Source organism: Dactylosporangium maewongense, from assembly GCF_039531485.1.
Taxonomy (GTDB): Bacteria; Actinomycetota; Actinomycetes; order Mycobacteriales; family Micromonosporaceae; genus Dactylosporangium; species Dactylosporangium maewongense.
Window position 1 is genome coordinate 166,262 of the sequence record NZ_BAAAQD010000013.1, and the last position, 57,553, is coordinate 223,814.

The following is a 57,553-nucleotide window of genomic DNA, read 5'->3' on the forward strand; positions in this document are numbered from 1 at the left end:
CGCGACTTTGCCCGTTCGACGACCTCGGGGGAATCCTTTCATGTCCGGTAGCTCCGCCCCCGTGGAAGTGAGCGTGGTCCTGCCCTGCCTCAACGAGGCGGAGACCATCGAGACCTGTGTCCGGAAGGCGTTGAAGGGGCTGGCCGAGCTCGGTGTCATCGGCGAGGTGGTCGTCTCCGACAACGGCTCGACCGACGGTTCGCAGGCCCTCGCCACGGCCGCCGGCGCGACGCTCGTCCACGCCCCGGTCCGCGGCTACGGCGGCGCGCTCCTCGCGGGCATCGAGGCCGCCCGCGGCCGCTACGTGATCATGGGCGACGCCGACGACTCGTACGACCTCGGCAACCTCGGCCCGTTCATCACCGAGCTGCGCGCCGGCAAGGACGTCGTCATGGGCAACCGCTTCAAGGGTGGCATCACCCGCGGCGCCATGCCCGCGCTGCACCGGTACCTCGGCAATCCCGTGCTGTCCTGGCTCGGCCGGGTGCTCTTCGCGCTGCCGGGCGTCGGCGACTTCCACTGCGGCCTGCGCGGCTTCCACCGCGACCGGATCCGCGCGCTCGGGCTCTGCATGGCGGGCATGGAGTTCGCCAGCGAGCTGGTCATCCGCGCCGCGCTGGCGAAGTACTCGATCAGCGAGGTCGCCACCCCGCTGGGGCGCGACGGCCGCAGCCGCCCGCCGCACCTGCGGACCTGGCGGGACGGCTGGCGGCACCTGCGCTTCCTGCTCATCTTCGCGCCGAAGCGCACGCTGCTCCTCCCCGGCCTGATCCTCGCGCTGGCCGGGCTGACCGGCACGGCCCTCCTGCTGCCCGGGGAGCGGCACGTGTTCGGCGTCTCCTTCGACGTCAGCGCGCTGGTCTACTCGTCCCTCGCCACGCTCGTCGGGGCGCAGCTGCTGATCTTCGGCGGGTTCGCCCGGCTGTACGGCATCCAGGAAGGCATCACCCGCGAGGACAAGCACGTCCGATGGGTACGGTGGCTGAGCTTCGAACGGTGCGTCGCCGGTGGCCTGCTCGTCGGGCTCGCCGGCCTGGTCAGCACGCTGGTCGCGGTCACCGACTGGGGCGCCGGCGGCTTCGGCCGGCTGGACCCGCGGGAGACCCTGCGCCTGGTGCTGCCGTCGGCGACGGCCATCGCGCTGGGCATCATCCTGATCTTCTCGGGCCTGTTCGCGAGCCTGCTGTCGTTGCGTGCGGCCGGCCGCCGCACGGGCCCGCCCGCGGCCGACGCCGAGCCGGAGATCCCGGCGCAGCGCCCGGTCAACTCGCAGACGTCCCTCCGATGACCGGCGCGTGGCGGATGACCGGCGCGTGGCTCCGGGAGCACCGGGCGCTCGCCGGGCTCGTCGCGGCCGGCGCGCTGCTGCGGGTCGGCATGATGGCCGCCTACTACCCGGCGTTCGGCTATTTCTACGACACGCGGGCGTACATGGACGCGGCGAGCTCCGGCACGCCGAGCCCGATCTGGCCCTTCGGATACCCGGCCATGCTCAAGGTGCTCGGCACGACCGGCCACATCGCCTCGGTCTCCGCCGTCCAGCACCTGATGGGCCTGGTCATGGGGGTCGGCATCTACGCGCTGTGCACCAGGCGAGGGGTGCGGCGCAGCTGGTCCGCCCTCGCGGCGGCGCCGGTGCTCCTGGACGCGCGCCAGATCCAGCTCGAGCACTACGTGCTGTCCGAGACGCTGTTCTCGTTCCTCCTCCTCACCGGCGTCGCGCTGCTGATGTGGTCGCGGCGGCCCCCGCTGTGGCTCATGGGCCTCAGCGGTCTGGTCTTCGCGCTGGTCACGCTCACCCGCACCGTCGGCCAGCCCATCGCCGCGCTGGTGGTGCTGTACCTGATCGTGCGACGGGTCGGCTGGCGGCGCATCGCGCTGTTCACCGTGTCGCTGGTCGTCCCGGTCGTCGCCTACATGGTGTGGTACGACCGGCACTACGACGCCTACGCGCTGAACAGCTACACCGGCCGGTACCTGTGGCAGCGCACCACCACGTTCGTCGACTGCACCCGCACCGACTTCACCCCGCAGGAACGGCAGATCTGCCCGCCGGAGCCGCTCGGCCACCGTGAGGTCAGCGACGTGTACCTGTGGGAGCTGGACCGCGACCGCATCGGCGCGCGCTATCCGGGTCCGGAGCACGACTGGCTCTTCCGGCACTTCGCGCTGAAGGCGATCCGCGAGCAGCCCGGGGACTTCGCCGCCGCGGTCGCCACCGACGCCTGGCACCTCGTGCAGCCGGGCTGGCCGGCACCGGCCCGGATCGCCTGCACCACGGACCTGTGGACCATGCCGTCCGGCGGGCGGTCCGGCAACCAGGTGAGCAACTGCACGGCGACGCTCATGGCGCGCGGCTTCCAGCCGGCGGGCTCCGGCGGCGCCGCGCCCACGGTCACGCCGCTGAACAGTGCGCTGTGGGCCTACGGACAGACCGTCGTGATGCCACCGTCGGCCCTGGTGCTGCTCGCCCTGTTCGCGCTCGCCGCGACCGTGCGGCGCCGGCGCGGCGGCGGCCGGCGGCTCCGCGACCGGGAGGCCGCGGACAGCGTGCTGCTGGCGGTCATGAGCCTGTCCCTGCTGATGCTCGGCGTCACGCTGTCGGTCATCGACCTGCGTTTCCTCGTGCCGCTGCTGGTGACGGCGCCGCTGGCGGCCGTGCTGGCGGCTCACCGGCTCGCGTCCCGCCCCACCGCGCCGGACGCCGCCCCGGCACCGACCGGCTCGCCCGAGCCGGCACTGTCCGCGGAGGATACGGCGGCCTCGACCCGCCGGGTGCACACCGCCGGCGTCGAGACCTCCCGCCGCAAGGCCACCGGCATCCCCCGGTCCCGAACGCCCCGCAGGTGAGGGCCCTCAGGACGCTGCCGTGCGGGTGGCCGGCCCGCGGCGCTGGCCGCGGGCCCGGCCGACCCGGCACGCCGTGCGGGCCGGCCCGACGCTGCCGTGCTGCGGGGGGCGATGACTCCGGCGGATGCCATCTGCGGTAGGGCCGACCCGACTCCAATCAACCACTCCGCGATGGCGCGGTCGTCGGCCTGCCCGCTCGCTGTCGGGCGATGATCGGACACTTCCCCGCCGTCGGAGCGGTCGACCCCGGTCGGGTGAAGCGTGGCAGCCGCCCGGCCCGAGGCACGGCTGACCAGGGCGACAGCACCGCGGGCGCCGGCGGTCAGCGGTCGATGACGTCGCTGACCGGGCGGCGGTTCGTGTAGCAGGTCGTCGGCGCGTACCCGAACCGCAGCACGAGCTGCGGGGCGTACGGGCGCCGCAGGGCGAGCCGCAGCCGCTCGCGGACCGTCGGCACCTCGATCGGCTGGGAGTACATCGCCGTCGCGAGGCCGAGGTCGGCGGCGCGCAGCAGCACCCGTTGCAGCACCATGCCCGCCTGGATCTCGTGCATGCGGTGTTCGCCCTGGTAGCCGAGGACGGCGACGACAGGGGCCCCGCTGAGGTCCCGGGTGTCCTCCCTGGGAGGTCCGCCGAAGTCGCGGCGGGGCATCATCTCGGCCGGGTGGGGCGCGGCGCCCGCGGCGCCGCGCCCCACCCCCTGCACGTCGTCGTCCGCCGAGGTCCATGCGCGCAGCTCGGCGACGTAGGCGGGGTCCGCCTTCAACTGCGCGTCGGCCTCCCGGGTCAGCTGCGCGACCGTCCACAGCGCCGACTCGTCGTCCTCGACGACATGCAGCCAACCGCCTTCGTCGGCGGCCTCGTCCACCAGCTGCGTCATGACGCCCGGCGCGACCCGGGCCTCCGCGAACCCGGACCGGTTGGTGTGCCGGCGCCGGATCTGCCGGTGCAGGCGGCACTCCGCCGGGGTGACCGGTCTGCCACGGTCGGGCACGAGGTGGACCACCACGTCGCCCGATCCGATCGTGCAGGCCGCCGGCGCTCCGGCGACGGCGAGCGCCAGGCGCAGGTTGAAGGCGGCCGCGCCGCACGAGATGCGTGCCGCGCGCAGGTCCGGGTCGCACACCGGCAGGGCGCGGTCACGGTCGACCAGGACCTCGATGCCGTCGGCGGTGCGCCGGAACCGCCACGGCTGGCTGTTGTGGATCGACGGCGCCCACACGGCCTCGCCGACCGCGGCCATGAAGGTGGCATCCGACCAGATGTCGACGTCGGTCATCGCACCCTCCCGAACAGGTCCGGTCCCTCCTCTCCACGGTCGCCGACCGTCCCGGCGCAACGGTGCGGGGCGAACCTCCCCACCCGCTGTATCACCCGGCAGATCACACCCGTGCGGCGGGTCAGGGCCGGGGATGCCGCCATCCGGACCGCGCCCCGGGGACGGCCGGCGGCGGCACCGGCGCACAGGGCGGCAGGCCGGGCGTGACACGATGGTGGCGCAGTTTGTGCCGTACCGGCGAGACGTCACGGTGGAAGGGGCCACATGATCCGGGTGTATCTGCTCGACGACCACGAGGTGGTCCGGTTCGGGCTTCGGGAGATGCTGGAGCGCGAGGGTGACATCGAGGTCGTCGGCGAGTCCGGGTCCGCCGTCGACGCGACGCACCGCATTCCCGCGCTGCGCCCCGACGTCGCGGTCCTCGACGGGCGCCTGCCCGACGGCAGCGGCATCGACGTCTGCCGCGACGTCCGCTCCGTCGACCCGTCCATCAAGGCACTGATCCTCACCTCGTACGACGACGACGAGGCGCTCTTCGCCGCGATCATGGCCGGCGCGTCCGGGTACGTCCTCAAGCAGATCCACGGCACCGACCTCGTCGACGGCATCCGCCGGGTCGCCGCAGGCCAGTCGCTGCTGGACCCCGCGGTCACCGCCCGGGTGCTGGAGCGCATCCGCAAGGGCCCGGAGCAGCCCGACGAGCTCAAGAACCTCACCGACCAGGAGCGCAAGATCCTCCAGCACATCGCCGAGGGTCTGACCAACCGCGAGATCGCCGAGCGGATGTTCCTGGCGGAGAAGACGGTGAAGAACTACGTCTCCAGCCTGCTGGCGAAGCTCGGGCTCGAGCGGCGCACCCAGGCCGCCGTCCTCGCCTCCCGCCTGCTGAAGAAGCCGTGACCGGCGAGCAGAGCGCGTGGCAGCCGTCGCTGCCGCTGCCGTCACTGTCGCGGGTCGACCTCGACTCGCTGCTGCAGGAGCTGCTCACCCGGGTCGGCGAGGTCATGACCAGCCGGGAGCGGCTCCGCTCGCTGCTGGACGCGGTCGTGGGCATCGGCTCCGACCTCGACCTGCACAGCACCCTGGACCGGATCGTGCGGGCTGCCTGCCAGCTCGCCGACGCGCGGTACGGCGCGCTCGGCGTGATCGGGCCCGACCGGATGCTGGTCGAGTTCATCAACCACGGCGTCACGGCCGACGAGCGCGCCGAGATCGGCGACCTGCCCCGCGGCCACGGCGTGCTGGGGCTGCTGATCGAGGAGCCGCGCCCGATCCGCCTCGAGGACATCACCCAGCATCCGCGCGCGTACGGGTTCCCGCCCAACCATCCGCCGATGCACAGCTTCCTGGGCGTGCCGATCCGCATCCGTGACCAGGTGTTCGGCAACCTGTACCTGGCGGAGAAGCGCGGCGGGGAGCAGTTCACGCAGGACGACGAGAACCTCGTCGCCGCGCTGTCCGTCGCGGCCGGCGCCGCCATCGACAACGCCCGCCTCTACGCGCAGGCGGAGCGGCGGCAGCGCTGGCTCATGGCGGCCGCGGAGATCACGTCGGTGCTGCTGGGTGAGGTACGCCGGACCGAGGCCCTCGAGCTCGTCGCGAGCCGGGCGCTGGACGTCGCGGACGCGGACCTGGCGATGGTGCTGCTCGTCGACGACACCGCCGAGCGGCTCACGGTCGAGGTCGCCGTCGGCGGACCGGACGACGCGGCCGGCTGGTCGATCCCGGTGGCGGGCAGCGAGTTCACCGAGGTGCTGCACCGGCAGCAGCTGTCGGTGGTCACCGACCTCGGGTCGGCGGCGAACTGGCCGGTGCTGCTGTCGACGGGCACGGCGCTGCTCGTGCCGCTCGCGGTCGGCGGCGTCGCGCTCGGTGTGCTCGTCGTCGCGTACCGCAAGGACAGCGTCGCCATCGCCGAAGGCCTCGAGCTGGCGATGGTGGAGACGTTCGCCGGGCAGGCCGCCCTGGCGCTGGAGCGGGCCCGCGCGCAGGACGAGCGGGAGATGCTGGCCGTCGTCGGCGACCGGGAACGCATCGCCCGCGACCTGCACGACGTCGTCATCCAGCGGCTGTTCGCGGCCGGGATGCAGCTGCAGGGCGCCACCCGGCTGTCCGGGCAGCCCGACGTGCGGCAGCGCATCGACCGGGTCGTCACCGACCTCGACACCACCATCCGCGACATCCGCGGCGCCATCTTCGAGCTGCGCGGACCCGCCCCGCACAGCTTCCGCACCGAGATCCGCGACCTGGCCGACGAGGCCCGCGAGGCGCTCGGCTTCCGGCCCGCGCTGCGCATCGACGGGCCGGTCGACACGGCCGTGCCGGACACGCAGCGCACCGCCCTCCTCGCCGTGCTGCGCGAGTCGCTGAGCAACGTCGCCAAGCACGCGAACGCCCGCTCGGTGCACGTCACGGTGGCGGTCACCCACGGGCGGCTGGCGCTGACCGTGCAGGACGACGGGCGGGGCGTCGCCGCGGACGCCGACGCCGCCGGGCACGGGTTGCCGAACATGCGGGCCCGGGCCGCCGACCTGGGCGGCGACTGCACGGTCGAGCCGGCCTCCCCCGGCACCAGGGTCGCCTGGCACGTGCCCCTGTAGCGGCACCGACGACCCGCCGGCGGAGACGGCCCTCGCCGGCTCTCCCGGCGGGAGGGTGGTCAGGTGGAGACGGCCCGCGCCGGCGCGACGCCGACCCTTCCCGCGACGCCGACCCGGACCGCCGCGACGGGGCCCGGGGCTCCTGCCGGGGGCTCCGGCGGCCCGGCCAGCGCCGTCAGGTCGTCGACCGGCGACGAGACGAGCCCGGCCGCGGTCGCCGCGAGCAGGACCGCCGACATCGCCTCACCCGCGGCGACCCAGTCACCCGGCCCGGCGCCCGGCGCGGTGATCACGACGTACGCGGCACGGCGCTGCGGGTCGGGTCCGTTCAGCGTGTACGAGCCGGCCCCGGCCGCCGCCTCGAGCACCGCCAGCTGCTCCTGCGGCACGGGCACGTCGGCGAACGGGCGCCGGTCGCTGCGCCGGACCGCGATCGCGCGGTGCAGCGTGGCGGCCCGCGGCGCCCGCTCGACCGGGCCGGTGCAGCGCAGCTCGGTCAGCAGGGCCGGATCGGCGGGGTCCGGGAAGCGCCACACGTCGACGCCCACCCCCTCGGCGGCGAGGGCCACGCGGGCGTGGTGCAGCGCCGCACCGCAGCTGATCAGCAGCTGCCGGCCGTCGGGGTCGGCGTCGGCCAGCCGCCGGTTCCAGTCCGCGTAGAGGGCGAGCCTGTCCCGGTCGATCCGCCAGCGCCACGGCTGCGTCTCCTGCACCGACGGCGCGTTGAGCGCGGCGAACGTGGCCCGCGTCAGCGACTGGCTGACCGCACCGGTCAGCGGCGCCGCGCCACGGGCGGTGTAGTGGATCGCCACCATGGCGCGCTCCTCGATCGTCCGACGTCACCTGCCACCCACCACGGTCCCGGGGAGCCGCCGGAACCGGCAGGGGCAAAGGTCCTGTTCACCACGGCCCGCCGATGGCCCTGCCGGGTGATGACCTTCGGCCCGTGCCGGAACGCGCGGCGTGGGGTGACGGTGGGACGGATGGGGCCGCCGCGGTCCCACGGCAGGGGTCTCAGGAGGACGCCATGACATACCGGATCGCCATCAACGGGTTCGGCCGGATCGGCCGGGGCTTCATCCGCTGTCTCGTCGACCGCGGGATGCTCGGCGGCGACCTCGCCGTCGTCGCGGTCAACGACCTCTACGACACGGCGACGCTCGCCCACCTGCTCCAGCACGACTCGACGTTCGGCCGCCTGCGCGCCGCGGTGGACGTCGACCCGTCCGGCGGCGGCATGACCGTCGGCGGGCAGTACATCGAGGTGCTCCGCCACAAGGACCCGCTGTCCCTGCCCTGGGAGGACCTCGACGTCGACCTCGTCATCGAGTCCACCGGCAGGTTCCGCGCCCGCGACGACGCCGCGGGCCACCTGAAGGCCGGCGCCAGGAAGGTCCTCATCTCCGCACCGGGCAAGGAGGTCGACGCGACGATCGTGCCCGGCGTCAACAGCGGCACCTACGACCCGGCGCTGCACGACGTGGTCTCCGCGGCGTCGTGCACCACGAACTGCGCGGCGCCGATGGCGAAGGTGCTGCACGAGGCGTTCGGCATCGAGCAGGGATACCTGACGACCGTGCACGCCTACACCAACGACCAGATGGTCCTCGACGCGCCGCACAAGGACCCGCGGCGGGCCCGGACCGCGGCCGTCAACATCATCCCCACCAGTACCGGCGCCGCGAAGGCCATCGGACTGGTCCTGCCGGAACTGGCCGGCAGGCTCGGGGGTGTCGCGCTTCGGGTGCCGGTGGAGAACGGTTCGATGACCGACCTGACCTGCCGGCTGGCGCGGCCCGCGACGGCCGAGCAGATCAACGCGGCGTTCGCCGCGGCCGCCGCGGGCCCCCTCGCGGGGATCCTGCGCTACAGCGAAGCGCCGCTGGTCTCCCGGGACATCATCGGCGACCCGTCGTCCTGCGTCTTCGACGCCGGCCTCACCGCCGCCGACGGGCACCTGGTGAAGGTCTTTGGCTGGTACGACAACGAGTGGGGCTACACGAACCGTCTCGTCGACCTCGCCGCGGTCTTCGCCGGGATCTCCGCCGGGGCCTCCGCCGAGTCGGAGCGCTGACGGGTCGCCGGCCGCGGGGCGGGTAGGAGCCGCCGGTGGCGGCCGGGACGGCAGCGCTCCGCCCGGTGGCTAAAGGACGGCCGCCGTCTGGCGGCGGATCCGGGGCGCCGCTCGGCGGGAGGCCGTCGCGTGGTCGCTGTCGGCGAGCCAGGCGGTGAGGATCCGTCGCATCGGCCGGCCGTGCAGCAGGCCGGCGCGGGTGCCGCCCGCTCGCCGGCCGTCCGGCCAGGTGGTGGTGCGGTCGCTGGTGATGTCGTAGTAGCCGTCGATGCGGCCGTGGCTCTCCTTGACCCGCCGGAGCGACCGCTGCCGGACCGAAGGCCGCTGGCCGCGCGGCCGGTGACGCGCCTGCCGGGCCGATCGGCATGCCACCGCCGAGCGCGCGTGTGCGGGCGCCGGCCGCGCGGGCGGCTCCAAGCCCCCCGCCACCGGCTCGGGCGCCGGAGGCACAGGAGTCGGCGGCACGGGCATCGGCGGCACGGGTGTCGGGGGGACAGGCGTCGGAGGCACCGGCGTCGGCGGCACACCGGGGCCTTCGTACACCGGAGGCGCCGGTGTCACGCCGCCGACGACCATCTGGCTCAGCGCCCGCTCCGCGCCGATGCACAGGTCCTCGACGTAGCCGAGGCCGGCCGCCTCGGCCAGGTGTCTCGCCTCCGGGCTGACGGTGCCCGGCTCCAGCCATACGGCGCCGGCACCGGCCGCCGCCGCGTCGCGAACGATGCCGGGGGCGTCGGCGGCGGGCCGGAAGACGCTCACGATGTCGACGTGGCACGGGATGTCGGCCAGGCGGCCGTAGACCCGCTCGCCGAACAGCCGGACGTCCTCCAGGTTGACCGGGATGGTCCGCCAGCCGTGCTCCTGCAGCATGCGTGGCACCCAGTTCGCGGGCGCGAGCGGGTCGCGGGAGGCTCCGACGACCGCGATCGTCCGCGCTCCGGCCAGGAGTTGCCGCGGGGTACACACTGCCCTCACCTCCAATGCGTGCGGGACCTCGACCACACCGTCAAGCATTGCCCGGGCCTTCGCCGTCGCACAGGGCAGACGACCCGTTTCCCGGACGTCCGGCCCCGCCGGGCGCCGGTGCCGGCGGATGGTGGGCGACGAGCACCGGGCAGTCGGCGCGGTGCAGCAGCCGTAGCCCGACCGAGCCGAGCAGCAGCCCGGCGAACCCGCCGTGGCCGCGGCTGCCCACCACGGCGAGCCGCGCCTGCCGCGACCGGTCACACAGCACGTCGGCCGGGTCGCCGGCGACGCCGTGGAACTCCCACCGAACCCGAGGATGACGCTGCCCCGCCGCCGCGACGCGTGCGGTCGCCGCTTCCTCCAGGACCCGGCGGGTCTCGACCGTGTCGTACAGCACCGGGGGCAGGCCGACGGCCGGCGGCCCGATCGGCGTCTCGATCGCCCGGACCGCCACGACGTCACACTGCCACCGGGCGGCCTCGGCGAAGGCCAGCTCCAGCGCGCCGTCGGCAGACAGCGACTCGTCGACACCGACGAGCACGCCACCGGACGGGTCCTGCCGGCCACGCACGACCACGACCGGGCAGGCGGCGTGGGTGGCCACCTGCTGGGCGACCGAGCCGAGCACGGCGGCGACGGCACGGTGGCGGCCGCGGGTGCCGACCACGAGCAGCCCCGCACCCTCGCCGGCCCGGATGAGGACCCCGGCGGGTTGCCCCAGCACGGCCTCGGCGGTGACGTCGATGCCTGCCGCGACGGCCCCGGCCTCGCGGGCGGCGTCGGCGGCGAGCATCTCGGCCAGGTGTTGCGCGGTCTCGGCCAGGTCGGCGGGCGGCGCGAACGCCGCCGGCACCCGCCAGTGATAGGCCAGCACGACGTGCAGCGACCCGTCCCGCCGCTGGGCGGCGGCCGCGGCCCAACGTACGGCGTCCAGCGACGGCGCCGTGCCGTCGACGCCGACCACGACCTGACCGCTCGCCATCACACGCCCTTCCCGAGGCCGCGCCACGGCCGGGTGCCGAGGATCGACGGGCCACGCGGGGCGGTGCGGCGTCCGGTACCCCTGCCCGGCCGGTCCTGGTTCACGCACGGGCCAGGGCGAAATCACCTCCTCCTCCCGGCCGGCGCCGCTGGGTGCCCGGCCGCGTCCCGAGGTGCTGCGGCGCCGGAACCTCGGGGTGAGCCTCCGGGCGCTAGCCCGGCGGTTCACGCAAGCGATGACGTTTGCCCGGCGGGGACCGGGTCACTGCCGGCTCACCGGGCCGGCAGTGAGGAGATCCGTTGACCAGCGCCTCGATCACCGGCGAGGTCGTGCGTGCCGCCGGTTCCGGCGAGCCGCGCGTGCCGACGGTCACCCCACGATGGCGGCGGCTGCTGGCCGCCCACTACTTCTGGGTCGTGCCCGGGCTCGTGATGCTGGGGCTGGGTCGCTACCGGTACCTGACGCCCCGGCTCTGGCGTGACGAGATCGCGACGTGGAGCGCCGCCGTCCGCAGTGTCCCGGAGCTGTTCGACCTCCTGGGCAACACGGATGCGGTCGCCGGCGGCCACTACCTGTTCATGCACTACTGGATCGCCGTCTTCGGCGACTCCGCCGCGTCGCTGCGGACCCCGTCGCTGCTCGCCATGGCCGCCGCGGCGGCGCTGGTCGCGCTCACCGGCAACCACCTGCACGGGGGCGCCGGCGGCCTCGCCGCGGGGCTGCTGTTCGCGGCGATCCCGGCGACGTCCAGGTTCGCGCAGGAGGCCCGCTCGTATGCGTTCGCCACCCTGGCGGCCGCCCTGGCCACCTACCTGTTCGTGCGCGCCCTGGACCGGCCGGGCTGGGGGCGCTGGGCCTGGTACTCGGCCGCCCTCGTCCTGGTCGGGTGCGCGCATCTCGTCGCGCTCCTGCTCCTGTCCGGCCACGCCGTCGCCGTCGCCTGGCTGCTGGCCGTCGACCGGGACAGGCGGCTGCTGCGCTGGCCGGCGGCGGCGGGCCTCGGCATCGCCGCGCTGTCTCCGTTGATCCTCGTGGCCCGACGCCAGCGCACCACCCAGATCGGCTGGATGCCGGTGCCGGCGGCGCACGACCTCCTGCCGACGCTGACCATGGTCACGGCGTCGACGCTGGTCGCCGGCGCGCTGGTCGGCATGGCCGCGGCCGGGTCGCGGCGAGGTGGCACGCGAAGCCTGCTGGTGTGCGCCGGCGGTGTGCTGGCGCCGCCGATCGCGGGTTTCGTCGTGTCCCAGTCCACCCCGATCTGGTGGCCGCGGTACCTGCTGTTCCTGCTCCCGGCGCTCGCGCTCCTCGCCGCGCGGGCGCTCGCGCGGGCAGCGCTGCCGGCCGTCGTCGCCGGTGCCGTCCTCGTCGGTCTGCTCGGCCTGCCGGACCAGCTGGCGATCCGCGGCCCGGCCGGCCATGAGGCGGACCGTTACCCGGCCGGGCCGTGGTACACCCCTCCGGACTGGTTCGGCGCCGCGCGTATCGTCCGCTCCGGCCAGCGGCCGGGCGACGGCATCGTCTACGTCGGCGACTCGGACCGCGCCCGCTCGATGTTCATGCTGCGCAGCACGATGGACTACCACCTGCGCACCGACGCCACCCGGCCCAAGGACGTCTACCTGGACAGGTCGGCGGCGCAGATCGGCGCGTTCTGGGCCCGGGAGTGCGCCGACCCGAAGGCCTGCCTCGCCGGGACCGGACGGGTGTGGGTCGTCGCGGTGTCCACACAGGACCACATCGTCGCCGGGGCGGGCAACGACGCCGGGTTGGCCGCGCTGCGGGGGTACCGGTCCGTGCGGGTCTGGCATCCGGGCGGCCTGACCATCGAGTTGGTGCAGCACACCGGCTGACGGACCCTCTATGGCAGGCAGGGCAGCGGGGCAGCCGGGTCAGTCGGTCAGCGGCCCGCTGGCGCGGTCCGTGTCGGCGCCGGCGCTGGTGCGCCGGCTCTGGCCGTGCTCGCCGTACCAGTCGATGATCAGCAGCGTGGCGTCGTCGGCGAGCACGGGGCCGGCGACCCGCAGGACCGCGTCGGCCAGGGCGCGGGTCGCCTCACGCGGGTGCAGGCCGGCCACCCGCAGCAGCTCGGCGGGCAGGTCGAGCTGCGCGGCCCGGCGCTCCCGCACCCCGTCGGTCACGATCACCAGCCGGTCCCCGGCCGACAGCCGCAGCTCGCCGCTGCCGAACGTCGTGCCGGGCAGCATGCCGAGCGGGATGTTGCGCGGTAGCCGCACCTGCTCGACCCGCCCGTCCCGGATCAGCAGCGGCGGCAGGTGTCCGGCGTTGATCAACGTACACACGCCGCCGGCAAGATCGATCCGGCCGAGGACGGCGGTGATGAACGTGCTCGCGGCGGAGGCGTGCTCGGCCACCGCGGCGTTCGCGACCTCGGCCTGCTCGACGAGGCTCCGCCCGCGGCGGCGGGTGTTGCGCAGGCTGCCCACGCCCAGCGTGGCGGTCAGCGCGCTCGCGACCCCGTGCCCCATCGCGTCGGTGACGCTGAAGTGCAGCGAGTCGCGCGCCAGGGAGTAGTCGAACGTGTCCCCGCCGATGCTGGCCGCCGGCTCCAGCCAGCCCGACAGGGCGAAGGCGCCGGCTTCGCAGGTGAACGCGCCGGGCAGCAGCCGGCGCTGGATCTCGGCGGAGAGGTTGAACGGTGTGGTGCGCTGCCCCCACTCGAACAGGTCCGTGTGCCGCCGGTTGGCGATCACCACGAAGCCGAGCAGGTGCGCGATCCGGCCGATCTCCTGCACCGCCCGCGGGTCGGGCTCGTCCGGCAGCACCAGCTCCAGCAGGCCGATCGCCTCGCCGCGCTCCGTGACCGGCGCCCACACCGTCCACCCGTCGTCGCCGTCGAGCACCTGCGGTGTCTGTGTCCGCAGGGCCTGCTCCGTCGGCCCGCCGTCGAACGGCAGCACGGTGGCGACCTCGTCACCGCGGCGGCGGCCCGCGTCTGGGCCCGCGGGATGCTCCTGCGGCGCATACGCCAGCCGGACCAGTGCGCGGCCGCCCAGGTCGGCGATCAGGAACGACGCCGACCGCGCGTCGAGGGCCTTGACCAGCTCCCGGGTGATCGCCTCCACGGCGTCGACCGGCGCCGCGTCTTCGACCGCGCCGAGCACCGCCCCCAACATCGACGTCTCACCAAGGTCCACTCCCGAATCATACGATCGCTGCAGCATCCGGACACGGGAAGAAGGCGGGACCCCGCGCGGCCGGGCCCCTGGACAACAGCCGCACGGACACAATCCTGTCGCCACCAGCGACACGATGCCTCCACTCAACAGCGCGGTTCCGGCCGATGGACGGATGTCGACCGCCATCGGGCACGCCGACACTCGTCGCATGCCGGAGCTGCCAGACCCCCAAGACGTCGTCATGCACGTCCTGCTGTGGCTGGGTGTGCCGGCGCTGCTCATCGGCGTGCTCACCACCGTGCTGACGTTGCTCGCCTGGAAGCAGTTCGCCGTCGCGGCCGCACGCCACGGCAGGACGGCGCTGCGGACCGCGCGCGACTCGGCGCTGTACTGGAGCACCGAACGGCAGCGCGCGACCGTGAAGTTCGTCGTGTGCAGCGCCTGCTTCATCGCGATCGCCTACGCCGTCGCGCAGCTGGTCGGCTTCGTCGTGCAGCTGAGTCAGGAGGAGTCGGTCACGAAGGTGGACCACGTCGACTGGCAGTACGTCCTCGACCAGGCGCTCAGCTACCAGCGGTGGGGCGTCGCCTCACGGTGGACGGTCATCGCCGCGGCCGCTTCGATCGTCCTGCTGAACATCGCCGACCTGGCCCGCATGCGCCCGCTCCGGCAGCTGCTCGTCGGCCTGTGGACCGCTGTCCTCGTCGTCGGTCTTCTCGGGGCGGCGTACCTCGCGTTCGCGGGTGCGGCCCTGGCCATCGGCCTGCTCATGGACCCGACCGCGCCGGTCTGGCTGCTGGTGCTGGAGGTGCTGGGGATCCTGTCCCTGGTGCTCCTGCCACGGCTCGGCAAGACCATCGACACGTCGAGCAGGCAGATCTACACGTTCGACTGATGCTCAGCCGTGGACGCCGCCGGGGCCGGGCAGGTCGGGGTCGCTGGTGGTGTGCGGGAGGTTGATCAGCGTGAGGACGTGGTGGGCGGTGCTGCCGGCGGGTGCGTACAGCCGCAGCGGACCGGCTCCGTCCTGACGGTGGCGGTACAGCTCGGCGACGGCGGCGCTGGCGAGGTGGGTGACGCCGGTGAGGTCGACGGTCAGCCGGTGGGTGCCGCCGAGCGTGCGCCGGACCAGCTCCGCGCGGAGCTCCGTGGCGTGGCGGGCGTCGAGCGGGCCGTGGACGGCGATGCGGTTGCTGGGCGAGTCCGGCTGCTCGACGATGCGCATCAGGTCCGCCGCCTGGTGCGCGGCCAGGACGGCGCCGTGGCTGATCTGGCCGGCGGTGAGCAGGCGGGCCGAGCCTGACAGCCGGCGGTGCACCGTGGCGGTGGTGCCGTGCTCGCCCCGGTGGATGTCGAGGCGGTCCGCGAAGGCGGCGGTCATGGCCAGCCCGAGTCCGTGGTCCTCGCGGAACCGCTCGTCGCCGGGGCGGGGCCGTTCGTGCCAGCGGCCGTTGTCGGTGACGTCGATCCGCGCCCGGCCGTCGTCGTGCAGGTCGGCGGTGAGGGTGACGGTGGCGTCGCCGGTGTCGGGCCGGGCGTGCTCGTAAGCGTTGGTGGTCAGCTCGACGACCGCGTGGGCGAGGGCGAGCCGGTCGTCCTCGCCGGCGTCGTGGGCGGCCAGCCAGGCGGTCAGCGCGTCGCGGACGGCGGTGGTGGACCGGGCCGCGGGCAGGTGCAGCCGCAGCGGTGGTGCGGGGACGCGGCGGCCCGCGGCGAGCAGGGTGACGTCGTCGGTGTGCCCGGTCTCGCGTACCAGCAGCTCGAGGGTCTGGGTGCAGACGCGGTCGACGACGGAGTCGCCGGGGGCGTCGAAGCCTCGTCCGGCGACCGCGTCGGTGGCGACCCGGGCCAGCTCGACCGTGGCGGCCGCCGGGGTGCGGCCGGGTCGCTCGATGATGCCGTCGGTGTAGAGCAGCAGCACCTCGTGCGGCTCGACCCGGCCGGTCGCGACCGCGAAGCGGGCGCCGGTGCCGAGCGGACCGGCGCCGGACGCCGGCAGGTAGCGGGCGGTGTCCGGGCCGACCACCAGCGGCGGCGGGTGCCCGGCCGTGCAGTAGGTCAGCGCGCCGCCGGTCAGGTCGAGGACCGCCACGCACACCGTCGCGGCATGCGCCTCGGGCACGCGGCATGCCAGCCGGTCGGCGGCTTCGATCGCGGCCACGGGGTCACCGGTCTCGTCGAGCCGGTCCTGCATCACCGCGCGCAGCTGCCCCATGGTCGCGGCGGCGGCGACGCCGTGCCCGGCCACGTCACCGACGACGAGCGCGACCCGGCGCCCGGCCAGCGGGACGGCGTCGAACCAGTCGCCGCCCGCGGCGTCGCCGGCGTCGGCCGGCAGGTAGCTGGCCGCGATCCGCGCCGACGGCAGCACCGGCAGGCCCGGTGGCAGCAGGTGCCGTTGCAGCCCGGTGATCACGTCGCGGGCGGGCGCGGAGCGCCGCTCGGCCTCGGCGGCCCGGCGCTGTTCGGCCCGCCGGCGCCGGACCTGTTCCGTGACGTCGGTGCCGACGCCGGTCACCCCGACGACCGTGCCTCCGGCGTCGCGGCAGGGCTCCGCGACGAAGTCGACGTAGGCGTCGCGCATGCCGCCGTCGCCGTCGTCGCGGATCTGGACGCGCCAGCCCTTCCCGATCTGGGTGGCACCCGTGGCGAGGACCCGCTCCAGCATGGGAATGATCCGCTGCCCGGTCCACTCCGGAAACAGTTCACGGGCGGTGCGGCCCACCACGGAATCGTTGCCCACGAACGCCCGGAACGCCGCGTTGGCGGCGGCGACGCGCAGCTCGGCCCCGGTGTAGGAGACCAGGATCGGCCCCGGCGACCCGGACCGGTCCCGATACGTCCTCGCGTCACCGGGGCGCGCGTCGGCATCGTCTGACACCGGCTCACCACATCGTCGTGGAAACGTACTGCACCACTTGGATGTACCACACCGCCGGGCCAGAGCGGCGCACCCGCACCGGGCGGCCCGCTCACGGCGGCCGGAGCAGCGGCACCGGGGCCGGTTCCGGCGCGGCGAGGCAGAGGTACTGGCGCAGGGCATGGGCGTCGGGTGCGGTGGCCGTCGTCAGCGAGGCCGGCCCGGCGAGCGGCACGCGGACGGCGGTGGGGCCGAGCACGCGCGGCGCGCCCGGCGCCACGCCCGGGTGGACGTGCAGCAGCGAGCCGGTCGCCCTGGCGGCGCCGAGGACGGCCGGCCCGGCCCAGCCGTCGGCGCCGGGACCGACGTCGAGCCGCTGGCGCAGCAGCGGCCGGCCGGCGTAGGTCACCGACGTGCTGACGGTGAGGTCGCCCGGCGCTTCGTCGTGCCGGCCGCAGACGAGCTCGTCGCGCCACAGCAGCGTCGCGCCCTCGCCGGCGTCAACGCTCGCGGCGGTGGTGTGGCGGCAGTCGGCGGCGGCGCCGGTCTGCTCGGGCAGCCAGTGCAGCGTCCCGCCGCCGGCGACGGTCACCCGGACGTTGAGGTGCGAGGGTGCGCCCGTACGCGAGGGCAGGGCGATCGACGCGGCGACGGTGCGCAGGCTCAGCCTCGCCCCCGCCCCGACGTCGATGTCCAGTCGCAGGTCGTCCCCACCGAGTGGGCCGGCCGCGCCACCGACGAGCGGCTCGGTGGCCCAGCCGGCGTCGAGGTCCGCGGCGACACCGGTCCGCCGCAGCAGCAGCGGGGTCTCGCCGCGGAGCTGGGCGAGCCGGGTGCCGCCGCGGCCGTCGGCCTCGGCGACGACCCTGGCGTGCGCCCGCATCAGCCGGTCGCGGCGTGGGCGTGCGGCCGGCCCTCTTGGTGGGCTTGGTGATGGGCTTGGTGGTGGGCACGGTGATGGGCTTGGTGGTGGGCGACGAGATGGCGCACCCAGTCGGCGACCGCGGTGGCGTGCGGGTCGGTCGCGATCGACAGGAAGATCGTGGGCAGCTCGCCGCGGCGGGCCCGGGCGTCCCGGTCCATCACCGCCAGGTCGGCGCCGACCATGGGCGCCAGGTCGGTCTTGTTGATGACCAGCAGGTCGGCGGCGGTGACCCCGGGCCCGCCCTTGCGGGGGACCTTGTCGCCGCCGGCCACGTCGACGACGAAGATCTGCTGGTCGATGAGGCCCTTGCTGAAGGTGGCGGTGAGGTTGTCGCCGCCGCTCTCCACCAGCACCAGGTCCAGCGGCCCGAGCACGGACTCCAGCTCCTCGACGGCGTCGAGGTTGGCGGAGATGTCGTCGCGGATCGCGGTGTGCGGGCAGCAGCCGGTCTCCACGGCACGGATGCGTTCCGGTGGCAGGACCGCGTTGCGCTTGAGGAAGTCGGCGTCCTCGGTGGTGTAGATGTCGTTGGTGACCACGCCGAGGCGCAGCTCGCCGCCGAGGGCCCGGCACAGCGCGGCGACCAGGGCGGTCTTGCCCGATCCGACGGGCCCGCCGATGCCGATCCGCAGCGCCCGTCCTCCGTCGGCGGCGTCGGTGAGGGGTGCGTGCGGGTCGACGTCGGGGTGCGGGTGGCTGTGCGGAACGGTCTCGTCGTGGTGGCTGTCAGGACGCAAGTCGTGGTGGCTGTCAGGACGCAAAGAGACGCACCTCCCAGGTGGCGTGAGTTTCGGCGTGGATGTCGGCCAGTGGTGCGGTGTTCGCCGGCAGGTCGGCGGGCGCGGCGCCCGCCTCGGCGGCCGCGAGAGCGGCGACCCGGTCGCAGGTGGCGGCCAGCCGGGCCAGCAGCGCCTGGGCCTGATAGGGGTCGAGCCCGAGGAGTCGTACGGCGGCGCTGGCCGGACCGGTGACGATCCCGTGCGTGGCGACCAGCGCGGTCTGCTCGGTGGTGAGGCCGGCGGCTGCCGCCGTCAGCCCGAGCGCGATCGGCTGGTGGCAGCCGTCCGCGTGGTGCGGAACCTGGGCGAACAGCGGGGACGGCCAGGTGGTCCGGCCGGCCCGCAGCAGCGCCCGCCCTTGCCGGCGTGAGGCGAGCCGCAGCGCGGGCGAGGCCGTGCGGGCGTCGAGCTCCGCGTCGAGCTCCGCCAGGACGGCGCCGAGGGCTACCGCCTCGGCCGCCGCCTGTCTGGTGGCCGCGGCGAAGGCCGCCGTCACGGGGCCGGCGGTGGCCAGCCGGCCGCGCAGGAACGCCTCCAGCTCGGGTATTCCGGTGACCCGCCCAGCGGCCACCGCGGCCTCCAGGCCGCTGGAGTGGGCGTGGCCGCCGGAGGGGAACCGGCCGTCGGCGAGGAGCAGCAGTGTGGTGTCCATGGCGGCTAGAACAGGAAGTACCGCTGGGCCATGGGCAGCTCGGTCACCGGGTCCGGGTCCACCACTTCCCCGTCGATGCGGACGGTGAACGTGTCGGACTCGACCTCGATGCGCGGCATGGCGCCGTTGTGCGGGAGGTCGGCCTTGCCGCGGGACCGGACGTCCGCGACGGGGACGAGCCGGCGCCGGACGTCCAGCTCCAGCCCCGCCTCGATGGCCGCCGGGGCGACGAACGCGACGCTGGTCGCCGCCGGCACGACACCGTATGCGCCGAACATCGGCCGCGGCAGGACCGGTTGCGGGGTGGGGATGGAGGCGTTGGCGTCACCCATCTGCCCCCACGCGATCATGCCGCCCTTGATGACCACGTGCGGGCGGACACCGAAGAACGCCGGATCCCACAGCACCAGGTCGGCGAGCTTGCCGGCCTCCACCGAGCCGACCTCGGTCTCCAGGCCGTTGGCCATCGCCGCACAGATCGTGTACTTCGCGACGTACCGGCGGGCGCGGTGGTTGTCGGCGGCGCCGTCGCCCGGCAGCGCGCCGACGCGGGCCTTCATCACGTGGGCGGTCTGCCAGGTCCGCATCACCACCTCGCCGATGCGCCCCATCGCCTGCGAGTCCGAGCCGATGATCGAGATGGCGCCGAGGTCGTGCAGCAGGTCCTCGGCGGCCATCGTCGAGGGCCGGATCCGGCTCTCGGCGAACGCCAGGTCCTCCGGGATGTCCGGCGACAGGTGGTGGCACACCATGAGCATGTCCAGGTGCTCGGCGAGCGTGTTGCGGGTGTACGGCCGGGTCGGGTTGGTCGAGGACGGCAGCACGTTGGGGAGGCTCGCGACGGTGATGATGTCCGGTGCGTGGCCGCCGCCGGCGCCCTCCGTGTGGTACGAGTGGATGGCCCGCCCGTTGATCGCCCGCAGGGTGTCCTGGACGAACCCGGCCTCGTTGAGCGTGTCGGTGTGGATGGACACCTGGACGCCGGAGGCGTCGGCGACGCGCAGGCACGCGTCGATGGCCGCCGGGGTGGTGCCCCAGTCCTCGTGCAGCTTGAACCCGCCCGCCCCGCCGCGCAACTGCTCCCACATCGCCTCCTCGGAGACGGTGTTGCCCTTGCCCAGCAGCAGGACGTTGACCGGCCACACGTCGAGCGCCTCGTGCATGCGGGCGAGGTGCCAGACGTTGGAGGTGACGGTCGTGGCCTTGCTGCTCTCGGCCGGGCCGACCCCGCCACCGACGAGGGTGGTGACGCCGCCGGCAAGGGCCTCGGTGACGAGCTGCGGGCAGATGAAGTGCACGTGGGTGTCGACCGCGCCGGCGGTGAGGATCTTGCCGTTGCCGGCGACGATCTCGGTCGACGGCCCGATCACCAGGTCCGGGTGGACGCCGGGCATGATGTCGGGGTTGCCGGCCTTGCCGATCGCCACGATGCGGCCGTCGCGGATGCCGACGTCGGCCTTGACGATCCCCCAGTGGTCCAGGATCACCGCGCCGGTGATGACGGTGTCGGGGGTGCCCTCGGCGCGGGTGGCCCGGGACTGGCCCATCGACTCGCGGATCACCTTGCCGCCGCCGAAGACGGCCTCGTCGCCGCCGGCGCAGTGGTCGGCCTCGACCTCGACGATCAGGTTGGTGTCGGCGAGCCGGATGCGGTCGCCGGTGGTCGGCCCGTACAGGGCGGCGTAGCGCCGCCGATCCAAGTAGCTCACAGCGCACCGCCGCATTCGCCGCGCAGCCCCGGGACGACGCGCGCGCCGCCGAGCGGGACGAGGTCGACCTCGCGGCTGACGCCGGGCTCGAAGCGCACGGCGGTCCCGGCCGGGACGGCCAGCCGCTGTCCCCACGCCGCGGCCCGATCGAAGTCCAGACCGGGGTTGGCCTCGGCGAAGTGGTAGTGGGAGCCGACCTGGACGGGCCGGTCGGCGGTGTTGGTCACCATCAGCGTGGTCACCGGACGGCCGGCGTTGATCTCGACCGGTTCGTCGGCCGGGAAGACCTCGCCGGGGATCATGCGATCGGGTGGTGCACAGTCACCAGCTTGGTGCCGTCCGGGAACGTGGCCTCCACCTGCACCTCCTTCAGCATCTCGGGGATTCCGTCGAGCACGTCGTCGCGGGTGAGCACGTGCCGGCCGGCCTCCATGAGGTCGACGACCGTACGGCCGTCGCGGGCGCCCTCCAGCAGGAACGCGGTGATGATCGCGACCGCCTCGGGGTGGTTGAGCCGCAGGCCGCGTTCGCGCCGGCGGCGGGCCACGTCGGCGGCGACGTGGATGAGCAGGCGTTCCTGCTCGTGCGGGGTCAGGAACAACGAGTCCTCCAGGTCATACGGACAGCGCCTGCCGGACCGCGGTCCGGGCGTCCTCGCCGCCCTGACCGGACGAGGTGACCCGGCCGGCCTCCAGAACGTAGTACCGCCCGGCCGCCGCGAGCGCAAAGCCGACGTGCTGCTCAACGAGGAGCACCGACACGCCGCCACGGCCGGCCACGGCCAGGATCGTCTGCTCGATCTCCGCCACGACGGTCGGTTGGATGCCTTCGGTCGGTTCGTCCAGCAGCAGCACGCGCGGCCTGGTGATCAGTGCCCGGGCGATGGCCAGCTGCTGGCGCTGCCCGCCGGACAGCAGACCGGCCCGGCGGCCGAGCAGTCCCGTCAGTGCGGGGAACAGGTCGAGGGCCTCGGCCGTCGCCTCCTTGCCGCCGGGGCGGCCGTCCGCGACCAGCTGGAGGTTCTCGGCGGTGGTCAGGTGCGGGAAGGACTGCTGGCCCTGCGGCACGTACGCCATGCCGCGGGCGACCCGCTGGTGCGGCGCGAGACCGGTGATGTCCTCGCCGTCCAGGCGGATCGTCCCCTGCCGGGGTTTGAGCAGCCCGATGGCGGCGCGCAGCAGGGTGCTCTTGCCGGCGCCGTTGTGGCCGAGCACCGCGGCGACGCCGCCCGCCGGCACGTCGGCGGATATCCCGTGCAGGACGACGCTGCGCCCGTACCCGACGTGGACGTTGTCGAACTGGAGCATCAGGCCTCCTGGACGGCGGGCTCGGCGGCGTGTCCCAGGTAGACCTCCTGGACCTTCGGGTCGGCCTGCACCTCGGCCACCGTGCCCTCCGAGAGCACCTTGCCGACGTGCATGACGGTCACGGTGCGGGCGTACCGGCGGAGGAAGTCCATGTCGTGCTCGATAACCACGACCGTCCGGTCCCGGGCGACCACGCCGAGCAGCTCGCCGGTGGCGTCCCGCTCGTCCTGGCTCATGCCGGCGACCGGCTCGTCGAGCAGCAGCAGCTGGACGTCCTGGACGAGCAGCATGCCGATCTCCAGCCACTGCTTCTGCCCGTGCGCGAGGGTGCCGGCGAGCCGGTCGCGCTGCCCGGTCAGCCCGATCGTCTCCAGGGCCCGCGCCACCGACTCCGGCACACCGCGGCGGCGGCGCAGCAGGGTGAGCGCGCCGCGGCCGGCGCCGGCGGCGATGTCCAGGTTCTGCAGGACGGTCAGCTCCTCGAAGACCGTCGCGGTCTGGAAGGTGCGCCCGACGCCGAGCCGGGCGATGCGGTGCACCGGCCGCCCGAGCAGTTCCTGTTCGCCGAAGCACACGGATCCGGTCGCCTTGACGAGGCCGGTGACGGCGTCGACGAGGGTGGTCTTGCCGGCGCCGTTGGGTCCGATGAGGAAGCGGATGTCGCCGGGGCGCACGTCGAGGCTGACGCCGTCGACGGCGGGGAACCCGTCGAAGACCACCCGCAGGTCCCGGATCCGTAGCCCTGCCAGCTCGTCACTCATGCGGCCACCTCCTGTGCGGCACCGGCCGTGGACGCCGTCCGGCCGGGTGGACTTTCCGCGGTGCCGGGTGGGCTTTCCGCGGTACGGCGCCGGGCGCGCGCCATCCGGACCAGCGACGCCAGCCCGCCCGGCAGGAACGCGACGACGAGCACGAACAGCAGCCCCTGCAGGTAGGTCCAGGCGGCCGGGAACTGCTCCGACAGCGTGGTCTTCGCCCACGCCACGGCGACCGCGCCGAGCACCGGGCCGAGCAGCGTCGCCCGGCCGCCGACGGCGACGCCGATGACGAACTCGATCGACGGCACGATGCCGATCAGCGCCGGGTTGATGATGCCGACCGCCGGCACGAACAGCGCCCCGGCGAGGCCCGCCATGCCCGCGGCGGTGACGAACGCGACGAGCTTGACGTTGGCCGGGTCGTAGCCGAGGAAGCGGACCCGCTCCTCGGCGTCGCGCACCGCGACCAGCAGCTCGCCGTAGCGGCTGTGCATGAGCTGGCGGACCGCGAGCAGCAGCAGCAACAGGACGCCGGCGATGATGAAGTACACCATCCGCTGGTTGACCGGGTCGTCCAGGTCGTAGCCGAAGAAGCCCTGGAAGTCGGTGAGCCCGTTGGTGCCGCCGGTGGTGCCCTGCTGGCCGATGAGGAAGATCGCCATGGCGGCCGCGAGCGCCTGCGACAGGATCGCGAAGTAGGCGCCGCGCACCCGGCGGCGGAAGACGAGCGAGCCGAGCAGGAACGCCACCGCCATCGGCAGGAGCACGGCGGCCGGGAGGGCGAAGTACGGGCTGGCGAACGGCCGCCACCACCACGGCAGCTCGTCCAGCTGCCCGTACAGCTCCATGAAGTCCGGCATGTTGCCCGGACCCGCGTCGGCGAGCTTGAGGTGCATCGCCATCGCGTAGCCGCCGAGGCCGAAGAACACGCCCTGGCCGAGGGTGAGCAGCCCGCCCCGCCCCCAGGCCAGTCCGATGCCGATCGCGACCATCGCCAGGCACAGGTACTTGGCCAGCAGGCCGAGCCGGAAGTCGGAGAGCGCGAACGGGGCGACGGCGAACAGCAGCACCGCGCCGGCGGCGAACCCGGCGCCCACCCGCAGGGACGCGCCGCGCGCAAGAAGGCGGTTCAAGTCAGGCTCCGGGTGCGTAGGGTGAACAGCCCCTGGGGCCGCCACTGCAGGAACGCCACGATGGCGATGAAGACCACGACCTTCGCCACGCTCACCGTGGTCGAGTACTCCACTGTGGACTGCAGGATGCCGAGCACGAAGGCGACGATGACGGTGCCCTTGAGCTGTGCGATGCCGCCGACCACCACGACGAGGAACGCGTCGATAATGATGTTGGTGCCCATGGTCGGGCCGATCGGCCCGAGCAGGGTGAGCGCGACCCCGGCGACCCCGGCGAGGCCGGAGCCGATGAAGAAGGTGAGCCGGTCGACCCGGCCGGTCGGGATGCCGGAGACCGCGGCGAGGTCACGGTTCTGCACCACCGCGCGGATCCGCCGGCCCAGGGAGGTGTACCGCATGACCAACGTCAGCGCCGCGACGGCGAGCAGTGCGAGGGCGAGGATGAACAGGCGGTTGTTCGCCAGCACCAGGTCGCCGACGATCTTGACGTTGCCGGTGAGCAGGTCGGGGGCGCGGGTCTGCACGTTGGGGGCGCCGAAGATGTCCCTGGCCGCCTGCTGCAGGATCAGCGAGACGCCCCAGGTGACCAGCAGCGTGTCCAGCGGGCGGGCGTAGAGCCGGCGGATGAGCAGGAACTCCAGCAGCACGCCCATCGCCCCGGCGATGAGGAACGCGACCGGCAGCGCCACGAGCAGCGAGAGGCCGGCGACGGTGATGACCTGCTGCAGCACGAACACGGTGTAGGCGCCGGTCATGATGAACTCGCCGTGGGCCATGTTGATGACGTTCATCTGGCCGAAGGTGAGGGCCAGGCCGAGCGCGATGAGCAGCAGCACAGCACCGATGCTGACGCCGGTGAACAGTTGACTGACGATGACCATCGGAAACGTCCGTTCGGATGCGGGCGGGGGTGGCGCAGGACGGGCCGTCCCGCGCCACCGGGCCGGGAGGTCAGGACAGGCCGGTCGCCCAGGGGTAGCCCTTGAGGTACGGGTCGGGCTTGACGGGCTGTCCGGAGTTCCACACCTCGGTGATCAGGCCGTCGGCGCCGACCTTGCCGATGCGGGCCGTCTTGTAGATGTGCTGGGTGGCGCCGTCGACGGTCACCTTGCCTTCGGGGGCGTCGAACGTGATGCCGTCGGAGGCGGCCTTGACCTTCTCCACGTCGAAGGTGCCGGCCTTCTCGACCATGGCCTTCCACAGGTAGACCGAGGTGTACGCGGCCTCCATCGGGTCGGACGTCGGCTTGTCCGCGCCGTACTTGGCCTTGTACGCCTTGACGAACTTGTCGTTCGCGGCGCCCGTCGTGGTCTGGTAGTAGTTCCACGCGGTGAGCTGGCCGTCGAGGTACTGGGTGCCGATGCTCTTGACCTCCTCCTCGGCGATCGACACGGACACCACCGGCATCGACGCGGCGGTCAGGCCGGCCGACTTGTACTCCTTGAAGAAGGCCACGTTGCTGTCGCCGTTGAGGGTGTTGAACACCGCCGCCGCCTTGGACGCCTTGACCTTGTTGACGATCGTGCCGAACTCGGTGGAGCCGAGCGGCGCGTAGTCCTCGCCGAGGACGGTCATCCCGTTGGCCGCCGCGTACGCCTTGATGATCTTGTTGGCGGTCCGCGGGAACACGTAGTCGCTGCCGACCAGGTAGATCGAGGTCTTGCCCTGCGACTTCAGGTAGTCCAGGCCGGGCACGATCTGCTGGTTGGTGGTGGCGCCGGTGTAGAAGATGTACGGCGACTGCTCGAGCCCCTCGTACTGCACCGGGTAGAACAGCAGCGCCTTGTTCTTCTCGAAGACCGGCTTGACCGCCTTGCGGCTGGCCGAGGTCCAGCAGCCGAACACGGCGGCGACCTTGTCCTGCTGGATGAGCTTCTCGGCCTTCTCGGCGAAGGTCGGCCAGTCGGAGGCGCCGTCCTCGCTGACCGGCTGGATCTTCTTGCCGAGCACGCCACCGGCGGCGTTGATCTCCTCGACGGCGAGCTTCAGCGAGTCGCGGACCGTGACCTCACTGATGGCCATGGTGCCGGACAGCGAGTTGAGCAGGCCCACCTTGACGGTGTCACCCGAGGTGTCGGCGGCCGCGCCGGGGCCGGCCGCCTTCTCGCCGGTCTTGCTGCCACATGCGGCGAGCGTCAATGCTGCTGCGAGCATCGCTGCACACGCCGCGACGCGGCGTCCGCGGAACCTGGACATGGAACCTCCTTGCTCCCCACAGGAGCACGAAATTCGGCATTCGGTGTTTGGCGCACGCATTCGTCGTGCCTGAACATTCGATGGCCGCGGCTCGTGGCGAGCGGCACTACGCGTCCAGGTGCTGGTGTGCGGTCAGCGTCATCGAGATTGATTTCTGCGACGTTTCCCAGCCCTTAATTCACCGTTTCTGCACGCTGCGTCGCAGGGCTTGCGGACGTGAAAAAAATAGCCGGCCAATAGGCCGGCAGAATGGGACACGACGAAGGCCCCCACCGCGGCGGACGGGCACGCGGGCGGGGGCAGTCCAACATCCGGAAGGTCCACGACGTGCGGAGCTTCCCGAGATGCTTCACGCAGGAAGCATCTTCGATGTCGACGGCTCACGCTGTCAAGAGCGTCCTACAGCTGGGTCACCACGTCGAACTCGAGCCCTCGGGCCTCCGCGAGGTATATACGCTGGCGCATGTGCCGGCCCCGCATCCGCAGCAGCCCGCGCGGCCCCTCGTAAAAAACCGTCCCGGCACTGGCGTCAATGGCCCGGACATCGAGTGACTGAGCCCGTTCGATCAGCGCCGCGAGCAGCAGCACCCCCTCGTAACAGGACTCGCCCAGGCTGCCCAGCGGCGGGGCGTCGACCCCGAACCGGCGCGCGTACTGCCCGTGGAAGTCCAGGTTCTCCGCGGTCACCAGCGACGCGAAGAACCCCGCGGTGCTGAACAGCCCGCGGGTCGCCGCCGCGCCGCTGCCCAGCAGCATGTTCTCGTCCATCAGCGTGCTCAGCCGCAGGCACCGCTGGTCCAGGCCGTACCGGGCGAACGCCCGGTTGAACCGCACGGCGTCGTTGCCGACCAGCAGCATCAGGACCGCGTCGGCCTCGGCGTGCTCGACGCGGCGCAACACGTCGGCGAAGTCGTGCGTGCCCAGCGGCACGTACACCTCGCCGCAGATGCGTGCGCCGCACTGCGCCGCGTACCGCCGTGCGGCCCGCGCGGTGCGTCTCGGCCAGACGTAGTCGTTGCCGACGACGAACCAGCGCCGCAGCCCGCGCTCCCGGGCGAGGGTCCGCATCGCCGGGTACAGCTGCTGGTCGGGCGTCTCGCTGGTCAGGAACACTCCATCGGTGCGTTCGCCGCCCTCGTACAGCGCCGTGTAGACGTACGGCACGCGCCCCGCGATCCGCGGCGCCACCGCCTGCCGCACCGACGAGATGTGCCACCCGGTGACGCCGTGCACCGCCCCGACCGCCACCAGCGCCTCGACCTCGGCGGCCACCCGCTCCGGCGCGGCACCGCCGTCGACCGGCACCAGGCGCAGCTCGCGCCCCAGCACGCCGCCGGCCCGGTTGACCTCCTCGACCGCCAGTTCCGCGCACAGCTCACAGCTCGGCCCGAAGATCCCGGCCGGCCCCCGCATCGGCACGACCAGCGCCACATCCAGCGTCTCGCCGCTCACACGCAGCAGCTCGGAATGCCCGCGCGGCAACGGATCCGGCAGCACCGGACCGGAGACCAGCCGGTCAGACCGAGACATAGCGTCATGCTTCCCGGTGCCGCGCATGATCTCCAGAGCGTTCCCACGGATGCGGCCGTTCTGTAGCATGACACTGCTCACCGGCCGTAGGAGTGGCATGACGATCTCGCGCACGCCTCAGCCCCAGGACCTGATCCGGCTGCTGACGCGGGCCGAGCGGCTACTGGGCCGGCGCCTGGCCACGGTCCTCGACACCGAGGGCTGCACGCCGGAGGCCTGGCGGGTCATCACCCTGCTCTCCGACGGCGCCGGCCACCACATGACCGAGATCGCCGAGCACGCCTTCCTCCCGCCGGCCACGCTCACCAAGCTCCTCGACCACCTCGTGGAGGAGAACCTGGTGTACCGGCGGATCGACGAGATCGACCGGCGCCGCATCCGCGCCCACCTCACGCCCCGGGGCCGGCGGCTGCACCAGCGGGTCAGCCAGCGGGTCGAGGCCAGCATGGCGGCGCTGCCCGCGGCCGACGGCGACCACGACCTCCTGGAAGCGCTCCTGACCCGCCTCGTCGACTCCCTGGAGGACCGGGAGGCCGGCGCGGCGCGCCCGCCGAGACGCAAGCACCTGGACGCGGCACACACCGGCGCGTCCTGACAGGCCCGAGGCTCAGGCGACGAGCAGGCGGAGGCCGAGCTCGGCGGCGTCGAGGTCGGCGAGCCCGGGGTTGCGTTCCGCCCACCGGCCCGAGGTGAGGTCGTCGTGGAGGCTGCCGACGGCCCGCCGCTCGGCGTGCTGCCCCACCCTGGTCCAGACCGACACCGCGCGGCGCACGTGCTCGTCGAGGTACGCCTCGGGCCGGCGCCAGTAGGCCTCGAAGAAGCCGTCGGCGCAGTCCCACGGAATCGGCACCGGCTCCGCGCGGCCCCCGATCGCGCGGGTCATGTCGGCCACGGAAGGCCAGCCGACGAGCAGCTCCGCGAACTCCGGCAGGTAGTCGCGGACGAGCCAGAACCGTTGCCGCCAGTCGGTGCTGTCGGCGTCGTACGTCAGCACCACCACGCGACGGGCCACCCGCCGCATCTCCCGCAGCCCCGCGACCGGGTCGGGCCAGTGGTGCACGGTGCTGACCGCCATCGCCGCGTCGAACGACTGGTCCTCGAAGGGCAGGCGCCCGGCGACCGCGGCCACGCACGGCGCCGCGCCCGCGGGACGCTGCGCCCGCATGACCGCCGACGGCTCCACCGCCGTGACGTCGCGGTCCGGCGGCTCGTAGGAGCCCGTGCCGGCCCCGACGTTCAGGACCGTCCGCGCGTCCCCGAGCGCCGCCCAGATCCGGGCGGCGATGCGCGGCTCGGTGCGCCGGGTCGCCGGGTACGCGGACCCGATGGCGTCGTACAACCGTGCGCCGAACGCCTGCAGCTGCTCCTCCGGCGGTGTGCTGATCCCCATTGCCCGGGCCTCCAGTTCCTTGTCGATGGCCACCACCATGGCGGCGGCGCGGTCGCGCTGGTCGAGCAGCAGGCCGCGCAGCCGGCGCAGGTGCGCGACCGCGTCGGTGGCCGGGTCGTCGACCAGGTCCGCGATCTCGCGCAGGCCGAAGCCCAGCCGCCGGTACGCCAGCACCTCCCGCAACCGCACGACGTCGCCCGCCGAGTAGGCCCGGTGCCCCGCCGCGGTCCGTGAGGACGGCCGCACGAGGCCGATCTCGTCGTAGTGATGCAGCGTCCGGACGGACACTCCGGCCAGCTCGGCCACCCGCCCGACGCTCAACTGCGCTTCCACGGCACCGACTATCCGCCATGACGCCACGTGAGGGGCAAGCGCGTGATCCGTATCCTGGGCCGATGGTCCGCCTGGGCATCGACTTCGGCACGACGACGACGGCAGCGGTCATCGCCACCGCGGGCGTTCAGGTCCGGCCGCTGCTCTTCGACGGCTCGCCGCTGCTCGGCTCGGCCGTGCTCGCCTCGGCCGAGCACGGGCTGCTGGTCGGCGACGAGGCGGAGCGGGCCGCGATCGCCCACCCGGGCGCGCTGGAGCCGAACCCGAAGCGGCGCATCGACGAGCAGACGGTGTGGCTCGGCGAGGAGTCCCGGCCCGTGACCGAGCTGATCGCGGCGGTGCTGCGCCGGGTTCACGAGCAGGCCGTCGAGGCCGCGTCGGGTGAGCCGCTGGTGCCGACGCTCACGCACCCCGCGACGTGGGGCCCGACCCGCAAGGCCACGCTGCGCGCCGCCGCCGAGCAGGCCGGCCTGGCCGGGGCACGGCTGCTCGCCGAACCGGTGGCCGCCGCCGCGTACTTCACCGACGTCCTCGGCCGCGACGTCCCGCGAGGCCGCTGCCTCATCGTCTTCGATCTCGGCGCCGGCACGTTCGACCTGAGCATCGTGCGTGCCGACGGCGACGGCGGCTTCACCGTGGTCGCGGTCGACGGCCTGGAGGACGTCGGTGGCCTGGATCTCGACCAGGCGGTCGTCATGCACGCCCGGGCACTCACGGGCGGGCACGAGGCGGCGTGGGGGCGCCTCGAGTGGCCGGCCGGCGAGGAGGACCGCCGCGCGGCGCGGGAGCTGCGGACGGCGGCCCGCGCCGCGAAGGAGCAGCTGTCCCGCCGTTCCAGCGCCGACCTGTACGTCCCGCTGGCCGCGACGACGCTGCACATCACCCGCGAGGAGTTCGAGCGGGCCGCCCTGCCGCACCTGCAGCGCACGGTCGCCGTGACACAGTCGGCGCTGCGCCACGCCGGCGTGGGCCAGTCGGAGGTGGCCGGGCTGCTGCTGGTCGGTGGCGCGTGCCGCACTCCGCTCGTGGCGACCCTGCTGCACCGCGCGCTGCGGGTCGAGCCGGTCGTCAGCGACCAACCGCAGCTGGCCGTCGCGGAGGGCAGCGTGCGGACCGCCCCGCCGCCACAGACTCCGCCGCCGCCACAGACTCCGCCGGTGGTGGTGCCCCGCACGGCTCCCGCCGCCGCGCCGGGGGCAGGCACCGTTGGAGTTGGGGCTGAACCGACGCCCGCCGTCCGGGCCCGGGCACAGGTCCGGGTGACCCCGCCCCGGCCGCGCGGGACGTGGCGGCGCCGGCCGGCGTCGCGTGGCACCACCGGCTCCAGGCCGCCCGGACGCTCAGGGACACCTCGTCCCCGGGCAACCGGCTGTGGTGTGTCGACGTCTCCGGCGACGAACGGCTCGTCGCGACCAACGGCACGAGCGGCGAGGTGCTGCTGTGGAACGCCTCGACCGGCCGGGAGCTGCGCCGCCTGCCGGGCATGCGCGTCCCCCTGCTCAAGCGCGCCGCCCGCAGCGTCCCGGGCCGGCTCGGCTCCAGCACGCTGGCCTTCGCCCCCGACGGTGCGGTGCTCGCCACCGCCGCCGGCCACCCGAAGATCCGGCTCCTCGACGTCGACACCGGCAGGGTGGTCACCGAGCTGAACGGCGACCAGCAGCAGATCCGGCAGATGGCGTACTCCCCGGACGGCCAGCTGCTCGCCGCCGCCGACGGCAGCACCACGGTGCGGCTCTGGAAGGCCAGGACCGGGCATCTGCACCACCTGCTGAGCAAGTTCGGCGCCGCGACAGGGTCCGTCGCGTTCACACCCGACAGCTCGCTGCTGGCCACCGCCGGGGCCGGCGACATCGGGCTGTGGGACCCCGCCACCGGCAAGCAGGTCAACCGGCTCCGGCACAACACCGTCTTCTCGTACTGCGCCGTCGCGTTCTCCGGCGACGGGACGTACCTCGCCGGCTCGACCACCAACGGCCGCGTCGTGCTGTGGGAGACCGACACCTGGCAGGTCGTCCGGGACGTGACGGTCGCCGGGGCGTACGCCCCGGTCTGGGACGTCGCGTTCGAGCCGGGCGGCACCGTCTTCGTCACCGGCGACGACGAGGGCACGATGTCCGCCTGGGACGCGGCGACCGGCAGGCAGACGGGATCGATCCTCGCGCTTCCACCCGACCGGTTCCGCCGGCGCGGCTCGGCGGTGTGCGTGGTGCGCTTCAGCGCCTCGGGCCGGTACCTGACCGCCGCCACCGGCCTGCACGACGTCCGCCTCTGGGCCGTGACCACGCCGCGTCCCGCGGCGCCGCCGCCGCGGGATCGCGGGTCGCCGTGACCGGGTCAGGTGCCGAAGCCGACGGCCACGTCGACAATTGGTCCTGAATTGCCGCCGGGTCTTCGGCACTGTTGAGCGAACCGTTCGGCTTCTACGGTCGATGCATGACGACGCACACCGATCCCCGGCCACGGCTGCTCAGCCGGTCGCTGCTGCTGGTGTCCACCGTTGACCTGCTCGGCCTGACCGCCTTCTACGCGCTGCTGCCGGTCGTCCCCGCGGCCGTCGCCGCCTCCGGTGCCGGCGGGGCCGCCGCCGGGCTGACCACCGGCGTGCTCATGGCCTCCACGGTGGTCGCGGAGCTGGTGCTGCCGCGGTTGGTGGCCCGGTTCGGGTACCGCGCCGTGATCGCCGCCGGGCTGCTGCTGCTGGGCCTGCCGGCGCTCGGCCTCACCGTCACCACCGCCTTCGGGGCGGTCCTCGCCGTGTGCGCGCTGCGCGGCATCGGCGCGGCGACGCTCTTCGTGGCGTGCGGCGCCTGGTCGGCGCAGCTGCTCCCGCCGGACCGCCGCGGTGAGGGGCTCGGCCTGGTCGGTGTCGTCTCCGGGGTGCCGGCCGTGGTCGGTATGCCCGCAGGGCTGTGGCTCGCCGCGCACGCGGGCTTCCCCACCGCGTACGCGACCGGCGCGGTCCTCGCCCTCACCGCCCTGCTCGCGCTGCCGCTGCTGCCCGGCACGGACGGGGTGACCCGCCGCCCGCCCTCGCCATCCGGTACAGACGGCCGCGCCGATGGTGACCGAGCCGGGGCTTCCGCGTCTTCGCAGCCCGACGCGGACAACCGCGCCGCGGACGGGATGATGCGCGCCCTGCGCGAGCCGGTCCTGACCCGCCCGGCCATCGTCTTCGGCGGCGCCTGCACGCTCGCGGGCATCGTCGCGACGTTCCTGCCCGCGGCGCTGCCGCACGCCGGCGCCGGTGTCGTCGCGACGGCCCTGCTGCTGCAGGCGCTCACCGCCACCGTCACCCGCTGGTGGGCGGGCAGGGCCGGCGACCGGCACGGCCCGCGGCGACTCCTGACGCCCGCGATGCTGGCCGCCACCACCGGCTTCGCCGCGCTCGCCGTCGCCGCGCATCCGGTGGCCGTCCTGGCCGCCGCCGTCGTCTTCGGTGCGGGGTTCGGCGCCCTGCAGACCGCGAGTCTTGCCGTGATGCTGGACGCGGCACCGCCCTCGCGGTACGGCGCCGTCACCGCCGTGTGGAGCGTCGCCTACGACGGGGGCCTCGGCGCCGGGGCGGCCGGCTTCGGCCTCCTGGCCACCGCGACCGGCTACCCGGCCGGGTTCGCCGTCACCGCCGTGCTCGCCGCCACGACCCTCCTCGCCCTGCGCCGCCGGACGGTCAGGGAAGGTCGGTGACGGTCCGGCTCCGCGTGTCGGTGCCGGATCAGCGCTCCAGCAACCAGGTGACGATCGCCCGGGTCGCGCCGGCGACGGCGCCGCGGACGGCCGCGAGGGTGAGCTTCTCGCGCCAGGACGGGTTGGGTTCGGTGGACATCGGTGGCTCCCGGTGGTCGGTGGTGTCCCGCGTTGACGGTTCCAAGGAACCGCCCCAGTGCGGGGTTCGGCACCGGGTGCGAAGGAAGCCGAACCCCTCCCCGGGTCGCCGGTCCGGTTGCCCTCGGCGTTCGCGGCCGATGCGGTGGCGTTCTACGGTGGTCCGGGAGTGTTCGGCGGGGTCGCCGAACACCCGGGGAGGGCGCCCAGATGACCGACGACCAGCTTCCCGCCGCCCGCGACGGCGGCGGGCTCGATCTCGCGTCGGTGCAGTCCCTCGCGGACTTCGCCGAGGCGTGCGGCCGGTTGCGTGCCGGCCGCTCGTACGCCGACCTGCGCAGGGCGGCACGGCCGCGATCCCTGCCGGCCGCGACGGTGAGCGACCTGCTCAACGCCAGGTCGACGCCGACCCGCGACACCGTGGTCACCTTCCTGCTCGCGTGCGGCCTGCACGACGACGCGGCGCGGCGGCCGTGGCTGGCCGTGTGGGAACGGGTGGCCACGGCCGGTCAGCCGCAGCCGGCCGGCGCGGTCCGGGTCCGGCTGGCCCGGCCGCGGCTGCTCGGCGTCCACGCCGCGATCCAGATGTCCGGCACCGTCCGGGAGCTGCCGCCGTACGTGCCGCGGGACGTCGACGCCGACCTGCGGTCCGCGCTTGCCGAGGCCGCCGCGGAGGGCGGATTCGTGCTGCTCCTCGGTGGTTCGTCGGTCGGCAAGACCCGGACCCTGCACGAGGCGGCCCTCGCCACCCTGCCCGAGTGGTGGCTGCTGCACCCGGCCGACACCGCCGCGATCGCCGGCCACGCCCAGGCGCCGACGCCGCGGACGGTGCTGTGGCTGGACGAGCTGCAGCGCTACCTCAACCGTCCCGCCGCGCTGCCGGCCGGCACCCTGCGGCAGCTCGTCACCGCCGGCACCGTCGTGGTCGCGACGCTGTGGCCGGAGGAGTACACGGTGCGCACCGCCCGGACCTGCACCGACCAGCAGGACCTGTACGCCAACGACCGCGAGCTGCTCGGCCTGGCCCGGCTGATCCAGGTGCCCGAGACGTTCAGCCGGGCCGAACGCCGCCACGGCGAGGCGCTCGCCGGCACCGACCCGCGCATCCGGATCGCCCTCGACACCACCGACGCCGGCTTCACCCAGGTCCTCGCCGCCGGCCCGGCCCTCATCCACCGCTGGGAGCACGCCCCCGCCGCCGACTGCTACGGCAGGGCCGTCATCACCGCCGCGCTCGACGCCCGCCGCGTCGGCGCCCAGCAACCCGCGACCCGCGCCTACCTCGAGGCCGCCGCGCCCGCCTACCTCACCGCGGCCCAGCAGGCGACCGCCCCCGCCGACTGGCTCGACCGCGCCCTGGCGTACGCCACCGGCACCGTCCACGGCGCCGCCGCCTGCCTCACGCCCGTGCCGGCCGGCATGGGGGCGGTCGCCGGCTACCTGCCCGCCGACTACCTCCACCAGCACGCCCAGCGCACCCGCCGCACCGCCGCGCTGCCCGACCTCGTGTGGAACGCGCTCCTCACCCACCGCGACCCGCGCGACAGCCTCGGCCTCGCCGGCAACGCCGGGCGCCGGGGCCGGCCGGAGCACGCCATCACCTTCTACCGCGGCGCGCTGGCCACCGACGGCCTGCTCGCCGCCGTACCCCTGGCCGCCACGCTGATCCAGCACGGCGCCGGCACCGGCGCCGACGAAGGTCTGCAGATCCTGCGGGACCACGCCGCCGGCAACACGATCGTCGCCCACTTCCTGACCGACATGCTGGTCCACTGCGGTCGCGTCGACGAGGCCGTGCAGGTGCTGCGCGAGCTCGCCGACGGCGGCGACCGGTACGGGGTCCGCCGCCTGACCGCCCTGCTGGCCGAGTACAGCCGCCTCGACGAGGCGCTGCAGGTGCTGCGCGAATACTCCGCCGGGGACCCGTACGCCTACCAACAGCTCGCCGAGCTGCTGACCGAGCACGGCTGCCATGCCCAGGCGGCACGGGTCCTCTCCGAACCCGGCGCGATCCGCTCCTTCTCTGAGATGATCGACATGGCCGCCGAGTTCCGCCGCGCCGTCGATGTACCGTTCGAGCTGCCGCCCGGCATCGCCGAAGCCGCGCACGCCCACCAACTGGCCGCCGACCTTGCCGGGCAGGGCCACATCGAGGAGGCGCTGCAACTGCTCCGCGACCGCGCCGCCGCCGGCGACGAGGAGGCCGTCCGCCGCCTCGTCAGCATGCTGACGGAGCACGACCGGGTCGACGAGGCGCTGCAGGTGCTCCGCGACCGCGCCGCCACCAACACGTCCGACGCCCGCTGGCTGGCCGGCATGCTGAAGTCGCGCGGCCGCGTCGAGGAGGCGATGCAGGTCCTCCGCGACCGCGCCGCCGGCGGCGACGTGCACTGCCTCCAGCAGCTCGCCACCATGCTGGAGGAGCACGACCGGGTCGACGAGGCTCTGCAGGCCCTGCGCGAACACGCCGCCGACGCGTCCGTCGGCTACCGGCTGACCGGCATGCTGGTCCGGTACGGCCGGGCCGACGAGCTGCTGGACGAGGTCGCGGCCGGCACGACAGGCGCCGTCGAGGCCCTCCCGAGACTGCGACGGACGGACAAGCCGACCGCACACTGACAGCGCACGGATCGCGGCCAGATCCGGACGCCCGGCGATCGTGGGTGGCCGGGGATCATGGGTGACCGGATTTCGTTCGTCACTGCCGAGCGAGTTTGCGACGATGCGTCCGTGACCGTACCCGGTTCCATCGAACTGATCCGCGCGCCCCAGCTGACCGACCAGGCTCCGTACGCCTACGCCGCGGTGGCCTCCGACGTCCGGCGGCTGGTGTTCACCGCCGGCGCCTGCCCGCTCGACGAGGCCGGCGCGACCGTCGCCGTCGGCGACGTGGCCGGGCAGGCCGAACAGGTGATGGCGAACCTTCGCACAGCGTTGGCGGCCGCCGGCGCCACCCTCACCGATGTGGTCAAGACGACCGTCTACGTCGCCACCCATGACCGCACCGACCTCGTCACGGCATGGAACGTGGTCCGCCGGCACTTCGCCGACCACGACGCGCCCAGCACCCTGCTCGGAGTTGCGGTCCTCGGCTACCCCGACCAACTCGTCGAAGTAGAAGCCGTCGCAGCGCTCCGCTGACCGAGAGCCAGTTACCGTCGGCAACGCCCTTCGGCCCACCGCCGAACGCCTCTCAGCGGCTGACTCGAAAATCTTCAGTGAGTGGGCAGGCGGCAGCACCGGGGCGGAGCCCCGGTGGTTTGTGGTGGGTGGTTGGGGACGTTGGAAGCGGTGGTGGGTTACGCGGCGGCTGGTTCGTCCCTGGCGGTGAGGGTGACCTTCTGTCCGGTGGCGCGTTCGAGCTGGATGATCAGGTTGTGTTGGTGGCGTTGGTGGTAGCGGGTGTCGTGGAAGTCGGCGCCGAGGTCGTGGTAGAGGGCATTGGGGTCGTTGAGCAGGTGCCAGACGACGGTGAGGACCGAGTTGCCGGTGGCGACGATGGCGCGGAGTTTGCCGCGGCGTCTGGACAGGCGTCGGTAGCGTTCGCCGAGGAAGGTGTCGCTGCGGGCCAGGACGGCGGTGATCTCGCCGAGGGTGCTGGCGAGCCAGGGGTTGCCTTTGCCGGTGGTGGCGGGTTTGTTCTTGCCGGCGGACTGGTTGGCGCGGGGCGCGAACCGGGCCCAGGAAGCCAGGTGCGCGGCGGTCGGGAAGACGGTCATGTCCACGCCGAGTTCGGCGATGAGTTCCTGGGCGCAGGTGACGCCGATGCCGGTGACCTCGTCGAGCTGGTTGACCTGAGCATCGTAGGGGCGGATCGCGGCTTCGATCGCGGTGCTCACCTCGGCGATGTCGGCGGTCATGGCATCGACACGGTCGAGCATCTTGGCGCACAACAGCGCGTGGTGCTCCTGGAAATGACCGGTCAACGCCTCCCGCAGCTGACTGATCTTCGAACGCAGCCGGCCGCGGGCCAGTTCCGCCAGAACCTGGGGGTCACGTTGCCCGGCGATCAACGCGGCCAGGATGGCCCGCCCGGAGACCCCGAACATGTCGGAAGCGACCACCGACAGCTTCATCTGCGCGTCCTCCAGGAGCTTCTCCAGCCGCTGCTTCTCCCGGGTCCGGTCCCGGATCAATGAGCGCCGATAGCGGGTGAGGTCCCGTAGCCGGCGGATCGGCTTGGGTGGTACGAAGCTGGGTGCGCACATGCCTCGCTCGAGGACCTTGGCCAGCCAGACCGCGTCGAGCTTGTCGGTCTTGGGCCGGCCGGGCACGTTCTTCACGTGTGTGGCGTTGAGCAACCAGCACTGGAACCCCTCGGCTTCCAGGAGATAGAACACCGGTTTCCAGTAGTCCGAGGTGGCCTCCATCGCCACCCTGGTCACGCCCAGTTCACGGAGCCGGTCGGCCAGGCGCAGCAGCGCACCGGTGGTCGTGGCGTACTCGGCCACCTCCTGCCGACGCCTGCCCGCAGTGCGTTCGTTCGGCACCCGGATACATGCCATCAGACTGGCTTTGCCGATATCCAGCGCGGCGACCCGCTCCACAAGCTGGACAGTTTCGTCGGTTGCTTCCATCCCCTTGCTCCTCGTCATGCACCACGCGGACACCTATCAGGTGGCTGCCCGCGGGGCCGAGGGACAACAAAGAGGCGGACTCGCGTGCTCAAGGCAACAATGCAGGGCCCTGGAACCGGCTCCCAGCGTCAGACTACTTGACGGTCTCATCGAACCAAGCCGCGACGACGTCGGCGGGCAACCACCCCCAATTTTCCACCCCGCCAGGGCGTCCACAAAGGACACAAATGACTACTTGACACAGAGGGGTGCCATGAGCGGATGTCGGACCGAAGGGGATTTTGTCGGTGACGTCAGGTCTCGCCTGTCGGAAAGTTTCGAGCCCACCTCACGTCGGCCGGTCCTTGTGTTCGCGAGTTCCGGACCCACCGCTGTGGCTGCACACTGGAGACGTGATCAGACTGCGGTTGTACAAGGCTCGCGAACGGCAGCGTGTCATCGATCCGGCCGAGCTCGAGGCGGCCTACGCAGCGGTTGATCCAGAGACCAAGCCGGTCTTCGAGCACGACAGAGTGATGGTGTGGGTCAGTGATCGCGACCATTGCAGGGTTGAGCGGCGCGTCCGCTGCCGGGATCTTCACCTGGTTGAGTCCGGCACGGACGTTCTGCCCCGTACTCGTGGCCTGGAGGTATTACGCACGCCCGGTGCGGACTATCGCTGGGTGCACTCGCTGGATTGGCGGTGGGGCGCTGGTGAATACCTCGACCGTGACCGTGTCGACGCGATCGTCGATCGGGCGCTCGACATGGAACCGTGGGCGGGGTCGCCGGAGTGCCCGGTCGGCCTGGTGCACCTGTCCTACCTGATGTGGTTCCACAACGGCGCGATGGCCAACGGCGCCGCCTGGCCGCTGGACTACTGCACCGCCGAGCAGATCGCCGCGTTCATCGCGGCCGCCACCTACTTCGAGCTCGACGCGGTCGCCGACCTGATGAGCCGCCTCGAACCAGATGACGCGCTCAGCCACGAGTACTGGGATCTCAGTGGTCCGTTCGGCGAGGACGCGTCGCTGATCCGCGACGCGCTGCGTTGCAAGCTCGTCGAATCGCCGGGCGACTGGGTTTAGCCGATCCCGATCCCGCGTCACTTCAGCGGGCGGTGCCATTCACCCGACGCAGTCGACTCTCACGACGTACCACGAAGACCCGGTCGCGGGCTTCTGGAGTTCAGTCCTCAGGACCGCCGGGGCCGAACGCCTCCTCGAGCATCTCCGCACACTCGGCGTCGGTCGCGCCGCGCCACACGCCGGTCACCGGGTCCTGTACCAGCCACGGCTGGTACAGCGTGCCCTCCGCCCACTTCAAGAACCAGTCAACGACCGTCATGTGCTGCGGGAACGTGGATGACACACCGTCCGGGGCCGGGTTCGGGTCGCAGCCCCAGACCTGGCCGTCGGCGAGGTCCAGTTCGCTGCTGATCCCGCAGCCCCAGTCACACAGGATCAGGACACCGCCCTTGAGCCCGCTCAGCGCGTCGATGCTGCCTGCCCGGTGCCCGTCTCGGAGGCCGAGCAGGCCGTAACCAGGGCCGAACCCGCCGTTGCCCACTTCCAGGTAGAGCCGGCGCAGCAGCGACGGCAGCGGCCGTCCGGCCAGTTCCTCCGCCTCCGCGACCACGGCAGGCGATGCCGGCCGCAGCGGCGCCGGCTTGCCGGCGGACATCCCGTCGATGTACCCACCGGCGGCGATCCGCCGGACCACCGCCTCGAAGGCCAGCTCTTCCCGCGACGACATGCCACGCAGCGTAGCCGCCAGTGATTCCTGCCCGCGGGCGGCGGAGCGCCACGTGTGACAGATAGACGGGCCGTATGCTCCGAACTCAATTGGACTGCACTGCACCCACGACGGTGTCCTCGGCGTCTACGCCGGATGGCCGATCAACTACGCCCCACAGCGCACCTGTTCGATCAGGTCTGAGCAATCGTCGCCCGCACGGCGTCCCCGGTTGCGTTCACGGCGATGCCCGGCCTTCCGGGCGATCAGCGCGATATGCCACGTACTCGCGGATCCTGGCGGTCGCCGCATCGATCTCGGCGATGACATTCGTGTCGGTTGTCGCGGCGCGGGCGGTGTCGAGCAGGCGCAGAGGTGCGTAGCTGGCCATCCACGCCTCGATGCATCGGGACTCATCGGGCACCGGCACCACATAACCCGCGACGAACGACGCCAAGTGCCGCGCGGCGGCCAGAGAGGGCCCGGCGGACCAGATTTCGAGGTACGGCTGCGGATCCTCGCCGAGCCCACTCAGCGCCACGACCATGTCCTCCGCGGCCATCGCGGTGGGCCAGGCCGCCAAGAAGTCTTGCCACAGCGCGAACCGGAAGGACTCGACGACAGCCCGATCTTCCGCCGGCCAGCCGGCTACGGCCATCTTCAGGCGGCCGAACGTCGTGTCCAGCAGTGTGGGGTCATCGAACGCGCCGAGCGCGAACAGCTCCAGGATCCGCGGCGCGAAATGCAGCCAGTCGCGATCGTCGCCCCACGTCCCGCCAGCCTTCCACGCAATCCGGCGCAGCTGCTCGGCCGTCAGCTTCCCCCCAGCGGGACCTCGCACAGCACGCGGACTTCGTCCTCGTCCACACAGTGCCGGCAGTACGATATGTCCGGGTTCAACGGGTACCGGGCACAGATCCGGTACAGCGTGGTCAGTACCTGACGCAAATCCGGCTGCATGCGCTACCCCGTCCCACCTTGCGCCCTGACTCATTCAACAAAGGATCGACCGGTTCAGCGCCTGCAGCGCCGCACGGGCGGACGCCGGTTGCCGGTCCATTCTCACAGCGCTACGCCAGCTGGTACGTGAAGCGGTCGGTCCAGCCGTACGCAACGTCCTCGGCTGCGGCCGCCCGCAGGACGTCTTCAATTCGCTTGAACGCCCGTGATCCCATTGCGGCACGACTCGCGCGGGCGGCGTTCCAGACGAGGCGCACCGGCCGCTGAACGTCCTTGCTCAGCCGGTCCCACAACGCGTCCAGGTTGGCTCCGTAGTACGGGCCGAAATTCAGTAGCGCTGCCGCTTGCCGGTGGAAGTCGGCCTCGCTGTGGATCCGATTCCCGTCGAGTTCCACGCGCACCACCCGACAGTAGTGCACCATCTTGAGGACGGTCGCGCGAGAGCTGCGGCAGACGTGCGCTTGTGGCTGAGGCACCTAACTTCGCCAGAACCGGGCGACCTCCGAGGGCATGTGCGTTTTCATCGTTACGGTGGCGATCGCGGCGTGAACCATGCTTGATTCTCTCCGACGCCCGTACCCCCGGCAGACGCCGAGCCATTACTACAGAGCGTAACGATCCGGATGTCGGTACCGATGCTCATAGGACGGCGGCGATGCGGGACAGAGCGGTCGCACAGGCGTCCCGCCATAGATCGTCCATGTGGCCGTCGATGTGGTCGGGCCTCCGCGATGCGGTGAGTGCGTCCTGGAGCATGGGTACGGCGACCGCGGCGGGCGCGCCGATCAGGCCCAAGCACCGCACGGCTTCCACGCCTCGTGCGCTGGGCTGGGCGAGCTGTAGCAATGCCGGGACGGTGCTGGCGGCGTCGCCGGTGACGTGCCAGTACGCTTCGGCGGCCCGCACGGCGGTATCGGCTCGGCCGTTGGTGAAGGTGGGCGGCAGTGCCGGGATCGGGCCGGTGAACAGCGGACGCAGGAGCGGGGCGAGCTCGGACGCCGCTGGGCCGGCCAGGGCCAGCACGGCGACGGCCTGTTTGCAGCCGCGGGCGGTGCTGGCGAGCTCGCCGCGAGCCGCGTCGAGCGGGCCGTCCGGCGGGCCGCCGACCTGCAGGATGGCGGCGGCTGCGGCGAGACGGACCTGGCAATCCTCGTGCTCCAGCAACGCGGTGAGGTCCGGCAGCGCTGCGGCGGCGGCTGGTCCGATTCCGCCCAGCGCCTCGGCGGAAACCAGGGGGCGCTCACGCAGCTGAGCGTGTACGAGCGGCACTAGCTCGTCGGCTTCGGCCTGCATGCGCACCGCAGCGCGGATCAGCCGGTCCCGGTCCTCGCCATGAGGCTGACGCCGGACCGCGTCGGCAACCGCGGTGCGGCAGGCCGTCGCCCACGGGCCGAGGCGGGCGATTACGCACGCAATGACGTACCGGTCGATCCAGCGGCGGTACAAAGCGAGGTCGTCGGGGCAGTCGCCGGCGGCCGGGCGCAGGCCCGCGTGGAACTCCGCGTCCGCGCGCTCCTGACCGACCGACGCCGGCCGTCGCTCGGTGCCGGCCGACTGTATGTCCACGAGCGCGGCGAGGATGGTGTCGTCGTCCGCAAGCTCTTCGACGTCGTCCGTCATCATCCGGGCCAACAGTGTGTCGGCCCGCGGATCCTCGAGCCGGGCGAGCGTCGACAGTGCCGGCCGGCACGACGGGTCCCGCTCCAGCAGGGCCCACAGTGCGTCGGCCGCCGCGGCTGCGACCCGCCCGGCGTCCTCGAGGCGCATCGCGGACCAGTAGCGCACGGTCGCGTCCGGATCACGCAAGGCGCCGGCGAGGACCGGCACGAGCGCGGCCGCGGCGGGTCGCCAGGCCCTCAGCGGCACGCTCGCCGCATAGGCCGCCGCGGCCCGCACTTCCGCGTCGGGGTGTCCCAGCCACCCGGCGAGCAGCCGAACCTGCACCGGCCAGTCCAGGCCGGCGCCGCCGATGATCCAGGCGAGCGGTTCATCGATGGGCCAGGGCAGCCGTGCCACGTCACCGAGAGCAGCCGGCGCGTCCCGCTCCAGGACGTTCGTAGCTCGGGCAGCCATCGCGGCCACGACTCGGGGCAGCGGCGCGGGATCAACCAGATACGCGGGGTCCTGTACACCCCGCCACGCCAGGGCGAGCACGGCCGCGGCCCGTACGAACGTACTGGGGTCGGCCACGGCGGTCCTTCGCAGGCCCGCCGTGGAGTCCTCGGTCGCGCCGACGGCGGTCAGCATCGACACGACGGCGGTCCGCACGTCCTCGTCCGCCGCCGTGGCCAGCAGCCGCAGGTAGACCGGCATCCCGGCCGCCACCGCTTCCCGCGCCGCCGCGGCCCACACCAGCTCCTGCTCCTCCTGGGCGTGCAACTCGCCGGCGTCCTGGCCGAACTCCTCCTCCAGCAGCGCACCGTGCACCGCCATGAACGAGGTGCCGCCCGCGATCGAGGCGAGCAGCCCCAACACCCCGCGCACGTCGGCGGCGGGTGCGTCAAGAATCTCAACTAGGAAGGGCACGGCAAAACGCGTCGCCTCATACAGCGTGCCCTGATGGATGACATTGCCGAACAGCTCCCAGAGCGCCTCCGAACTACCGTCAGCCAGGCCCCGCAGCAGCTCGGGCACATCGTCGGCGACACCATACGCATGGGTCAGCTCCGCCCACGCCACCCCGTCGAGATCCTTCAGCACGGGCCGGACGCTACACGTGCGGTACGACAGAAATCCGCGGTCGATACACGTTGGCGCTGCACACCGACCAGCGGCGGATCTGGATGCACCGCCAGACACCGGCACGGCTTCAGTTGATGCGGCGCGGCATGTACCCGAGTACGAGATGATCCATCGCCTGCGGCATGCGGCCGAACGTGGCGAGTTCGTCGACGACCACGTAGACCTCCTCGTGCTCATCCATGCCCAGCCAGGCGCAAGCGCAGGTGTTCCCGGCCAGCTCGCCGACCGGGGCGATGCTGCGTCCGATGTGCTCGCCCCACGCGATTTCTTGTATGTCAAGGATTGGGTTGGAGGTTGGCCCAGGCGGTGGCTTCGTCGTAGGTGGTGCCGGTTTTGAGGCAGCCGTGGAGGATGCCGACGAGGCGGTTGCTGAGTTGGCGGAGGGCGGCTTGGTGGCCGGTGCCGCGCTGGCGGAGGGCTTGGTAGTAGGCGCGGGCGCCGGGTGAGCCGCGCATGGCGCAGAAGGCCCATTGGTGCACGGCGTCGCCGAGGCGCCGGTTGCGGGCGTAGCGGGCGAGTACGACGCGGCGGCTGCCGGAGGCGCGGGTGATCGGTGAGGTGCTGGCGTAGTTGCGGCGGGCCTTGCTGTCGGTGTAGCGGTGGGGGTCGTCGCCGAACTCGCCGAGGACCCGGGCGCCGAGTACTGGTCCGAGTCCGGGCAGGCTCAGGTAGCGTTCAGCGTCCCGGTGCCGGCCAAGATGGTCGGCCACCACTTGCCCGAGTTCGGCGATCTCGATGTTGAGAATGTTGATGAGCTGGACCTGGCTGGACACGATCGCCGCGTAGGCGTGCTGGACCGGCCCGGGTTGGCGGAGCTGGTCCCGGCGCAGCGTCTGCTGGATCATGTCGGCCTTGGCGTCGAGGTTGCGGCGGCCGGCGCGGCGTAGCGCGGCGGCAATGGTCAGCCGCGGGAGCTGGGCGGCCCGGTCCGGGTCGGGTGCGCGGTCCAGCAGTTCGAGCGCGTCGCTGGCGGTGAGGTCGTCGAAGGCTTGCAGGGCGGCGGGGAAGAACTCCCGCAGCGCGGCGCGCAGCCGCAGCACCTGGCGGGTGCGGTCCCAGATCAGGTTCTGGTGGACGCGGGCGACGAGCTTGACCGCCTCGGCGGCTGTCCCCGGCGACCGCCCGGTGGTGGGCGTGGTCCAGGCGGACGATCTCGGCCAGGACGTGCGCGCCGCCGGCGTCGGACTTGGCGCCGGAGGTGGAGTGTCGTTCCCGGTACCGGGCCACCGACATCGGATTGATCGCGTAGACGCGGTACCCGGCGCCGCGCAGCGCCTGCACCCAGGCGCCGCGGTCGCTCTCGATCCCGACCCGGATCCGGCCGGCGGCCTGCGCCGGGTCGAGCTGTGCCCACGATGCCGGCATCGACTCGGCGATCAGCGCGTGCAACCGGGTGATGCCCTCCAGGCCCTCGGGCAGCCGTGCCCGGGCCAGGCGCCGGCCGCCGTCACCCTGGATCTCGATGTCGTGGTGGTCCTCGGCCCAGTCGTCACCGATCCAGATCAGCTCTTCCAAGTCGTCCTCCTCCACTGTGGACACCACGGTCGAAGCGCGGAGGAGACAGCAGCGATCTCATAGTCCAGTGCTCACCAGCCATCGGGCCGGGGCACGTCATCCCATCAGCTGTTACATCTCCTCACGACCAGCGGGCGTACGGTCTGCCGCAAGACCTCACCAGGGTCAGATCCGAAGAGTGCTGACCCGCCGGCCGCTCCAGAGTCATCCTGCATCCGCAGGCTGACAAGAACCTATGAGATCCGGATGGTGGCCAGCGAACTCGGTTGCCGCTCTGTCGATGCCTGTGACACGGTGCAGATCCCCGACCCCCGCTCCGAGGCCCAGATGACGATCTACTTCTACGGTGCCGACGAGGTTCCGTACGGCTGCTTCTCCAACTTCTCCGGCCACGGCTTTGACCTCGACGGCCACTGGCGGACGACCTCCGAGCACTATTTCCAGGCCCAGAAGTTCCCCGGTACCCGCCACGCCGAACTCATCCGGCGGACGGCGACCCCGTTGCGGGCCGCCGAGCTGGGCCGCGACCGGTATCGGCCGCTGCGCCGCGACTGGGAACGGGTCAAAAACGACGTGATGCGGCGGGCCGTGACGGCCAAGTTCACCGCCCACGCCGACATCCGCGCCATCCTGTTGGACACCGGCGACGAGGAGATCGTCGAGGACACCAGCACTGACCACTACTGGGGACGCGGCCGCAGTGGCACCGGCAAGAACATGCTCGGACGGATCTTGATGCGCACCCGCACCCAGCTACGCGCCGACCTCACCCAGAACGCCAACACCCAGGGCCGCCGACAGCGGCGATAGCACTGAGCACAACCATCGCGAACGCGCTGTCCGCGGCATGAGCGGAAGTTTCAATGGTCCCGTGACGGCGCCGCACCGAGCACGTCGCATGATGTGAAGGTGTCGACAGGCGAGTACGACGGCTACGAGCGGATCGGTCTGCGGGAACACCTGACTCGCCTGCTTGCCGAGTACGACCTCGATGAAGAGGATCTCGGCGGCAGCGGTCGCATGCGCACACTGCCGCCAGGTGTCGCCCACGCCGGCGAGATCGAATATCTCGTGCATCGGTCGGTCCTTCGCCCGCACGGCGCGTTCCCCTGCGCCGGTGACGATGAAGCTCGCGAATTCTGTGAGGACGTAGCCGACGAGATGGTGCGAGCCTTCGGCATTTCCCGGGCTGAGGCGGTAGCGCGTATCAATCGGCAGTGGTCTGAGCCGGGGAGTCCGGACGGTGATGTTCCTCGTGTATGGATCGTCGGCAACAGCCTGATCTACCACGACGAACCCGCCGATTGGGCTACGGGGATCTATTACGGATTCACTGGCCGCTGGTGGGACTCGGGTGGTGATCGGCAGCCTTTACCACCGCCGGGCTCATGATCCGCTGGTCTTGAGGTTGATGCCGGGAACATCCGCTCATCGGCATCCGGACCAGCGCTGGCCGTACGGAGCGTGAGGGTCGTCCTGAGCGCCGCGCACGAAGCGCGGCAGATCCGGAGCCCCGCTGATGCAGGCCACAGGCTCGTCTGTCAGCGTTGTTACGCTCGTGACCGTGCCAGTCTTCGGTTGCCGCGTCTGCCGCGTGGCGATCACCGGCGACCTGACCTTGCGTTAGTGCCCGCTGGTGCGGCCGCCGTCGACCGGCCAGCGTGGCCTGAGGCCGTCAACGATGCCCACGGGCTGGTACGCGATCGACCCCGAGCCATTCGGCGCACCACTCGTGCCCGCTGCCGACCAGGAAACGTACGGGACGGTCGTGCCTTGTCTGAGCGTGAACGTCGATGGCGTTGAAATGACATCAGCCGGCCTTAGTACGGCAGCCGCCGTTTGAGATGTTGCTGGTCGGAGCTGGTGGACGCGGGGCGGCCACCGCGTGATCGTCTGTGCGTTGTGGACACAACTTCAGATCTTGCGGTGGCCGCTGGTCACAGCGTAGACCCGGCTGCTTGGCGGCGGGTTGTTGGCGGGGTGCTCGACTCGTTCGCGGCACGGTTCGGGCGGGTCGAGCCGCGCAGGACGGCGGCGGCGTTCGCGACTGGGCTGCTGTCCGACGTGGAGGTCAAGACGTGCTGGCAGTTGGTTGAGCAGGCCGGTCATGCCCGGCCGGATGCGATGCAGCGGTTGTTGTATCGGGCGGTGTGGGACGCCGACGCGGTCCGCGACGACCTGCGTGCGCTGATCGTGCAGCGGCTCGGCGATCCGGACGCGGTCCTGGTCGTGGATGAGACCGGGGACCTGAAGAAGGGCACCCATACGGTCGGTGTGCAGCGGCAGTACACCGGCACCGCGGGCCGCATTGAGAACGCGCAGGTCGGTGTGTTCCTTGCCTACGCTTCCCGGCACGGGCACACCCTTGGCTGACCGGCGGGTTTACCTGCCGGCGTCGTGGACCGGAGACCCGGACCGCTGCCGCGACGCCGGCGTGCCCGACGACGTCGGGTTCGCGTCCCACTCGGAACTCGCCGCCGAACCGCGAAGGCGCCGAAGCCTCGGACATCGATCGATCGATCAGATGTCCGAGGCTTCGTGCGATGCAATTCCGTCTTGTTGAACGATCAGTTCACCAAGAATGAGATATTTGCTCGGGCATTCAGTTGCGCACCTGGTAGCCGTAATAGCTCGCTAGGTAGGGAGTGCCCCAGAAGTTGGAACCGCAGTCCGTGTAACTGGTCTGGCCCGGGTTCTTCCACGAGCCGTAAACTTGCTTTCCGCCGTCCTTCAAGCACCACAGCGAGGCTCGGTGCTGTCCAGTGCCGCTACTGCAGCCACCGGACGTCCCGACGAGATTGCTGCCCCAGTAGACGGGCCCATAGCTGCAGTTCGTCGGCGCCGCAGCCGCTGGGCTACTGGCGACCGCGGTCGCGGCCATTGCCACGACCATCACAACCATCACTCGCAGAGATTGCCGGCTGGCCCTCGAAGGCATTCGATTTGAACGAAGCCGATTGAACACATTTCCCCCAATGCGTCAGGCCCTTCAGTTGAAGCCACTCTATGCGAGGCTGGGATGTCGTGCAACAAGCAGCGGGCCTACGCCGACCTCGATCTGTCAGAAGGTTTTGATCCCTCGACGTCGCGCTGACATGCGGGATGTGCCGCAACGGCGGCGACCAATCCGTTGTTCCGTGGGTGTTCGGCGGGTGCTCCGTCGCCCATGGACTCGATAACACCGATCGCGTTCACGCGGAACGTACCGGCGCCAAGCAATCAGCAGAGTCGGACGAAACGCAACATCGGCGTCCTAAACGACGCGGGCGAGCCGCCTAGTACGGCAGCCGCCGTTTGGGATCATGGTTGAAGCTCGAGGCTGAGTCGTCGTGCGTAATGGGCGCGTCGAGCTCGGGCTTGGTGCCGACGTCGCCATTGTGACCAGCGCAGCCGGTGGGCTCGGTCGCGGATCGGCTGGATGACCAACGTGTTGAGCAGGCGGCGGATCTCGTTGACGGTGAGGTCGATCAGATCGGCGGCGGCTGGTGCGTGGGTGGCGGCGTCGGCGGCGCAGATCGTCAGGACGGCGAGTGCGGCCATGGCCAGGGTGGTGAACCGGTGCCAGGAGTTCCAGCGACGGACCTGGTGCTGGTCCAGCCCGACCTGGCTCTTGCCGGCCTGGAAGGACTCGTCGACGCTCCAGCGGCCACCGCAAGATCTGAAGTTGTGTCCACAACGCACAGACGATCACGCGGTGGCCGCCCCGCGTCCACCAGCCCCGACCAGCAACATCTCAAACGGCGGCTGCCGTACTAGGGACACGATCGTCATTCACCCGAGAGATGCGCCATCACTGCTGCGGCATCCGGACCCGGATCGCCACGACGGCGGCTGCTGCGGAAGCCCAGGCACCCGAGGCAAGCGTGGCGTGGCTCAGGTAGTCGGCGCGCGTGCTCGGCGGCAGATCCGAACGCGTGGTCAGGGCGCTTGTCGGCGCCAGCGGTCGCTCTGCGCTCACCACCGTCCACGCCGGCTGCTCGCCGGTACCGGCGCGGAGGAGGACCACGCGAACGTGCCGCGCGCCGTACCCTGCCGTCATGACACCCAGGGTGGTCGCACAGTTCCTCGCGGCAGCGGTGGTGGTGGCCGGTCTGACCGCCTGCACCACCGGCGCGGTGCACCCGGCTGTGCCACTGACTGAGGCCTCGCCCGGCTCCAACGACGTGCTGGTCGGCGCTTGGAGCTCGACCACGGACGGCGCCGCACACATCGAAGGTACGTTCCCCGTCACCCCGCCGCCCGAGATCCCGAGGCCCGATGGGTGGATGTTCTTCTTTCGGGCGCGATGCGCCGGCGACGGCACCGTGTTGTTCCGCGTGAGCGGAACGACTGACTTCACCCAGACACACGAAAGCAAGTGCATCGGCAAGTGGGCCGCTACAGAAACGTTGTACCCGCGTCTCAACGATACGGACCCTAATCTCCTCGGACCCTTCACCATCGCCATCGACCGGTCGCCGGGCGTCACCTTCTGGGACGTCGAGGCCTACGCGAAACGGATCAGCAACCGCTACCCGAAGCCCAGCGCGTCACCGACATAGCGGCGCGACGCCTCCGGCCCGGCACCCGCGGCCAGGCACGTTCGATTTGGTCCATGACCGGCTCGTTACCAGGGCAGCGCGATACCCACACGATGGACGAACGAGGCATCTCAGCCCGGCCAAGGTCACGTGCGCGCTCATCGGCAGATCAGAGCGTGTGATCTTGGATGAACCGGTGTGCGAGAGCTTGAGTCGTCCGCCCCTCGCGGTGTCAGATTGCGCTGGGAGGCAGCGGCGCGGTGAACGCGAACGCGGCGTCGATTGTGGCGGTGAGGGCTGGGCCGTTGGTGGTCTGCCGTTCGGCCCAGGCTGCGAGCGCGGTGGTGAACGCGGTCAGGTCGCGGTGGACACCTTGGAGCAGGTCAGCGAGGTGAGCGCGGGTGAGGGTGATGTGCGGGCCGGACAGGATCGGGGCGTGGTTCTCTGGTGGTCCGGTGTCCTGCCATACGGTGATCCGGTCGCCGATCGACATTGTGGGTGTCGGGTCGTGGCCGAGCCATGGTGGTTCGTTGTCGACGAGGGCGCGGGCCCAGTCGAGCCAGTCCTCCAGGCCGCAGCAGCAACCTGGGGTGATCACGGTGGTGGGGTCCGTCAGGATCAGCCCGCCCGGCGCGATCAGGTGTTCCGCTGTGGCCAGCTTGCCGGGCGGGATGTTGTTGTAGCCGGCGACGACTGCGGCGAACAGCCCGATCTCGAGGTCGCCGCAGGTGCCGTCGAGGGTGAGCCAGGCGCCGGGTTCGCGGGTGGCGACGGGCCACGGCACAGGATCCGGTGCCCTGAAGGGGGTCTCCAGGACCGCCCGCAACGTCATGGCCACCCGTCGATTCTGTGTTGCGGCAAGGGCTGCTGTCATCCGTCAGCGGCGGACAGCATGGCCTGACCTTCAATCTTTCGCGCGGGCGACAGCGCGTCGTCCTCCCTGGCGGTCGCTCAAGCGCGGCATGAGCGGATGCCAAGATTGCTCGATTCCCGAGCCGTGCTGACGTGATGTTGCGGGCGCCGGAGCCGATGGCCTCGGACCATGACGCAGATGAGATGTCCGACCGGACGGTACGTCGCTGCGGGACGTTTGACAGGAACGGCGTCGGCGTCTGCGGGGAGTTCAGCTGCGCCAGCGGTACACCATTGCGTTCTCGTCGTTCCGGCAGGCGTCGAGAAGCCGCTCGGCGCGTTCTCGCAATGTCGTGGTGTCGGCGTTCGGGCGATGCCTGGCGGCCCAGATGTCGGCCTCGATCGCGATTGCGGCGCGTTCCCATTCTTGTTCCGGGCCGAAGACTCCGCTGTCCGCTGCCTTGCGGCTGTCGCGGTAGATCCTGCGTCCCAACGCCTGCCGTGCCAGGCCACTGGAACCGACGATTGCGCACCAGGGCGGCTGCTCAAGGTCGATGAAGGTTGGGCTTGGTTCGGCGGCCTCGGGCAGACCGAGCGCCGGCAGCAGTTCGAACGGCAGCTCATGGCCCCAGCCGGAACTGCCGCGATAGTCGTAGGCCGCGATGGCCCGGACCTGCTCCGGGACAGGAGTCAGCCCGGCGCTGCGGGCCCACTGCTCAAGATCGGCGCCGACGGCTTCCCTCGTTCGCGCCGCCGCCTGAGGGCGATGCCGATACGAGCACGGAGCCTCGTCAACGGGCAGATAGAACGACGTGGTCCAACCCTCGGACGTCCGCCCATGGACGCCGATACAGTCACCGGCGTTCACATATGCGGCGAGCACGCCGTCACCGGTGGCGGCGACAAACCGTTCGCCGGCGGCAACGAAGTCCTGTGGGTCCCCGATGGCCCGAGTCTCCAGCAGCTGCCATCCACCGCCGAGCTCGTACAGATGCTCATGCTGATACCCGAAACCGAGCGTCGCCTCCTCGGCGGCGAGGAGACGGTCGGACCGCGCCAGCACGAACGTCCCGAAGAAACCCACTGGCGCACGGTACGCCAAGAACGCAGCAACGACCGCCGCCACGCGCGTGGCATCCGACACGACCAGCAACAAGGCTCTGTGTCCCAGTCACTCGGTGTCGCAACAGACCGCGCGCCGACGAGCGCGGTCAGCGGGAGATGAGGATGTCGGACCGGAGGGGATTTGAACCCCCGGTGGGGCATGGCACGCCAGCGGCCCCACGCGCCTTCAACCGGGACGGGTGTTCCGGTGTCAGCTGTTGCGGTAGTAGTCGTCGAGGTCGGCGGCGAAGCGGCCGGCCTCGTAACCCTCCGCCAGGCTGCTGACGTAGCGGAGCGCCTCGCTGGCCTCGTCGATGCCCAGGGCCACCAGGTACCACCGCGTCGGAAGAACGCCGGCGCCCAGCATGAGCTCCCCGTCGATGGCGCCGGTCGCATCCATGCTGGTCCGGCGGGCCCGGTACACCAACAGGGCATCCTCGACGGCGCCACCGTGCCAGAGTTGCGCGGCGCAGATCCGCATCAGGGACGTGTTGCCCGGCACGCCGCCTCGTCCGGCAGAGAAATCTGACTCATGCCGGGTCTCACGGACGATTGTCGCCCGGGCCGCGGGCAGCATTTCCGCGGCGACGCGCAGGCCATGGGAGGCCAGGTACTCGTCGGCCTCCCGTTCGTACCGGTCGTAGATGTCAGGGTCCGCGTCGTACGTGGGTCGAAGCTCGGCTTCCATGACATCCATCGTCGACCGCCGGTGCCGACACCCGTATCCCCCCGCACCGGCCGAGCGTGAGCGGCTCGACCGTCGCGGCGTCCAAATCGATGACGGCGCGGGTGCCGGAGAGGGGTTACGTAGGCAACCGCCAGGGGTGGTCGCCACATAGATGAGGGTTGTGATCGATATTTGGCTATGGGATGGTGACCTGCCAGGGGTAAGAGGCGGGAGACGAGATGCATCGGGTCGGGTTGGTGGGTGCGGCCGTCATCATCGTTGCGCTTGTCGGCGCGTCGCCGGCTGCCGCAGCGCCACCGGACGTTGATTCGTCACGGCTGGAGCGGCTGGTGACGGTGGATGGCATCACCGATCATCAGCGGGCGCTGCAGCGCATCGCCGACCGCAACGGTGGCACGCGCGCCACGCGGACGCCCGGCTACACCGCGTCGGCGGCCTACGTGAAGGCCACGCTGGAAAGGGCCGGCTACAACGTCCACTACGAGATGTTCAACATGCCGGAGTGGCATGAAAACGCGGCGCCCGCGCTTCGGCAGGTCTCGCCGACCGGCAGGGCCTATGTCGCGGGCGGCGCCGGGGACGACGACTCGCCGTCGGTCGACTTCATCGCGTTCGAGCACACGCCGACCAAGGCGCTGACGAACGTCAAGGTCGTCCCGACCGACGACGTCGTGATCCCGAGCCCCGGCGGATCGACCTCCGGCTGTGAGCTGTCGGATTTTCCCGCGGCCACCAGCGGCGCCGTCTCGCTGATCCAGCGGGGCACCTGCTCGTTCACTTCTAAGCTGGAGAACGCCGTGCAGGCGGGCGCCATCGGGGTGATCCTGTTCAACGAGGGTGACACGGCGGCCCGCAGCAACGCCCTGTTCCGCGCGGCGCCGTTCGACTACCCGCTGCCGGCGGTGGCGTCGAGCTTCGCCGTCGGTCAGGAGCTTTACAACGCGTACAAGGCGGGCCAGAACCCGACCGTCGACCTCGCGACCAACGGTGTCGACGAGCAGAGGCTGTATCCGAACGTGGTGGCCGAGACCAAGCGCGGGGACGCGAACCACATGGTGCTGCTCGGCGCCCATCTGGATTCGGTGACCGCGGGTCCGGGCATCAACGACGACGGGTCAGGCACGGCGTTCCAGCTCGAGCTCGCCGAGCAGCTCGCCAAGGCGGGCACGCCGCGCAACAAGATCCGCTTCCTGTGGTTCGGTGGCGAGGAGGACGGCCTGGTCGGCTCGCAGTATTACGCGGCCCACCTGTCCGACCGCGAGGTCGCGCGAACGGACATGATGCTCGACACCGACATGATCTCGTCGCCGAACTTCGCGCGGCTCGTCTATGACGGCGACGGCTCGACGTTCGGCTCCGAGAACGCCGGACCCGAGGGTTCCGGCCTGATCGAGCGGGTGCTCACCGGCTACTGGGCCAAGCGCGGGATGGTCAGCGAGCCGATCCCGTTCGACGGCCGCTCGGACTACGTCGGCTTCATCAACCGCGGCATTCCGGCGGGCGGCGTGTTCGCCGGGGCCGAGGCACCCAAGACCGCCGAGCAGGTCGCCAAGTACGGTGGCGTCCTGGGCGAGCAGCTCGACCCGTGCTACCACGAGGACTGCGACACGTACACGACCGTCACAAAGCAGCCGCCCGCCTCGACGATGGAGACGTACGCCGCGAACCCAGCGCTCGCACAACAACAGGCCAACAGCCTCCGCGGCAACGCGCTACGTTCGCTGTACCAGTTCAAGAACACGCTCGTGCACGCCGTCTGGTACTTCGCGAGTGCCAAGAACGCCTTCCCGCCGAAGGTGAACGCAGCGAACGCCAAGAAGGCCGCAACCAGCCACGAGCGCCCCGGCGACCGCTGAGAGGTTCGAAACGATCGCTGCCCCGGCTTGGACGCCGGGGCAGCGGCGCGCCCTGCCGCCGGCAAGTCCGGATGCCAAGGGCAGTGAAGCAGGGTATGCGGCGCAAGGGTGTCCTGCGTGCGCTCTGGGCGGCGGTCGCGGTTCAGACTTTGCGGGCGCGCATCACGAAGACGCTGGGCATGAAGTGGCGGATAGGGTTGCCGTCCGCCTCGGTCCGTCGATCCTCATAGAACCCGTCGATGGTGAAGCCGGCGGCTATGACGCCGCCTATCTGGGCTTCCATCGTATGGCTGAAGTGGAACGGTCCGTTTTCCTGCCGCCGCCGTTGGCGTGCCTCGGGGCTGAGGCTGTCGATCTCGCTGTACGGCAGCGGGTTCTTGACGACGAAGACACCGTGGTCGTCCAGCGCGTCGCTGTCGAACACGAACTCGTCCGGGTTGAGAAAGCCGCTGATCAGGGCGCCGCCGTCGACCAGGACGCGATGGCACTCGGCCCAGACCGGGGTGAGGTCGGGCACGAACAGCGTCGAGACGGGATTGATCAGCAGATCGAAGCCCTGATCGGGAAGGGCGCTCAGATCTGCCATGTCGGCCTGCACAGTGGCGATCTCAAGACCGTCACGGTCGGCGACGAACCGGTCCTGGTCGAGTTGGCGGGAGGACAGGTCGACAACGGTGACGGCGGCGCCGGCAGCGGCCAGGATCGGCGCCTGTTGCCCGCCACCCGAAGCCAGGCAGAGCACCCGAGCCCCGGCGAGTGGTTCAAGCCAGTGTCTCGGCACTGGCCGCTGCTCGCTGACGGTCAGTGACCAGTCGCCTCGTCGAGCCGCGGCCACGCGCGCGGAGGAGACGATGTGGGTGTACGGGTTGTCGCCACGGTCGACGGCATGGTCCCACGCCTGTTGGTTGATGTCCTGGACGCGGTCTTGGGCTGTCACCGGGCTCTCCTTCGCAGCGATGACGTGGGGCAAGGGTGGCACGGAAGGCGGCCGGCCACACCCGATTTCACGCATACCGAAGGCAGCCGGTTCAACACCGACACAATGGCCGAGCACCCGGACCTCCCACCAGTTCATCGGCATGAGTCGAGCGCCCTCGTCCACAATGGTGGCGTGCCGGCTTACGTCTACAAGGTCACCAAGCGGGATCCGATGACTCACTGGTACGACGACTATGAGCGCAGCGATCACGGAGCAGTGGAGTCTGCCTATCTCGCCGCGGTCGCCGCGTTCGGCCGGGAAACCGGGATCGCCCGACTCGCCATCCGCGAGCCGCAGGTGGTGGGCTGGGTCAACTTCGGGCTCGATCCACCGGTTGAGGGCGACGGCCTCACCGGGCTGTTCCCGCCCGACCTCGCCGGCTTTCACGACGGGGCGCAGATCGACCTGGCCGTCGGACTCGAGCTGGTCCGGGTGATGCTGCGGGAGAACGGTGCATGGTGCCGGTTGGAGCTCGACGACCGGTTCCTCGTCCACGTCGGCTACGACCAGTACATGTACGTCGGCAGCGAGGTGCCGTGCCCGGTCGCCGTGGCCGAGGCGCGGAAGCTCGGACTCTTCGTGGAGCCGATCCCGGAGTCGCCGTGGGCGTATGAGTTCGAGGACACCGACGAGCGCCGGCCGGCCGATGACGCGTTTTGGACGGAGGTGGGCGCGCAGGCCGAGGCGCACGGGTCGCTGCTGCTCGAGGCGACGGCTGTCGTCAACCGGCCGGCGTTTCACCGGCTCACCCCCGGTGCCCTCGCCACCGTGCGGGACCAGCTCGCGCCCAGAACGATGCTGGCAGTCTGGCCGGACCTGTCCTCCGACGTCGGCGCGGTCCTGGGCGATCTGCCCGGCGGCCTGTTCACGATGGTCTGGCAGGACCAGCAGGGCCGGATCAACCAGCAGGTATGCGATGACCGCCTGCACGACGAGCTGCGCGCCATGGTGTCCGGGGCCCGGGCCGCCACGATCATCTACAGCAACGGCATCGCCATGCTCGCCCGAGCGATCGTTGCCGACCCGGATGGTGTCGTCCGCGCCCGATGGGCATTCCGCGCCGACGGCTGACAGTCCCAGCCGATGCGGCGCGCCGTACCCACCGATGAAGATCACCACGTCGTCGTGGATCAGCACGGCCCGTGCCCCACGGACCGGACCCCGGCGCGAAGGGCCTGACCTCCGTGTCGGTGATCCGGATCAGTGGGAAGCCGGTGTAGTAGTACGCCCAAGTCGTGCGTGCACCGACGTTTCGTTCGTCACTGCCGAGCGAGTTTCGCCGTCGTCTGAGGTGTGCAGCCCGCCGGTGCGTGGCCGCAATCGCTGCGGGCACGGGCTGGTCGTGCAGATCCACGGCCACTCGAGCCGATACTCGCAGAAGACGTCGACCGGCAGGACTCGGCAGCGGTAGCATCCTGGTTCGATGTGGAGCGAAGCAACCCCGCCGACGACGACTCAGGTCCGCGACGCCTTCGGTGTCGAGGTGGGCGAGCTGCGGCCCCACCCGGGCGGGTTCGAAGCGGATGCGTTCACGGACGGGCGCTGGTTCGTGAAACTCTGGCGTCAGCAGCCCGGCAGCGACGCCGGACTTGCGCTGACCGCTGAGCTGGCGGCTCGGGGCATCCCCGTTCCTGCGGCGCAGCGAGCGCTCGACGGCTCGTACACCTCCGAGCACCATGGCCGGCGCTACGCGCTGTTCCCGTTCGTCGACGGCCGCCAGGCAACGTGGAACGACGCCGACGCGATCGCGCGGGCGATGCGTGCCGTGCACGAGATCGCCGACCTCGTCCTACCCCGCACCGATATGGACGAGTGGTGCATCGAGGTGCTGCGCGACCGGCGCGACCACCCGTGGATCGTCGACCGCCGCGACGAGGTCATGGCCAACGTCGACCGGCTCGAAGCGGTGATCGAACGGGCCCGCGCGATCGACGTGCCCCACATCGTGTGCCACCACGACCTGTTCCCTCACAACGTCCTCGTCGACCGCGACGGTCGCGTCGCGACGCTGCTCGACTGGGGTCAGACGATGCTGGCACCGCGCGAGCACGACCTGTTCGCCGCCTTGTGCGGACCCGACCCTGTGCGCTTCCTGCACGCCTACGGCGCGCAGCGACTCGACCTCACCCACCTCGAGTACGCCCGGCTCGCCCGCTCGCTGCACGACCTTGCAGCTCGCATCTACAACGAGGTCGACCTGGACGGCGTCAACACGTGGGGTTTCGACTTGTTGCGCCGAGTGGACGCCGACCTCGCGCTCGCCCGACCATTTTGCGACCGCTGAGGCCGCCCGATGCGCCGATCGACGAGATTACGGCGCGACCGACGCCGGATCACGTCGATCCGCGCTTCAGCGTCGGGACGGACTCCATCGCCTCGGCCAGCCGACCAAGCTTGCTTGCGGGGAGGTATGTGGTCGACGACGCATGCTAGACACTTGCGCGGCAACTATCCGGGATCCTCGGCCGCGACTTGCCCCGGCCTGGCGAACCCCCATGCCGCGAACAAGGCGCACTACCGCCCTTGCGTGCGCTCCTTCGTCCAAGCTCTCGCAGCGACACGCCCGGACGTGTTGGTGCCGAAACCGCCACGCTGAACGCGGCCCGCGAGAAACCGGCCCGGCTCGATCAGTTGCGCGCTCCAAGGCCGACCATGTTGGGAATGCCTGGCACGAGTGGCGCTGATGCGTAGCCGAGCCCCAGTATCGCTCTGACATCGGCACACCAGCGGAGGTCGACCGTCTCAACGCCGGGGTCGCGGCA

49 protein-coding genes and 4 pseudogenes (1 of these 53 only partly in view) are annotated in these 57,553 nt (G+C 71.8%); 22 read left to right on the forward strand and 31 right to left on the reverse strand.

All coding sequences use genetic code 11. The features are described from left to right. The 3 genes in view from ABD332_RS30950 to ABD332_RS30960 are tightly spaced (at most 10 nt apart) and all read left to right on the forward strand, a layout consistent with a single transcriptional unit that may run on beyond the window. Window positions 1–51 carry the 3' end of an NAD-dependent epimerase/dehydratase family protein gene (locus tag ABD332_RS30950; RefSeq protein WP_344505869.1) on the forward strand. 819 nt of this gene lie to the left of the window's left edge, so the window shows 51 of its 870 coding nt (coding positions 820–870); its start codon lies beyond the left edge, outside the window; its stop codon occupies window positions 49–51. Window positions 52–61: 10 nt separating this feature from the next. Further along, the gene (locus ABD332_RS30955) at window positions 62–1,288 is read left to right on the forward strand and encodes a glycosyltransferase family 2 protein (RefSeq protein WP_344505870.1); all 1,227 of its coding nucleotides are present in this window, start codon (window positions 62–64) and stop codon (window positions 1,286–1,288) included. Further along, entirely contained in the window at window positions 1,285–2,850 is a 1,566-nt protein-coding gene (locus ABD332_RS30960; protein ID WP_344505871.1) for a hypothetical protein, read from the forward strand. The genes ABD332_RS30955 and ABD332_RS30960 overlap by 4 nt, the downstream gene beginning before the upstream one ends. 322 nt (window positions 2,851–3,172) lie before the next feature. Here ABD332_RS30960 and ABD332_RS30965 read toward each other — a convergent pair whose 3' ends face one another. Beyond that, window positions 3,173–4,129, reverse strand: a complete 957-nt coding sequence (locus tag ABD332_RS30965; protein ID WP_344505872.1) for an Acg family FMN-binding oxidoreductase — start codon at window positions 4,127–4,129, stop codon at window positions 3,173–3,175. Window positions 4,130–4,393: 264 nt separating this feature from the next. On the opposite strand from ABD332_RS30965, the gene ABD332_RS30970 reads away from it, so the two are divergent. Then, window positions 4,394–5,029, forward strand: a complete 636-nt coding sequence (locus tag ABD332_RS30970; RefSeq protein ID WP_344505873.1) for a response regulator — start codon at window positions 4,394–4,396, stop codon at window positions 5,027–5,029. 35 nt (window positions 5,030–5,064) lie between these two features. Continuing rightward, entirely contained in the window at window positions 5,065–6,729 is a 1,665-nt protein-coding gene (locus ABD332_RS30975) for a sensor histidine kinase (RefSeq protein WP_344506033.1), read from the forward strand. 59 nt (window positions 6,730–6,788) lie between these two features. Here the strand turns inward: ABD332_RS30975 and ABD332_RS30980 are convergent, their stop codons facing one another. Then, on the reverse strand, window positions 6,789–7,544 hold the full coding sequence (locus ABD332_RS30980; RefSeq protein WP_344505874.1) for a hypothetical protein: 756 nt from the start codon (window positions 7,542–7,544) through the stop codon (window positions 6,789–6,791). 212 nt (window positions 7,545–7,756) lie between these two features. On the opposite strand from ABD332_RS30980, the gene gap reads away from it, so the two are divergent. After that, window positions 7,757–8,803: a type I glyceraldehyde-3-phosphate dehydrogenase gene (gap, locus tag ABD332_RS30985; RefSeq protein WP_344505875.1), complete on the forward strand. Its 1,047-nt coding sequence runs from the start codon at window positions 7,757–7,759 to the stop codon at window positions 8,801–8,803. Between the two features lie 585 nt (window positions 8,804–9,388). Here gap and ABD332_RS30990 read toward each other — a convergent pair. Both ABD332_RS30990 and ABD332_RS30995 read right to left on the reverse strand, forming a co-directional pair. After that, a pseudogene (locus tag ABD332_RS30990) lies at window positions 9,389–9,817 on the reverse strand (CoA-binding protein); the annotation flags it as partial. After that, a complete protein-coding gene (locus ABD332_RS30995) occupies window positions 9,810–10,751 on the reverse strand; it encodes a universal stress protein (RefSeq protein WP_344505876.1) in 942 nt (313 codons plus the stop codon). The gene ABD332_RS30995 and the pseudogene ABD332_RS30990, both read right to left, overlap by 8 nt. Before the next feature lie 299 nt (window positions 10,752–11,050). On the opposite strand from ABD332_RS30995, the gene ABD332_RS31000 reads away from it, so the two are divergent. After that, window positions 11,051–12,604, forward strand: coding sequence for a glycosyltransferase family 39 protein (locus ABD332_RS31000; protein ID WP_344505877.1), 1,554 nt, complete (start codon window positions 11,051–11,053; stop codon window positions 12,602–12,604). A 39-nt stretch (window positions 12,605–12,643) separates the two neighbouring features. Here ABD332_RS31000 and ABD332_RS31005 read toward each other — a convergent pair whose 3' ends face one another. Beyond that, window positions 12,644–13,909 carry a PP2C family protein-serine/threonine phosphatase gene (locus tag ABD332_RS31005; RefSeq protein WP_344505878.1) on the reverse strand — a complete coding sequence of 422 codons (1,266 nt, stop codon included), beginning with the start codon at window positions 13,907–13,909 and terminating at the stop codon, window positions 12,644–12,646. A 190-nt stretch (window positions 13,910–14,099) separates the two neighbouring features. Here ABD332_RS31005 and ABD332_RS31010 point away from each other — a divergent pair, with 190 nt between their 5' ends. Beyond that, window positions 14,100–14,786 (forward strand): hypothetical protein, encoded by a 687-nt coding sequence (locus tag ABD332_RS31010; protein ID WP_344505879.1) that lies wholly within the window; start codon window positions 14,100–14,102, stop codon window positions 14,784–14,786. A 3-nt stretch (window positions 14,787–14,789) separates the two neighbouring features. Here the strand turns inward: ABD332_RS31010 and ABD332_RS31015 are convergent, their stop codons facing one another. The 13 genes from ABD332_RS31015 to ABD332_RS31075 form a co-directional block, all read right to left on the reverse strand. Next, on the reverse strand, window positions 14,790–16,772 hold the full coding sequence (locus ABD332_RS31015) for a SpoIIE family protein phosphatase (protein WP_344505880.1): 1,983 nt from the start codon (window positions 16,770–16,772) through the stop codon (window positions 14,790–14,792). 91 nt (window positions 16,773–16,863) lie between these two features. Further along, window positions 16,864–17,634 carry an urease accessory protein UreD gene (locus ABD332_RS31020; protein WP_344505881.1) on the reverse strand — a complete coding sequence of 257 codons (771 nt, stop codon included), beginning with the start codon at window positions 17,632–17,634 and terminating at the stop codon, window positions 16,864–16,866. Then, window positions 17,634–18,413 (reverse strand): urease accessory protein UreG, encoded by a 780-nt coding sequence (gene ureG / locus ABD332_RS31025; RefSeq protein ID WP_344505882.1) that lies wholly within the window; start codon window positions 18,411–18,413, stop codon window positions 17,634–17,636. The genes ABD332_RS31020 and ureG overlap by 1 nt, the downstream gene beginning before the upstream one ends. 13 nt (window positions 18,414–18,426) lie before the next feature. Further along, window positions 18,427–19,107 (reverse strand): urease accessory protein UreF, encoded by a 681-nt coding sequence (locus ABD332_RS31030; RefSeq protein ID WP_344505883.1) that lies wholly within the window; start codon window positions 19,105–19,107, stop codon window positions 18,427–18,429. A gap of 5 nt (window positions 19,108–19,112) precedes the next feature. Continuing rightward, a complete protein-coding gene (locus ABD332_RS31035; protein ID WP_344505884.1) occupies window positions 19,113–20,816 on the reverse strand; it encodes an urease subunit alpha in 1,704 nt (567 codons plus the stop codon). Further along, window positions 20,813–21,118 carry an urease subunit beta gene (locus ABD332_RS31040; RefSeq protein ID WP_344505885.1) on the reverse strand — a complete coding sequence of 102 codons (306 nt, stop codon included), beginning with the start codon at window positions 21,116–21,118 and terminating at the stop codon, window positions 20,813–20,815. Before ABD332_RS31040 ends, ABD332_RS31035 begins: the two co-directional genes overlap by 4 nt. Continuing rightward, the gene (locus ABD332_RS31045) at window positions 21,115–21,417 is read right to left on the reverse strand and encodes an urease subunit gamma (protein ID WP_344505886.1); all 303 of its coding nucleotides are present in this window, start codon (window positions 21,415–21,417) and stop codon (window positions 21,115–21,117) included. Before ABD332_RS31045 ends, ABD332_RS31040 begins: the two co-directional genes overlap by 4 nt. A gap of 13 nt (window positions 21,418–21,430) precedes the next feature. After that, entirely contained in the window at window positions 21,431–22,123 is a 693-nt protein-coding gene (gene urtE, locus ABD332_RS31050) for an urea ABC transporter ATP-binding subunit UrtE (RefSeq protein WP_344505887.1), read from the reverse strand. Next, entirely contained in the window at window positions 22,123–22,884 is a 762-nt protein-coding gene (gene urtD, locus ABD332_RS31055; RefSeq protein WP_344505888.1) for an urea ABC transporter ATP-binding protein UrtD, read from the reverse strand. The genes urtE and urtD overlap by 1 nt, the downstream gene beginning before the upstream one ends. Beyond that, window positions 22,881–24,014, reverse strand: coding sequence for an urea ABC transporter permease subunit UrtC (gene urtC / locus ABD332_RS31060; RefSeq protein WP_344505889.1), 1,134 nt, complete (start codon window positions 24,012–24,014; stop codon window positions 22,881–22,883). Before urtC ends, urtD begins: the two co-directional genes overlap by 4 nt. Further along, window positions 24,011–24,895, reverse strand: coding sequence for an urea ABC transporter permease subunit UrtB (gene urtB / locus ABD332_RS31065; protein WP_344505890.1), 885 nt, complete (start codon window positions 24,893–24,895; stop codon window positions 24,011–24,013). The genes urtC and urtB overlap by 4 nt, the downstream gene beginning before the upstream one ends. A gap of 70 nt (window positions 24,896–24,965) precedes the next feature. Next, on the reverse strand, window positions 24,966–26,210 hold the full coding sequence (urtA, locus tag ABD332_RS31070; protein ID WP_344505891.1) for an urea ABC transporter substrate-binding protein: 1,245 nt from the start codon (window positions 26,208–26,210) through the stop codon (window positions 24,966–24,968). A gap of 399 nt (window positions 26,211–26,609) precedes the next feature. Then, entirely contained in the window at window positions 26,610–27,740 is a 1,131-nt protein-coding gene (locus ABD332_RS31075) for a substrate-binding domain-containing protein (protein ID WP_344505892.1), read from the reverse strand. 97 nt (window positions 27,741–27,837) lie between these two features. Between ABD332_RS31075 and ABD332_RS31080 the strand changes: the two genes are divergently transcribed. Then, a complete protein-coding gene (locus tag ABD332_RS31080; RefSeq protein WP_344505893.1) occupies window positions 27,838–28,335 on the forward strand; it encodes a MarR family winged helix-turn-helix transcriptional regulator in 498 nt (165 codons plus the stop codon). A 12-nt stretch (window positions 28,336–28,347) separates the two neighbouring features. Here ABD332_RS31080 and ABD332_RS31085 read toward each other — a convergent pair whose 3' ends face one another. After that, window positions 28,348–29,463, reverse strand: coding sequence for a MerR family transcriptional regulator (locus tag ABD332_RS31085; protein ID WP_344505894.1), 1,116 nt, complete (start codon window positions 29,461–29,463; stop codon window positions 28,348–28,350). 62 nt (window positions 29,464–29,525) lie between these two features. On the opposite strand from ABD332_RS31085, the gene ABD332_RS31090 reads away from it, so the two are divergent. The 5 genes from ABD332_RS31090 to ABD332_RS31110 all read left to right on the forward strand — a co-directional run bounded on the left by ABD332_RS31090 (window position 29,526) and on the right by ABD332_RS31110 (window position 36,426). Continuing rightward, complete coding sequence (locus tag ABD332_RS31090; protein WP_344505895.1) at window positions 29,526–31,109, forward strand: Hsp70 family protein; 1,584 nt, start codon at window positions 29,526–29,528, stop codon at window positions 31,107–31,109. Next, window positions 31,034–31,792 carry a WD40 repeat domain-containing protein gene (locus ABD332_RS31095; protein WP_344505896.1) on the forward strand — a complete coding sequence of 253 codons (759 nt, stop codon included), beginning with the start codon at window positions 31,034–31,036 and terminating at the stop codon, window positions 31,790–31,792. Before ABD332_RS31090 ends, ABD332_RS31095 begins: the two co-directional genes overlap by 76 nt. Window positions 31,793–31,896: 104 nt before the next feature. Next, window positions 31,897–33,147 carry an MFS transporter gene (locus tag ABD332_RS31100; protein ID WP_344505897.1) on the forward strand — a complete coding sequence of 417 codons (1,251 nt, stop codon included), beginning with the start codon at window positions 31,897–31,899 and terminating at the stop codon, window positions 33,145–33,147. 348 nt (window positions 33,148–33,495) lie between these two features. Further along, window positions 33,496–35,904 (forward strand): tetratricopeptide repeat protein, encoded by a 2,409-nt coding sequence (locus ABD332_RS31105; protein WP_344505898.1) that lies wholly within the window; start codon window positions 33,496–33,498, stop codon window positions 35,902–35,904. 129 nt (window positions 35,905–36,033) lie between these two features. Further along, window positions 36,034–36,426: a RidA family protein gene (locus ABD332_RS31110; protein ID WP_425552317.1), complete on the forward strand. Its 393-nt coding sequence runs from the start codon at window positions 36,034–36,036 to the stop codon at window positions 36,424–36,426. Window positions 36,427–36,584: 158 nt separating this feature from the next. Here the strand turns inward: ABD332_RS31110 and ABD332_RS31115 are convergent, their stop codons facing one another. After that, the gene (locus ABD332_RS31115) at window positions 36,585–37,862 is read right to left on the reverse strand and encodes an IS110 family RNA-guided transposase (RefSeq protein ID WP_344505899.1); all 1,278 of its coding nucleotides are present in this window, start codon (window positions 37,860–37,862) and stop codon (window positions 36,585–36,587) included. Window positions 37,863–38,254: 392 nt separating this feature from the next. On the opposite strand from ABD332_RS31115, the gene ABD332_RS31120 reads away from it, so the two are divergent. Further along, on the forward strand, window positions 38,255–38,929 hold the full coding sequence (locus ABD332_RS31120) for a hypothetical protein (protein ID WP_344505900.1): 675 nt from the start codon (window positions 38,255–38,257) through the stop codon (window positions 38,927–38,929). A 100-nt stretch (window positions 38,930–39,029) separates the two neighbouring features. Here the strand turns inward: ABD332_RS31120 and ABD332_RS31125 are convergent, their stop codons facing one another. The 5 genes and pseudogenes from ABD332_RS31125 to ABD332_RS31150 form a co-directional block, all read right to left on the reverse strand. Continuing rightward, window positions 39,030–39,596 (reverse strand): hypothetical protein, encoded by a 567-nt coding sequence (locus ABD332_RS31125; RefSeq protein ID WP_344505901.1) that lies wholly within the window; start codon window positions 39,594–39,596, stop codon window positions 39,030–39,032. Between the two features lie 217 nt (window positions 39,597–39,813). After that, complete coding sequence (locus ABD332_RS31130) at window positions 39,814–40,416, reverse strand: hypothetical protein (RefSeq protein WP_344505902.1); 603 nt, start codon at window positions 40,414–40,416, stop codon at window positions 39,814–39,816. A 229-nt stretch (window positions 40,417–40,645) separates the two neighbouring features. After that, on the reverse strand, window positions 40,646–40,936 hold the full coding sequence (locus ABD332_RS31135; protein ID WP_344505903.1) for a barstar family protein: 291 nt from the start codon (window positions 40,934–40,936) through the stop codon (window positions 40,646–40,648). 238 nt (window positions 40,937–41,174) lie between these two features. Further along, window positions 41,175–43,235 carry a hypothetical protein gene (locus ABD332_RS31140; RefSeq protein ID WP_344505904.1) on the reverse strand — a complete coding sequence of 687 codons (2,061 nt, stop codon included), beginning with the start codon at window positions 43,233–43,235 and terminating at the stop codon, window positions 41,175–41,177. Window positions 43,236–43,552: 317 nt separating this feature from the next. Further along, window positions 43,553–44,783: pseudogene (locus tag ABD332_RS31150) on the reverse strand (IS110 family RNA-guided transposase). Window positions 44,784–45,041: 258 nt separating this feature from the next. On the opposite strand from ABD332_RS31150, the gene ybiA reads away from it, so the two are divergent. The 3 genes and pseudogenes from ybiA to ABD332_RS31165 all read left to right on the forward strand — a co-directional run. Then, the gene (gene ybiA, locus ABD332_RS31155) at window positions 45,042–45,602 is read left to right on the forward strand and encodes a riboflavin biosynthesis intermediates N-glycosidase (RefSeq protein WP_344505905.1); all 561 of its coding nucleotides are present in this window, start codon (window positions 45,042–45,044) and stop codon (window positions 45,600–45,602) included. A gap of 99 nt (window positions 45,603–45,701) precedes the next feature. After that, the gene (locus ABD332_RS31160; protein ID WP_344505906.1) at window positions 45,702–46,184 is read left to right on the forward strand and encodes a hypothetical protein; all 483 of its coding nucleotides are present in this window, start codon (window positions 45,702–45,704) and stop codon (window positions 46,182–46,184) included. Window positions 46,185–46,772: 588 nt separating this feature from the next. Next, a pseudogene (locus tag ABD332_RS31165) lies at window positions 46,773–47,268 on the forward strand (IS701 family transposase); the annotation flags it as partial. 824 nt (window positions 47,269–48,092) lie between these two features. Here the strand turns inward: ABD332_RS31165 and ABD332_RS31170 are convergent. After that, window positions 48,093–48,443 (reverse strand): annotated as a pseudogene (locus tag ABD332_RS31170) (IS701 family transposase); the annotation flags it as partial. 139 nt (window positions 48,444–48,582) lie between these two features. Next, window positions 48,583–48,831: a hypothetical protein gene (locus tag ABD332_RS31175; protein ID WP_344505908.1), complete on the reverse strand. Its 249-nt coding sequence runs from the start codon at window positions 48,829–48,831 to the stop codon at window positions 48,583–48,585. Here ABD332_RS31175 and ABD332_RS31180 point away from each other — a divergent pair. Continuing rightward, window positions 48,830–49,333 (forward strand): hypothetical protein, encoded by a 504-nt coding sequence (locus tag ABD332_RS31180; RefSeq protein ID WP_344505909.1) that lies wholly within the window; start codon window positions 48,830–48,832, stop codon window positions 49,331–49,333. The two genes, ABD332_RS31175 and ABD332_RS31180, sit on opposite strands and share 2 nt — an antisense overlap. A gap of 211 nt (window positions 49,334–49,544) precedes the next feature. On the opposite strand, the gene ABD332_RS31185 is transcribed toward ABD332_RS31180, so the two are convergent. The 3 genes from ABD332_RS31185 to ABD332_RS31195 form a co-directional block, all read right to left on the reverse strand. Further along, a complete protein-coding gene (locus ABD332_RS31185; protein ID WP_344505910.1) occupies window positions 49,545–50,150 on the reverse strand; it encodes a hypothetical protein in 606 nt (201 codons plus the stop codon). A gap of 285 nt (window positions 50,151–50,435) precedes the next feature. Then, window positions 50,436–51,248 carry a hypothetical protein gene (locus ABD332_RS31190; protein ID WP_344505911.1) on the reverse strand — a complete coding sequence of 271 codons (813 nt, stop codon included), beginning with the start codon at window positions 51,246–51,248 and terminating at the stop codon, window positions 50,436–50,438. A gap of 231 nt (window positions 51,249–51,479) precedes the next feature. Further along, window positions 51,480–51,956, reverse strand: a complete 477-nt coding sequence (locus tag ABD332_RS31195) for a hypothetical protein (protein ID WP_344505912.1) — start codon at window positions 51,954–51,956, stop codon at window positions 51,480–51,482. Between the two features lie 329 nt (window positions 51,957–52,285). Between ABD332_RS31195 and ABD332_RS31200 the strand changes: the two genes are divergently transcribed. Next, the gene (locus ABD332_RS31200) at window positions 52,286–53,812 is read left to right on the forward strand and encodes a M28 family metallopeptidase (protein WP_344505913.1); all 1,527 of its coding nucleotides are present in this window, start codon (window positions 52,286–52,288) and stop codon (window positions 53,810–53,812) included. A 142-nt stretch (window positions 53,813–53,954) separates the two neighbouring features. On the opposite strand, the gene ABD332_RS31205 is transcribed toward ABD332_RS31200, so the two are convergent. Further along, window positions 53,955–54,749 (reverse strand): class I SAM-dependent methyltransferase, encoded by a 795-nt coding sequence (locus ABD332_RS31205; RefSeq protein WP_344505914.1) that lies wholly within the window; start codon window positions 54,747–54,749, stop codon window positions 53,955–53,957. On the opposite strand from ABD332_RS31205, the gene ABD332_RS31210 reads away from it, so the two are divergent. Together ABD332_RS31210 and ABD332_RS31215 are read left to right on the forward strand one after the other, a co-directional pair. Then, entirely contained in the window at window positions 54,699–55,862 is a 1,164-nt protein-coding gene (locus ABD332_RS31210) for a hypothetical protein (protein ID WP_344505915.1), read from the forward strand. The two genes, ABD332_RS31205 and ABD332_RS31210, sit on opposite strands and share 51 nt — an antisense overlap. A 352-nt stretch (window positions 55,863–56,214) precedes the next feature. Beyond that, complete coding sequence (locus tag ABD332_RS31215) at window positions 56,215–57,075, forward strand: phosphotransferase enzyme family protein (RefSeq protein WP_344505916.1); 861 nt, start codon at window positions 56,215–56,217, stop codon at window positions 57,073–57,075. The last annotated feature ends 478 nt before the right edge of the window (window positions 57,076–57,553 follow it).

What these genes read in the sequence shown, in the direction of transcription:
- ABD332_RS30960 (WP_344505871.1), top strand. Translation starts at nt 1,285, where the DNA reads ATGACCGGCGCGTGGCGGATGACCGGCGCGTGGCTCCGGGAGCACCGG.
- ABD332_RS30965 (WP_344505872.1), bottom strand. Translation starts at nt 4,129, where the DNA reads ATGACCGACGTCGACATCTGGTCGGATGCCACCTTCATGGCCGCGGTC.
- ABD332_RS30970 (WP_344505873.1), top strand. Translation starts at nt 4,394, where the DNA reads ATGATCCGGGTGTATCTGCTCGACGACCACGAGGTGGTCCGGTTCGGG.
- ABD332_RS30980 (WP_344505874.1), bottom strand. Translation starts at nt 7,544, where the DNA reads ATGGTGGCGATCCACTACACCGCCCGTGGCGCGGCGCCGCTGACCGGT.
- gap (WP_344505875.1), top strand. Translation starts at nt 7,757, where the DNA reads ATGACATACCGGATCGCCATCAACGGGTTCGGCCGGATCGGCCGGGGC.
- ABD332_RS30995 (WP_344505876.1), bottom strand. Translation starts at nt 10,751, where the DNA reads ATGGCGAGCGGTCAGGTCGTGGTCGGCGTCGACGGCACGGCGCCGTCG.
- ABD332_RS31010 (WP_344505879.1), top strand. Translation starts at nt 14,100, where the DNA reads ATGCCGGAGCTGCCAGACCCCCAAGACGTCGTCATGCACGTCCTGCTG.
- ABD332_RS31020 (WP_344505881.1), bottom strand. Translation starts at nt 17,634, where the DNA reads ATGCGGGCGCACGCCAGGGTCGTCGCCGAGGCCGACGGCCGCGGCGGC.
- ABD332_RS31030 (WP_344505883.1), bottom strand. Translation starts at nt 19,107, where the DNA reads ATGGACACCACACTGCTGCTCCTCGCCGACGGCCGGTTCCCCTCCGGC.
- ABD332_RS31040 (WP_344505885.1), bottom strand. Translation starts at nt 21,118, where the DNA reads ATGATCCCCGGCGAGGTCTTCCCGGCCGACGAACCGGTCGAGATCAAC.
- urtE (WP_344505887.1), bottom strand. Translation starts at nt 22,123, where the DNA reads ATGCTCCAGTTCGACAACGTCCACGTCGGGTACGGGCGCAGCGTCGTC.
- urtD (WP_344505888.1), bottom strand. Translation starts at nt 22,884, where the DNA reads ATGAGTGACGAGCTGGCAGGGCTACGGATCCGGGACCTGCGGGTGGTC.
- urtB (WP_344505890.1), bottom strand. Translation starts at nt 24,895, where the DNA reads ATGGTCATCGTCAGTCAACTGTTCACCGGCGTCAGCATCGGTGCTGTG.
- urtA (WP_344505891.1), bottom strand. Translation starts at nt 26,210, where the DNA reads ATGTCCAGGTTCCGCGGACGCCGCGTCGCGGCGTGTGCAGCGATGCTC.
- ABD332_RS31075 (WP_344505892.1), bottom strand. Translation starts at nt 27,740, where the DNA reads ATGTCTCGGTCTGACCGGCTGGTCTCCGGTCCGGTGCTGCCGGATCCG.
- ABD332_RS31080 (WP_344505893.1), top strand. Translation starts at nt 27,838, where the DNA reads ATGACGATCTCGCGCACGCCTCAGCCCCAGGACCTGATCCGGCTGCTG.
- ABD332_RS31090 (WP_344505895.1), top strand. Translation starts at nt 29,526, where the DNA reads ATGGTCCGCCTGGGCATCGACTTCGGCACGACGACGACGGCAGCGGTC.
- ABD332_RS31100 (WP_344505897.1), top strand. Translation starts at nt 31,897, where the DNA reads ATGACGACGCACACCGATCCCCGGCCACGGCTGCTCAGCCGGTCGCTG.
- ABD332_RS31105 (WP_344505898.1), top strand. Translation starts at nt 33,496, where the DNA reads ATGACCGACGACCAGCTTCCCGCCGCCCGCGACGGCGGCGGGCTCGAT.
- ABD332_RS31115 (WP_344505899.1), bottom strand. Translation starts at nt 37,862, where the DNA reads ATGGAAGCAACCGACGAAACTGTCCAGCTTGTGGAGCGGGTCGCCGCG.
- ABD332_RS31125 (WP_344505901.1), bottom strand. Translation starts at nt 39,596, where the DNA reads ATGTCGTCGCGGGAAGAGCTGGCCTTCGAGGCGGTGGTCCGGCGGATC.
- ABD332_RS31180 (WP_344505909.1), top strand. Translation starts at nt 48,830, where the DNA reads ATGACACCCAGGGTGGTCGCACAGTTCCTCGCGGCAGCGGTGGTGGTG.
- ABD332_RS31175 (WP_344505908.1), bottom strand. Translation starts at nt 48,831, where the DNA reads ATGACGGCAGGGTACGGCGCGCGGCACGTTCGCGTGGTCCTCCTCCGC.
- ABD332_RS31195 (WP_344505912.1), bottom strand. Translation starts at nt 51,956, where the DNA reads ATGGAAGCCGAGCTTCGACCCACGTACGACGCGGACCCTGACATCTAC.
- ABD332_RS31210 (WP_344505915.1), top strand. Translation starts at nt 54,699, where the DNA reads ATGGTCCCACGCCTGTTGGTTGATGTCCTGGACGCGGTCTTGGGCTGT.
- ABD332_RS31215 (WP_344505916.1), top strand. Translation starts at nt 56,215, where the DNA reads ATGTGGAGCGAAGCAACCCCGCCGACGACGACTCAGGTCCGCGACGCC.